A 56,315-nucleotide genomic window follows, 5' to 3' on the forward strand; every position below is an offset into this window, starting at 1 on the left:
GTATCTTTGTTTTATTTCTCCGTCCTAAAAACATCTCTGCGCTTTTTAAAAGTCCTCACCCCAATACCATTTGTGACCCGCGGTTTTTATAAACCCACCCGCCGCTTCTTCGTGTTCCCGCCCCACGGTGAAATGAGCCGACCCCGGTGCCGCCGTTCCCGTGCGGCACCGGGGTCCGGTTCAGCGGGTGCGGCCCTCCACCAGTTCCACCACGCGGTCCGCGCTCTCCGCGACCTTGGGGTCGTGGGTGACCACGACCACGGCGGCGTCGCGCACCCGGGCCTGGTCGATCAGCTGGTCCATGATCATGGTGCTGCTGGCAGCGTCCAGGGCGCCCGTGGGCTCGTCCGCGAGGATCAGCGCGGGTTCCCGGCTCAGCGCCCGTGCCAGGGCCACACGCTGCTGCTCACCGCCGGACAGCTGGTGCGGCTGGGAGTGGAGGCGGTGCCCCAGCCCCACCGACTCCAGCAGCTCCTTCGCGCGGCTGCGGCGGCTCAGCACCGGAACCCCGCCGAGCACCATGGGGACACCCACGTTGGCCAGGGCCGAGCGCCGCTCCAACAGGTGGAACTGCTGGAACACGAACCCGATCCCGTCCCCGCGCAGCCGCGACATCCGGCCCTCGCGCAGGGGCGTGGTCTCCACACCGTCGAACACGTAGGAACCGGTGCTCGGCTTGTCGAGCAGGCCCAGGACGTTCAGCAGGGTCGACTTGCCCGACCCCGACTGGCCCACGATGGCCACGACCTCGCCCCGGGCGACGTCGAAGGTGCAGTCGTGCAGCACGTCGATCCGGGTTCCCGACACCGTGAAGTGCCTGGTCAGGTTCTTCACCTGGAGGAGCGGGGGACCGGGTCGGCGCGGGGCCACGACCGACGGACAGGGAGCGTCGGCGGTCATCTAGCCACCCATCCCGTAGAACTCCTCGTCGAAGTCCTCCTCGGACTCCGCCCCGGGAACGTCGAAGCGCGGGTCCAGCGGGACCGGGTCCATGATGGTGTCTCCCACCTCCAGGCCATCGGTGACCTCGACGAACTGGCCGTCGGACAGGCCCAGGGTGACCTCGCGGGGCTCCTCGGAACCGTCCTCGGCCACCACGAGGACCTCGCCCTCCTCGGAGGTGCCGCGCACGGCGGTCACCGGGATGGCCACGACGTCCTCGGCCTCGCCGGTGCTCACCGACATCTGTCCCTGGACGCCGTCGAACACCTGGAGGTCGGAGGGGACTCGGCAGGACAGCTCGGCACCGCCCCCGGCGCCCTCGGACTCATCGGAGAACTCGTCCTCCGCGGGCTCCTCGGCGGCGCCTCCCTCGGCCGAACCAAGGGAGAGGAACGAGCACTCCGAGGCGGGCGGACCCTTGTCGATCTTCAACATGATGTCGTCGGGGTCCTCGTAGAGCCGGTACAGGTCGTTCGCGGGGACCGTGGCCACCGCGCGGAACTGCTCCGGGGCGACGGTCGCCACGGTCGCGCCGGGCTCCAGGACGTCACCGACCCGCACGTCACCCATGCCCCTGATCGTCCCCGCGGTGGGTGCGTACAGGGAGACCTCGGTGAACGCCGCGGCCTCCTCACCCTCCTCGTCCGCCCCCGCGGTGGTCTCGGCGGGCACCTTCACGTTGACGATCGGGGCGCCGTTCTCCACCGTGTCGCCGTTGTTCAGCCACAGGTGGGTGACGGTGCCCCCCTTGGGGGCCTTGAGCGCCCTGCCCGGCTCCGGACGCACCGTGGCGTCGAGCACCAGCAGGGAGCTGACCGTGCCCAGCTCGACCTCGATCGGGGCGCCGCCGACGTCCACCGCCGCCTCACCGAGGAACTCGTCCTCGTCCGCCCCACCGCCGAAGCTGGACAGCAGGAGGTAGCCCGAGCCGAGCAGCCCCAGGACCAGGGTGACGGCCGCGCCGATGATGATCCACTTCTTCACTTGTGTCTCCTATTCCCGCAGCCCGGCGACGACGGACGCGCGCAGCGCCCGGATCGCGGGGATGATCCCGGCCAAGAGCCCGACGACGGCCGCGCTGCCCAGTCCCACCAGGGCGGCGGAGGGCGGAACGGTCATGCTGATGTCGGGTGGCAGCCACATGAGGTTTCCGATGACCACCGAGGCCACGGCGACGAGCAACCAGGACAGCGCGAGGGCGATCAGACCGGCGACCACCGCGACCACCACCGCCTCCATCACCACGGCCACGAACAGGGTGAACCGGCTCGCGCCGAGCGCCCGGTAGGTGGCCAGTTCCCGGCGTCGTTCCCGGACCGTGACGAGCCCGACGTTGAGGACGCCGAGCAGGCCCGTGGACAGGGTGATCACCGCGACACCGATCAGCCCGAGCGAGAGGTAGCCGATGAGCTCGTCGGTCATCTCGGAGTTGTCGGCGCGGTAGGCCATCAGGCTGTCCCGGCTGTCGACCCCCCAGCGCCAGCTGGCCGAGGCGAGGCGGTCGGTGAACTCCTCACCGAAGTCCATCTCCTCGGCGGCGGAGTCGGAGGGGTCGATCCGCGCCAGGTAGGTGACCTGTGAGGCCGTCGGCTTCTCGGGGGACCAGGCGGGGCCGAAGAGGATCTCCCCGGTGGCGGGCGCGTTCAGCAGATAGGCGCTGTACCAGCCCCGTTCGTAGACGGAACTCTGGGTCACACCGACGATCCGCACGTCCGACCAGCGGCCGTCGCCGAGCTGCACGTCGGCGAAGTCGCCCAGTTCGTCCGCGAGGGCCTCGTTGACCACCAGTACCGGTGCGCGCGACTCCAGGTCGGCCTCGGTGAACCACCGGCCCTGGGTCAGGTTGATCCGGCGGATGTCCCCGAGGGCGACGTCCACACCGATGATGTCGACCTCCCGGAAGACCTGGTCGCCCTGGCGCAGCGGAGGCGGTGACTCGGACCGGTTGTGGACCGAGACCTCCAGCCCGCCCGCGCGTCCGAGGTCCTCCTCGAACGCGTCGAGGTCGGTGACCTTGTCGAAGACGGTGACCTCCATGGTCGCCGCCCGACCGGCGTTGGCCTCGCCGAACGCGGTGGCGTAGCGCTGGCCCAGTTCACCGGCGGTGACCACCATGATCAGGGCACCGACACCGACGACGATGCCCGCGCAGGACAGGATGGTGCGGGCCACGTTGGCTCGGGAACCGGCGAAGGCCAGCACGATCCCAGCTGTGAGGGAACGCAGCATGGAGCCCCTTCCCGTGTGTCTGTGGAGCCCGGCGCGGCGAGGGGCGGCGCCGGGTCGCCCCGCGTCGCGCGGGGTTTCACCAGACCCATCGCCAACGCGCGGGGTTTCGGTTCAGCCCGGGAGGAACATTCTCTTGGCCGTTCTCGGACACACGGGGTCACGACACGGGCCGGGCCTACTCGACCTCGAAGCCGTCGCAGGTGATGGGGGCTCCGGTGCCGGCGTCCGACCACACCACCGTGTACACACCGGTGGTGAGCTCCTCGGCTCCGTCGAAGGCGTCCGGGTAGTCCAGGCGGGCCCAGCCGCCGTCGGACGTGCCGGCCTCCGCGGTGGAGTTCTCCCCTGACGGGCCGGTCACCGTGGCGGCCACCTGGCCGGAGTGTGCGCCCTCCGCGTCGGAGAGGCCCAGTTCCACCGGATCCCCGTCCTGGACGGCCTCGCGCGGGGCCTCACTGCGCCAGCCGCCGGGGAGCCCGGGGTCCACGGCGGGGGAACACGCGTAGCGGGCGGGGTCGAACAGGGTGTCGGGCACACCGAGCCCGAGCGGGCCCGAGGCGGCGGCGTCGCGCACCGTGTCCGCGATCATCTCGCTGAGCTGTTGCGGGGTGTGGCCGTGGCCCTGGCCGCACCCGGTGGACAGGAGGAGGGCCGCCCCGCACAGCGCGACCGCGCGGAGTCGATGGGTTGTCGTGGTCAGCACACAGCGCACGCTACTACTGAAAGTAATCGCGCGGGTGCTTTTCGTGGTTGCCGGTGGCTATTCCGGACGGCGCAACGGGGTGGGTCCGCCGTTGAGCCAGGTGAGGACCTGGTCGTGGACGGCGCCGTTGCTGCACACCAGGGGCCCGCCGTCCTCGAAGCCGTCCCCGCGCAGGTTGGTGGCGCGGCCGCCGGCCTCCTCCAGGATGATCGGCAGGGGGGCCGCGTCCCAGAGCGAGAGCTCGGGCTCGGCCGCGATGTCCACTGTGCCCTCCGCGACCATCACGTGGGACCAGAAGTCACCGTAGGCACGGGTCCGCCACACGGAGCGCGTCAGTCCCAGGAACGACTCCAGTCGCTCCTGGTCCTCCCATCCGGACAACGACGAGAAGCTCAGGGAGGCGTCCGAGAGCTCCTGGACCTTGGAGACCTGGCAGCGGGAGGCCTTGGACAGGCTGCGGCCGGCCCAGGCGCCGCCGCCCTTCGAGGCCCACCAGCGCCGGTGCAGCGCGGGAGCCGACACCACGCCCACCACGGGCCGGTCGCCCTCCAGCAGGGCGATGAGCGTGGCCCACACGGGCACGCCGCGCACGTAGTTCTTGGTGCCGTCGATGGGGTCGATGACCCACACGCGGTTGCTGTTGCCGCTCCGGCCGTACTCCTCGCCCACCACGGCGTCGCGCGGACGGGCGCGGGAGAGCACGCCGCGCAGGGTCTCCTCGACCATGCGGTCGGCCTCGGTCACCGGAGTCAGGTCCGGCTTGGTGTCGACCACCAGGTCGAGGGCGCGGAACCGCTTCACCGCGATGTCGTCGGCAGCGTCGGCGAGCACGTGGGCCAGCCGCAGATCATCGTCAAAGGACACCATGGCCGGTAACGCTACCCTCCCGGGCACGAACATGCCCAAAGCGCCGCCCCCGGCGTGACCAGAGTGTTAGGGGGAGCGCGACCCCGGGGATGGGGTGCGAGGATGGGTGGCGTGAGCGGAGAGAGACGGCCCCGGGAGGGCACCGGGGTGCGTGGACGGTTGATGGACGCCGCCTACACCGAGGTGCTGGCGGGGCACTGGGGCGAGCGGCGGATGATCGACGTCGCCGCCACCGCCGGGGTGTCCAGGCAGACCCTCTACAACGTGTTCGGCAGTAAGGAGGGCCTGCTCCAGGCGGTGGTGGTGAGGGAGGTCACGGCACTCCTGGACACCGTCGAGGAGATGTTGGCGGCCGACGGCCACGACCCGGCCCACGCGGTCAGCCGCACCACCCGGATGGTCCTCCTCGCCGCGCGGGACAACCCCCTGCTGCGCGCGGTCGTCACCGGGGACGACCAGCTCCTGCCGGTGCTCACCACCCGGGCGGCGCCGCTCCTGGACGCGCTGCGGGAACGCATCGCCTGGACGCTGGCGGAGCACTGCCCGCAGGTGCCGTCCGGCACCGCGGAGGCGGTCGCGGACGTCGCCCTGAGACTGACCGTCTCGTACGCGCTCCAACCGGTGGATCCGGACCGGGCGGCCCACCGGGTGGAGACGGTCGTGCACGGCATGCTGCTGGTCGACCGTCAGGAGGCGGAGGTGCCGGAGGGACGGGGGCGTAGCGAACGCGGCGAGGTGCCGCTCGGCGACCCCGTGGACCAGGGGTCCACGGAGAGCGACCGCGCCCGCGACCGGCGCCGCGGCGGGACCGTCGACCCCGAGGCCCCCTCCCCCCGACCACAGTGAGCGGCCCGCCGGGACCCCACGCACGCGGGGCCCGCACGGCGGGCCGGTCGCCCGCGGACTAGGCGGACTTCGCGAGCAGCCCGATGGCGCCCGCCGTGCCCTCGTCGGAGTACCCCTGGCCCAGGCGCTCCTCCAGCAGCTCCAGGTAGGGCGCGAGCAGCCGGAAGTCCACGTCCTGCTCCCGCGCCGCGACCTCGAAGGTGCGGAAGCCGGACACCAGCATCCCCAGGTTGGCCTGCACGTCCCTGGTGTAGTCACCGCTGTCGAGCTGGTCGGCGACGGTGTCGTTGGACGTGAGCATGGCTGTGAGCCACGAGGTGAGCAGGCCGGAGAACTCCTTCAGGGGCATCTCCTCCTCGCGCACCAGCGCGAAGGCGTGGGAGACCCCGGCGAACATGCCGTACATGGCGCTGAGGAGCGCGATGTCGTACAGGGCCGCGGAGCCGGGGCGGGAGCCCGTGTAGCGCACGCCCAGGACGGCCGCCAGTGCGGACTCGTGCTGGTCCAGGAGCTCCCGGGAGCCGCTGTAGAACACGTACCCGCCGGCCTCGGGGACGCCCACCATCGACGGGCTCGACATGATGCCGCCGCTGAGGAAGCGGGCGCCCCGGTCCCGCGCCCACACGGCGCGGGCGTCGGCCTCGTTCGGGGTGCCCGTGGTGAGGTCGACCAGGTCCCTGCCGACGAGGTCGGCCCCGGCCAGGGCGTCCCCGACGGAGGCGTCGTCCATCAGACAGGTGACGATCAGCGTTCCGGCGGCGACCGCCTCGGCGGCGGTGGCGGCCACGTCGGCGCCGAGCGCGCGCAGGGGCTCGGCGCGAGAGGCGGTGCGGTTCCAGACGGTCAGGGGGTACCCGGCGTGCAGCCAGGCCTGGGCGAGGGCGGTGCCCATGGCGCCGAGTCCGAGCAGGACGACGCGGGGCTTGTTGTCGTTGGTCATGTGTCTAGGCTTGTACCGCGCTCGGCACGGGACAAGTACGCACTTCGGAGTGGGCGCGCACTTCGGGGTAAGCGAGCAGGTGGACGGGGTGGGGGTCATGGCCGCCAAACAGGGGCGGGACGGGTATCACTGCGGGATCGACGCAGCGATGGACGTGGTGAGCGGCAAGTGGAAGGTGCTGGTGCTGTGGGCGCTCGACCAACGTCCCCACCGGTTCGGTGAGCTGCGCCGCGCCCTGCCGGGCATCACGGAGAAGGTCCTCGCCTCGCACCTGCGCGAGCTGGAGGACGACGGGATCGTACGGCGTGAGGACTTCTCCGAGGTTCCGCCCCGGGTGGAGTACTCGCTGACCGACCTCGGCCGCAGCCTGAACCGCGCCCTGGAGCCCCTGGGGGCCTGGGGGCGTGAACACCGCCTGCCCGCCGGCTACACCGGGGCCCGGACGGCCTGAGCCCGTTCGGTCGACCCCTCCGTAGAGGCCGACCGCACCCGGGCCCGGCGGGTGTCAGGAGTGGGGGCCGGGCGGCGGCGGGGCGTCCTCGGTGTCGTCGTCGCCCTCGCGGCTGCTGAGGAGCCTGCGGAGCGAGGCCACCCGCTCGGCGTCCACCTCGCCGCGTGCCAGAGCCGCGCCGATGGCGCACTCCGGGGCGTCGGGCTGGTGGGAGCAGGCGGGCGGGCAGTCGGCGGCGAGTGCGGCGAGGTCCTGGAACCCGGACACGATCTCCTCGGGGGAGACGTGCGCCAGGCCGAAGCTGCGCACGCCGGGGGTGTCGATCAGCCAGCCGCCCTCGAACCGCAGGGCGAGCGCGGACGTGGAGGTGTGGCGGCCACGGCCGGTGACGGCGTTCACGTGGCCCACCGCCCGGTCCGTGCCCGGCACCAGTCTGTTCACCAGGGTGGACTTGCCCACACCCGAGGAGCCCACGAACACCGTGGTGCGATCCGCGAGACGGCCGCGCAGCTCGTCCAGGTCACCCTCCGGGCCGAGCACCTCGTAGGGCAGCCCGAGGGGCTCGTAGGTGCTCAGCATCTCGTCCGGCGCGGCGAGGTCGGCCTTGGTGAGGCAGAGCAGCGGCTCGAGCCCGGCGTCGTACGCGGCGACCAGACAGCGGTCCACGAAGCGCGGTTGCGGGGCCGGGTCCGCGAGGGCGCAGACGATCGCGAGCTGGTCCGCGTTGGCGACGATCACCCGCTCGACCGGGTCGGTGTCGTCGGCGGTGCGTCTGAGCACGGAGGCGCGCTCGCGTACCCGCACCACGCGGGCCAGGGTGTCGGGTCTGCCGGAGAGGTCTCCGACCACGTCCACCCGGTCACCGACCACGATCGATCCCCGGCCGAGCTCGCGGGCCTTCATCGCCACCACGGGGACACCGTTCACCAGGCAGCGGTATCGCCCCCGGTCCACGGCGGTGACCAGGCCCTCCACGGCGTTCTCGTGCTTGGGCCGGTTCCGGGTGCGGGGCTTGGAGCCGCCTCGGGCGCGCACACGGATGTCGTCCTCGTCCAGGTGGCGGCCCCCGCCCCGCGTGCGGCTCATGCCAGGACCTCCGACCACAGACCCGGGAAGTCGGGCAGCGTCTTGCGCGTGGTGGCGATGTTCTCCACCTCCACCCCGGGCACCGCGAGCCCGATCACCGCGCCGGACGTGGCCATCCGGTGGTCGTCGTAGGAGTGGAAGACCCCGCCGTGCAGGGCCCGGGGCCGGATGAGCAGCCCGTCGGGCAGCTCCTCCACGTCCCCGCCCAGGCGGTTGATCTCGGCGGCCAGCGCCGCGATGCGGTCGGTCTCGTGCCGACGCAGGTGGGCGATCCCGGTGAGGCGGGAGGGGGAGTCGGCCAGGGCCGCCACGGCGGCGATGGTGGGGGTGAGTTCGCCCACGTCGCGCAGGTCGGCGGTGATCCCGTGGATCTCGCCGGTACCGCGCAGGGTGAGGTCCTCACCGGAGCGGGAGACCTCGCCGCCCATCCGGGTGAAGAGATCGCGCAGCGCGTCGCCGGGCTGGGTGGTGTGCTCGGGCCATCCCTGGACGGTCACCTCACCCTTGCTGACCAGGGCTGCGGCCAGGAACGGCGCGGCGTTGGAGAGGTCGGGCTCGACGGTGATCTCCGAGGCCCGGACCGGGCCCGGCTCCACCCTCCACGCGTTCTCGCCCGTGGTGACCCGGACGCCCACGGCACGCAGCATCTCCACGGTCATGTCCAGGTGCGGCTGGGAGGGGACCGGCGGGCCCTCGTGCCGCACGTGCACGCCCTCGGTGAAACGGGCACCGCTGAGCAGCAGCGCGGAGACGAACTGCGAGGAGCCCGAGGCGTCCAGGGTGACCTCGCCGCCGCGGACGGCACCGGTGCCGTGGATGGTCATCGGCAGGGCGCCGCGCCCCTCGTCGTCGATGTCGGCGCCCAGCGCGCGCAGGGCGCCGAGCAGCTCGTCCACCGGCCGCTCACGCGCGCGGGGGTCGCCGTCGAAGCGGACGTCCCCGGAGGCCAGGGCGGCCAGCGGCGGCACGAACCGCATGACGGTGCCCGCGTTGCCGACGTCCACGGCGGCCGGGCCCCGGGGCGCCACCGGGGTCACGGACAGGTCCGGGACCTCCGGGTCGTCGGAGGGGAGTTCGGTGACCCGGGTGCCCAGGGCGCGCAGGGCACCCACCATGAGCTCGCTGTCCCTGCTCACCAGGGGGCGGCGTACCACGCACGGCGTCTCGGAGAGCGCGGCGAGGATCAGCGCCCGGTTGGTGACGGACTTGGATCCGGGAAGGGAGACGCGGGCGCGCACCGGCTGCCGCGCGACGGGCGCGGGCCAGTGCTCCCCGGAGGGAGTGGCGGGCGAGGCGGGCGGCGTGGGCACGGAGTCAGGCATGGTCCAAGGTTATCGGTCCGTGGTCGGACGCGGAGGAGGTCGTGGTCGGCCTGTGGACGGAGGCGTCGGAAGAGGAGCGGGCCACGTGTCGGGGGCGGGACGACGCGACGGCGGGCGGGCGCGGCGGACCCGCCCGCACGGCCCGTGGAGGAGGAGACGGGGCGGGGGATGGGGGCGGATGTGGTCGGACGTATCCTGGAATGCGCCATGGTGTATCTGGATCACGCAGCCACGACCGAGGTCCGCCCCGAGGTGATCGCCGATGTGGCGGCGCAGCTCGGCGCGCTCGGCAACCCATCGTCCCTGCACGGCCACGGACGGACCGCTCGGCGTACCGTCGAGGAGTCCCGAGAACGTGTGGCCGAGGCGGTGGGCTCCACCCCGCACGAGGTGGTCTTCACCGCGGGCGGGACCGAGTCGAACAACATCGCGATCAAGGGCCTGTACTGGTCCCGCAACGCCGAGGACCCCCGGCGCACTCGTGTCCTGGTCAGCGCCGTCGAGCACCACGCCGCGCTCGACCCCGCGCGCTGGATGGCCGACCACCAGGGCGCCGTGTGCGAGGAACTGCCCGTGGACGCGGTGGGCCGGGTGGCTCCCGAGGTGCTGCGCGCGGCGATCGACCGTGACCCCGCCTCCGTGGCCGTGGTCTCCGTGATGTGGGCCAACAACGAGATCGGCACCGTGCAGCCGGTGCGCGAGCTGGCCGCCGTCGCCGCCGAGTACGGAGTCCCCTTCCACACGGACGCGGTCCAGGCTGTGGGCGCGCTGGAGGTGGACTTCGCCGCGAGCGGTGTGAGCGCCCTGACCCTCAGCGGGCACAAGCTGGGGGGTCCGGTGGGCGCCGGAGCCCTGCTGGTCGCCCGGGGGATCGCCCCGACCCCGGTCCTGCACGGTGGCGGCCAGGAACGCGACATCCGTTCCGGAACGCTGTCCGCCCCGCTGGCGCGCGGCCTCGCGACCGCCGTGGACGCCGCCGTCCGTGACCGCGAGGAGCACGCCAAGCACCTCACCGCGCTCCGAGGCGAACTGGAGTCCCGGGTCCGGGGCGTCGTGCCCGACGTGGTGGTCAACGGCGACCCGGAGCTGCGTCTCCCGGGGATCGCGCACCTGTCCTTCCCCGGATGCGAGGGCGACGCCCTGCTGATGCTGCTCGACGCCAGGGGCATCTCCTGCTCCACCGGCTCGGCCTGCTCGGCGGGGGTGGCGCAGCCCAGTCACGTGCTGCTGGCGACCGGCGCGGACCCGGACACGGCCCTGAGCAGTCTGCGCCTGTCCCTGGGACGGACGTCCACCGAGGAGGACGTGGACCGGCTGGTCGAGGCGATCGGCCCCGCGGTGGAGCGCGCCCGCGCCGCCAGAGCCAAGCGACGGCGCTGACGATCCCGGAGGTGTGGCCCGACGACGGCGGCGGTGCCCCAGGGCACCGCCGCCGTTCGGTCCGCTCGCGCGGGGGTCAGTCCTCCGCGCGCTTGACGGTGACCGACTCCAGCACGACGTCGCTGGTGGGGCGGTCGGCGCTGTCCGTCTCGACGACCGCGATCGCGTCCACGACCTCCATCGACTCCTCGTCGGCGACCTTGCCGAAGATGGTGTGCAGGCCGGTCAGGTGCGGCGTGGGCTCCACCGTGAGGAAGAACTGCGAACCGTTGGTGTTCGGGCCGGAGTTGGCCATGGCGAGCAGACCCGGCTCGTCGAACGCGCGACCGGAGTCGAACTCGTCCTCGAACGTGTAGCCGGGGCCGCCGCGACCGGTGCCGGTCGGGTCGCCGCCCTGGATCATGAAGCCGTCGATCACGCGGTGGAAGACCGTGCCGTCGTAGAACTCGGCGGCGCCCGTCTCCTCGTTCTTCGGACCGTCCCCCTCGGCGAGCTCCACGAAGTTGGTGACGGCACGCGGGGCGTCCGAGGCGAAGAACTCCACCTCGATGTCGCCCTCGCTGGTGTGCAGGGTGGCCCCGTCGACGTCGGGGACCTCCACCTCCGTCTCCGTGGCCTCCGTGGCCTCGGGGGATTCCGGTGACTCCGGCGTCTCCGGTTCGTTCTGGCACGCGGCCGTGACGAGGAGGGCGGTGGAGGCGAGGATCGCTACCGGCAGGGTCAAGCGGTTCATCGGTTCACTTCCGGGTCAGGTTCGCGGCGGGGCGGCACACAGGTTACTCCGGACGGGTGGGCGCCGGTCCCGTGGGCTGGCCCGACGGCGGATCCGGCGTGCTCCGGGCCCTTCGGACGGCGGTCAGGACGACGGACCGACCGGGTCCTCGTCGTCGTCACGGCGGGAGTCGTCCGAGCCGGACGCCCCTCCGGCGTCGCGTCCCCCGTGCTCACGCTCCTGACGCTCCCGGGACTCGCGTTCCTGGATCTCCCTGGCGCGGCGGCGCTGCTCCTCGGCGCGCTCACGGCAGCGCCGCAGGAACGCCTCGTCCTCCTCCGGAGAGACGGCGCGGGCACGTCCGGGGTGCTCGTACTCGGGGAAGGGCGGGGGCGGGCCCGCGGGGCCCTGGGCGAGCGCGGGGTCGCGCGGAGGGCGCCCGAGCAGGAACCACAGCGCGGCGCCGACCTTGGGCAGGAGCAGGACGATCACCGCCCACACCGGTTTGGGCAGGAGACGGATCCTCTCGGAGTCCGAGCCGATGACGTCGAAGAGCACGTAGACCCAGAAGACGAGCGACGCGAGGGCAAGGAAGAGGGCGAAGTAGACCAACGGACCTTCCAATCGGGGGAAACACTCGACAGCGCTGGGGCGACATCATCGGCTTTGTACTGACTTATCACGGATGGCCGCACCCGCCCGGTCGCTTGACCAGCCGCCCCGAACCGGGGAGGGTCGGACCACAGGGGCTGGGGCGTCGGACAGAGGGTACGTCACCACCTGCCCTCCACAGGTGACTGCTGACCGGCCTAGGACGGGAGAGGTTATGGGCGTGAACACCGTGTTGCCGTCGGCGATGTGGCTCCCCTTCGGGGCACGGGTGCTGCGTGCCCGCTCCGATCGGGGCCTCTCACGTGCCGAGCTCGCCAGGAACGTCGGGGTCACCGACGACAAGCTCCGCGAGGTCGAGGACGCGCACTGCCGCCCGGCCCGATCACTGGTCGAGAGGGTCGACACCGCGCTGGGCACCGAGCACCAGCTGGTCGACGCGTGGGCCATCACCCTCCAGGCGGAGGCCTTCCCGAGCGAGTTCGGGGACATGAGCGAGCTCGGCACGCACGCCGCCCGCCTCTGGGAGCACCAGCCGATGGCGGTCCCCGTCTTCCTGCGCACCCGCGAGTACTCGCGGGCGATCCTCGAACCCCGCCACCCCAACCTCGACAGCGAGGAGATCGAGGCCCTGGTGGAGGACGAGATGGCCGAACGCGCCGCCACCACCGGCCCCGACGGCCCCGCGCTGCGCGTGGTCCTCAACGAGTCCGTGCTCCAGCGGCCCCAGGGCGGCGCCGACGTCCTCAACGGACAGCGCGACTTCCTCGGGGACCTCGTCAAGGCGGGCATCCTCAGCCTCGCCGTGATCCCCGAGGAGACCCCGCACCACCCGGGCCTCGGAGGCGCGTTCCGGATCATGGAGTTCGCGGACCGCCCCAGCATGGTCTACGCCTTCGCCGCGCAGGGCGGCGAGCTGACCGGGGACACCGAGGACGTCGGGCACTGCCGCATGGTGCGCGACTCCATCGAGGAGGCCAGTGTGGACCTCACCCCCGAGTCCGAACTCCTCACCGTGCGCTGGCCCGAGGGCTGACCGGTCGTTGGCTGATCGGTCACGGAACGGCCTTGGGAACGTGACCGTCCATGGGCTAGGTTGCCCGCCATGGATATCGCAATCACTTCCGGATACGTGGTTCCCGTCGACGGCGACCCCATCGACGGGGGCACGGTCCTCATCTCCGACGGGAAGATCGCCGCCGTCGGACCGGCCGCCGACGTCACGGTCCCCGAGGGCGCCGAGATCGTCGACGCCGCGGGTCAGTGGGTCCTTCCCGGCTTCGTCGAGGCCCACGGCCACGTGGGTATCCACGAGGAGACCATCGGCTGGGCCGGTGACGACACCAACGAGATGACCGACCCCAACGGCGCCCGCATGCGCGCGATCGACGCCATCAACCCCGCCGACCAGGGTTTCGCCGACGCCCTGTCCGGAGGCGTCACCAGCTCGGTGATCAAGCCCGGCTCCGGGAACCCCATCGGCGGCCGCACCGTCGCCCTCAAGATGTGGGGCCGCAGCGTCGAGGACCGCCTCCTCAAGGAGCCCGCCAGCGTCAAGAGCGCCCTCGGTGAGAACCCCAAGCGCGTCTACGGCAAGAAGGACACCCTGCCCTCCACCCGGCAGGGCGTGGCCGCGGTCATCCGCGACGCCTTCACCCGGGCCCAGGACTACAAGGCCAAGCGGGACCACGCCGCCCAGGAGGGCACGCCCTTCGACCGCGACAACACCCTGGAGACCCTCGTCCAGGTCCTCGACGGCGAGGTGCCCTGGTGCCAGCACGTGCACCGCGCCGACGACATGCACACCGCGATGCGCCTGGCCGACGAGTTCGGCTACCGCCTCATCATCAACCACTGCACCGAGGGCCACCTGCTGGCCGACGAGATCGCCGAGCGCGGCATCCCCGTCATCACCGGTCCGCTGATGACCAGCCGTTCCAAGGTGGAGGTGGGCAACCGGACCCTGGCCAACCCGGGCATCCTGGACCGCGCGGGCGTGAAGGTCGCCCTCACCACCGACGCCCCGGTCATCCCGATCGAGTTCCTCGTGTACCAGGCCATCCTGTGCGTGAAGGAGGGCATGGACCGCGACTCCGCGATCCGCGCGCTCACCGTCAACCCCGCGGAGATCATGGGCCTGGACGACCGGGTCGGGTCCCTGCGCCCCGGGCTGGACGCCGACGTCGTGGTGTGGTCCGGAGACCCGCTCGACATCATGAGCCGCGCCCGGCGCGTGTTCGTCGACGGCCGCGAGGTGTACACCTACGACGAGTCGACGCGCGCCGGGATCGTCGCGGACGCCTACTACCGGGAGTCCTGAGCCCGGACCGCCGTGCGGCCCCACCGCCCCCCACCGGCCCTCTGAGGTACCTCAGACGTCCTCACGCCGTGTCCCGCGCCCTCTGAGGCGGGGCACGGCGCCGTCATCTGGTGAAGTCTCCCGATGTGCGGCCGGGTGCCTTAGCCGGAGTCTGTAACCAGCCGGGAGGTTCCCGGCCGACACGGACCAGCAGGGGGACACCATGCACCCGGACTTCGCCGCACAGGCCGCCGACCTCTACCGGGCCGAGGCCGAACGGGCCGCCCGCGAGGAGCGCGCCGCGCGCCAGGCACGGAAGGAGCGGCGCGAGGAGGCCCGGAGGGTCCGAGCGGCCGAGCGGGCGGAGGGAGCCCGCCGGTCCCGCTCGGAGTCGCGCCGGAGCGGACGAGGCTGGAGCCTCGCCCTCGGCGCATAGGCGGGAGCGACCGTGGCCCCTACCGCGTCACCCGGCGGAAGGGCAGGTCCCCGGCGGGTTCGGTGCCGTACAGGACGGTCACGCCCTCCGCGCCCATCCGGTCCAGGAACCGCTGGAGCCCGTCCTCGGCGGGCGGCGGGGTGAGTACCAGGGGAACCCCGGAGGCGATCGCGGCGGTGACCACGGCCAGGTCCGCGCCGAAGGAGTCCAGCGGGGCGTCGGGAGCCGTGACGACCGCCAGGCGGTCACGTTCACCCAGGTCCCACGCCTTGGCCAGGGCCAGTCCGGCCGCCACCACCTCGGCGCCGGTCAGAGTGCGCCCGGCGGACTCCAGGGCGGGTTCGGCGGCGTCCACCGGGTAGGCGGGGAAGTGGTCTCCGTGCCCGCGCACCTCCACGGTGTAGTCGGTGACCATCGGCGGTACCTCGCGCAGCGGCAGGCCCAACGGGTCCAGGGAGGTGCCCACGACCTCCTCCGCCCCGCTGTCCAGCGCCTCCGTGAGGCGGTCCGGTCCGGCCACCGCGACCTCGGGCGCCGAGCCCTCACCGGAGAGCACCGCGGCCGCCCCCACCGACCAGCAGGACAGCACCCACGCCAGTGACTGCCAGTGCGGCGGCAGGGCGAGCGAGATCCGATCGCCGGGCTGGGTACCGAAGCCGTCCACGAGCATGTTCGAGGTCTTGGACACCCAGTTGTCGAGAGTGGCCCGGGACAGTTCGATCCGGTCCCCGAGGCCGTCGTAGGAGGTCACGAACGGGCGGGTGGGATCGGCGGAGACGAGGGCGCGCCAGAGCCGCGCGGGAGAGTCGGACATGGCGCCCATGCTAGGGCGTGTTCCCGGACCGATCTCCCGGACCGCCCCCGCCCGCGGCCGCCCCTTCCGAGCACGCCCCCTTTGTCACGGTCGCGCCCTGGTTGGGGACGGAGTGTGCGTAGCGAAGGGCGAAGTGCCAGAGTTGCCTTCATGCGCCTGCTTCCCGGACGGCTCCTCGCCCGTGTGACCGCGCTCCCCGCGATCGCCCTCTCGGCCTGGCTCCTCGTCGCCTTCCCCCTGCTGGTCCTGGGCCAGTTCACCCCGCTGACCGGACTCGTCCTGGGACTGCCCGCCGTCGTCGCGGCGTGCGCCCTGGTACCGCGCCTGCTCCCGGACCCGCCGGACGAGGAGGACGTGCCCTGGTGGCCGGTGGTCGCGGTCGTGGTCGTCACCGTGGGCTTCGCGGTCGTCCAGATCGCCTACCACGCCGAGGCCCTGGTGATCCGGCGGGACCCGGCCTCCTACGCCATGTACACGGCCTGGATCGCGGAGAACGGGTTCCTGCCCATCCCGCAGCAGCGGGAACTCATCGCGGGGGACGACCCGGCCCTGAGCTACCAGAGCCTCGCCCACTACCAGCGCGACGACGTCATCTGGCCGCAGTTCATGGCCGGGGCGCCGCTGGTGCTGGCGGTCGGCTACTGGCTCGGCGGCCTGGACGGCATGCTGGTGACCACCCCGGTCCTGGGAGCGCTGGGCGTGCTGACCTTCGCCGGGCTCACCGCCCGCCTGGTCGGCGCCCGCTGGGCCCCGCTGGCCGCCCTGATCCTGGCGGTCTGCCTGCCCCAGCAGTGGGTCAGCCGGTTCACCTACAGCGAGCCCCTCGCGCAGATCCTGCTCCTGGGCGGCATGGTCCTCGCCTTCGACGCCCTGAGCCGCAGACGCGCCCTCACCGACCGTTGGGGAGGCCCCCAGGCGCTGGCGCTGGTGGCCGGGGTGGTGTTCGGCCTCGGCGTGCTGGTGCGCATCGACGCCATCCGCGACCTCCTGCCGGTGGTGGGCTTCGTCGGCCTGCTGCTGGTCGCCAGGCGCGGACAGGCGCTGCCACTGCTCACCGGCCTCGGCGTGGGCGTGGGGTACGGGCTGGTCGCGGGGTACGGCTACTCGCTGCCGTACCTGGAGTACCTGTCGGACTCCCTGAACCCGCTCCTGCTGATCAGCGCCGCGGTCCTCGGCGTCACCGTCGCGCTCACCGCCGCCCTGTGGCGGTTCGGGCTGCCGCACACCGAGCGGGTCCGCTGGCTGCCCAACGCGATGGCGCTGCTCGCGCTGCTGGTCATGGTCGGCTTCGCCGTCCGCCCCCTGCTCTGGCCGGACTACGGGCACGGCAGCGACTTCACCGACCAGTGGGTGGCCTCCGTCCAGGACATCGAGGGACTGCCGATCGAGGGGAGCCGCACCTACTACGACATGAGCCTGTACTGGGTGGGCTGGTACGTGGGGCTGAGCACCGTGCTGTTCGCCTCCCTGGGGGTGGCGCTGGTCCTGCGGCGCCTCACGCAGCGCCGCGACCTCCAGTGGCTGCTGCCCGCCATGCTGCTCGTGTGGACGGTCTCCACCACGCTCCTGCGCCCCGCCATCACCCCGGACCACCCCTGGGCCAGTAGGCGCCTGATCGTGCTGGTGATCCCGGCGTTCGTGCTGTTCGCGGTCTGGTTCCTGGCCTGGCTGACCCGCTACTGCGAGAACTCCGTCCGGCACACCCGCGCCACCGCGATGGTGCGGAGCCTCCCGGTCGTGGTGGCCGCCGGTTCGGCGGTCGCCCTGCTCGGACCCGGAGCGGTCACCTCGGCGTCGGGGATCATGGGGTACCGGCAGGACGTGGGCACCGTGGCCGAGACGGAGAGTCTCTGCGCGTCGCTGCCCCCCGACTCCTCGGTCATCGTGGTCGACCCCGGGCTGGCGGGCAACTACATGCCGCTGCTGCGCAACGTCTGCGGCGTGCCCACAGCCTCCCTGGACGACCCCTCCCCGGAGGCGGTCGAGAGGGTCGTCTCGGCCGTGCACCAGCGGGGCCGGGACGCGGTGCTGGCCGCCCCCGACTGGGAACCGCTCGACGCGCTCACCGGGTCCACGGTCGAACCCGAACGGCACTTCCACGTCGTCGCCCAGATGGACCCCAGTACCCTCATGGAACCCCCGACCGGACACTGGACCTTCAACGGCAGTGTGTGGACCGCCGTCCTGCCCGCCACGAACGATCCGGCGTGAGACCCCCGCCCGTCCCTCGACCACCCCGCTGAGAAGGACCATGAGCCACGCAGACGCCCCAGGCCGAGCCCCGGAGCACGACGCCCCGCCGGTGCGGGTCACGATCGTCCTCCCCTGCTACAACGAGGAGGAGCACGTCGTCGACGAGATCAAACGGATCTGCTCGGCGATGGACTCCTCGGGGTACACGTACGAACTGCTCGCCGTCGACGACGCCTCCACCGACGAGACCCTGACCCGGCTGCGCGAGGTGGAGGGCCTCTTCCCGCACATGAGGGTGGTCCCCTTCGGGCACAACGGCGGCGCGGGCACCGTGCGGCGGATCGGCAGCCAGCGGGCGCGCGGCGAGTTCGTGGCGTGGACCGACGCCGACATGAGCTACCCCAACGAGCGCATCCCCGAGCTCGTCGCCATGCTCGACAACGACCCGGAGATCGACCAGGTCGTGGGTGCGCGCACCCAGGAGAGGGGATCGCACAAGGCGCTCCGGGTCCCCGCCAAGTGGATGATCCGGAAGGTCGCGGAACGCCTCACCAACACCCGCATCCCGGACCTCAACTCCGGGCTCCGGGTGTTCCGCAGGGACGTCGCCCGCCCCTACCTGCGGCTCCTGCCCCCGGGGTTCTCCTGCGTCACCACCATCACGCTGGCGTTCCTGTCCAACCAGCACCCGCTGAGGTACGTGCCCATCGAGTACGCCAAGCGGGCGGGGACGTCCAAGTTCCACTTCGTGCGCGACGCCTACCGGTACATCCTCCAGGTGCTCCGCATGGTCATGTACTTCAACCCGCTCAAGGTCCTCATGCCGCCCGCACTGTGGCTGCTGGGGATCGGGGCGGTCAAGTTCGTCTACGACCAGGTCCGCAACCCGCTCTACATACCCAACAACACCGTCATGATCCTCATGACCGGGCTGATCATCGCGGCGATCGCGCTCCTGGCCGACCTCATCGTGCGTTCCAGGGAGCACCCGTGACCGGCCGGATCACCCTCGTGGGCCCCGCACACCCCTACAAGGGCGGCGGGGCCCGGCACACGACGGAGCTCGCGCACCGGCTGCGCGCGCTCGGCCACGAGACGGGCGTCGAGTCCTGGCGGGCGCAGTACCCGGCGGCGCTCTACCCGGGCACGCAGACCATCACCGACCCCGAGGGGGAGCCGTACCCGGACACCCGCCACGAGCTGGCCTGGTACCGGCCGGACGGCTGGTGGCGCACGGGGCGTCGGCTCGCGGGCGAGGACGCCCTGGTGGTGCTCACCCTGTTCTCGCCGGTGCAGGTGCCCGCCTACCTCGGCGTCCTCGCCGGGATCAGGTCGCGACGGCGGGGGACCCGGGTGGTGGCGCTGTGCCACAACGTGCTGCCGCACGAGCGCCGGGCGGTGGACGTGTCCCTGGTACGCGCGCTGCTGCGGCGGGTGGACGGGGTCCTCACCCACTCGGCCGAACAGGGCCACCTCGCCGAGGGGCTGCTCGGCCCGGACCGGCCGCGTCCCGTGGTCGCGGAGATGCCGCCGCACCTGCCCGAGACCGGGGGAGCGCGTGCCGGTGGTTCGGGGGAGCACCGAAACCTGGTGTTCTTCGGGATCGTCCGCCCGTACAAGGGGGTGGACGTGCTGCTGCGCGCCCTGGCCGAGGGGGCGCCCGAGGACGTCACCCTCACCGTCGCCGGTGAGTTCTGGGGAGGTTCCACGGACCTCGCCGACCTGGCCGGGGAGTTGGGCGTGGCCGACCGGGTCCGGTTCCGCGAGGGGTACGTGCCCGCGGACGAGCTGCCCGGGCTGCTCGCCGGGGCCGACGCCCTGGTGCTGCCCTACCGCTCCGCCACCGCCACCCAGAACGTGTGGCTGGCGCACGAGCACGGTCTCCCGGTGATCGCCACCCGGGCGGGCACCCTCGCGGACCACGTGCGCGACGGCGTGGACGGGCTGCTCTGCGAACCGGGAGACGTCGCGGACCTCGCCCGGGCGCTGGCCGCCTTCTACGAGCCGGGCACGCCCGCCCGGCTCAGGGAGGGTGTCCGGCCGGTGGACGCCGAACCGTACTGGAGGGCCTACACCGACCGGCTGCTGTCCGCCTGACCTCAGGACGCCCGGCGGCGGCGCAGGTGGAGCACGGCGGGCACCAGCATGCAGACGGCGCCGAGCACCCCCACGCCCAGAAGGACCCACGGGAGGTACGCGCGCGGGTCGGAGGACGCCTCCTGGCCCGACGCGCGCTGTTCCGTCAGCTCGTCCTCGGTGCCCACCTGGACGCTGCTCAGCGGGGTCGCGGCGGTCACCGTGCAGTCCCCGAACCCGGGCAGGCTGAAGGTCTCGGTGGCCACGCGGACCTCGTAGAAGCCCAGTGGCGGTTCCCAGTCCTCCCAGGCCAGGCCGGGCGGATCGTCACCGGTCAGCAGCCTGCCGTCGTCGCCGGAGAGCGTGGCGGTGAGGGTTCCGGCGCGCTCGGTGGCCGCGCCCATGTCCTCGGCGCTGATCCCGGGCAGCGGTTCGGGGTTCGGCACCAGTTCCAGTTCGAGGTCGGTCGTCCCCTCCTCGCCCTCGGTCTCGTCCTCGCCGTCCTCCTCGCTGTCGGCGGCGAGCTCGGCGGCCAGGCTCAGGGAGAGCTCGGGCTGGCCGTCGGGGGAGTCGCTCACCACGGGGAAGAGCTGACCCACCACGGTGAGGGTGCCCGCGCCCTGGTCACACGCCACGTCGGCGGGTTTGACGTACGCGTGGGTGGGGCCTTCGGCGGTGGCCTCGGCCGTGGGTTCGGTCGCCGGATCGGCCGCGCCGAGGGTGGCCGGTGCCAGTGTGAGGGTCACGGCGAGGGCGGACAGGACACGTGGGAAGCGGGGGGCCCAGTTCATACGGCATGAGCATAGGCCGCGTCCCGCCAAAAAAGAAGGTTTCTTTCCTGTTTTGTTGCGCGGGGCGTTCCCTGCCGTTCGGTGCCCACCCAGGGCCCGCCCGGTCGCCTCCGGACCGTTTCCGGACTTCGGGCCGGACGCGTCTCCTCCTCGCTCCCCGCGCCGGGCCCTACTCGGGTTCCCGCTCGGAGCCCGGTCCCGTACGCGCCCTCGGGGACGGTCTCTCCGGATCCCCCACGGACGCTCCGCGCACCGGCCCAGAACCCTCCTCCCCGTCACCGGAACCACCCTTCGGCGGTCCCGGCGACAACAGGAGCGACAGCCCCGCCCAGCCCACGTCCGCCACCGTCATCACCAGCCGGGACAGCACCGCCACCACGAGGGCGGCGCCCGCGTCGACCACCGGCGCCAGCGCCACCACCAGCACCACCTCGCGCACGCCCAGACCGGCGGGCGCGAACACCACCAGCAGCCCCAGAGTCCAGGCGAGCGCGTAGGCGCCCACCGCCGGGCCCACCGATCCCAGGGCGTCGCCCCCCACGGCCCAGGTCAGCAACCACACGTGCGCGCCCAACGGCACCCACGCCACCAGGGTCCAGGACACCGACGTCGCGACCGAACGCCCGCCGATCTCCAGTGGACCCGCCTCGGCCACCTCGCGGAACCGCGCGAAGGGGCGGGCCGCCAGCCGGACCCCCCACCCCAGCACCCTCGGGTGCAGGCAGGCCAACAGCAACGGGGCGGCGGCCAGCGCCCACCACCAGCGCCGGGCCGCCTCGGCGGAGGACAGCGGCAGGGCCACCGCCGCCACCGCCAGGCTCACGGCCACCGTGACGGCGATCGCCAGCAGGGTCGCCGCCGCCCCCCGCGATCTCGGCACCCGCCAGTCACGGGCCAGCTCCACCTGGGCCACGAACGCCCACACCGACCCCGGCAGGTACTTGCCGAGCTGGCCCACGAACATCACCCGGGCGGCCGCCGCCCTCGGCAACGGCGAGCCCAGACCGGCCAGCAGCGAGCGCCACGCCATCATCTGCGCCACCAGCCCCAGCATGCCCGCCAGCACCGCCGTGGGCAGCACCCAGAGCGGGAGCTCGGACACAGCGGCCCGTGCCTGCGTCCAGTTGGCGTACAGGGCGGCGCCCGCGCACGCGCACACCAGCGCGAGCAGGGCCAGGCGCACCCAGGAGTTCCGTCGAAGCCGAGTCAGCACCCCCCAAGCCTATGCCGCGGACCCCGCCCCTCCCGGGTTGTCCACAGGCCCGACCGGGTGGCGCCCGCGACCGAAACCGACCGGGCGCGTAGGGTGATCGCTTATGAGTGGTGCGAACGACCCTGCCCCCATCCCCACCCCGACGGCATCCGTCACGCGCAGGGCCCTGGCCCGTGCCCGGGACGGCAAGACCCTCGACGTCACCGAGGCGGAGGTACTGCTGCACGCCCGGGACGAGGACCTCGACCAACTCCTGGAGTACGCGGGACGGGTCCGCGACGCGGGCCTGGAGGCGGCGGGCCGCCCCGGCGTCATCACCTACAGCCGCAAGGTCTTCGTCCCCCTGACCCGCCTGTGCCGCGACCGCTGCCACTACTGCACCTTCGCCACGGTCCCCGGGCGTCTCGACGCGCCCTTCATGTCGCCGGACGAGGTCCTGGAGGTCGCCCGCGAGGGCGCCGCCCTGGGCTGCAAGGAAGTCCTCATCACCCTGGGAGACCGGCCCGAGGACCGCTGGAAGCAGGCCGCCGAGTGGCTCAACTCGCGCGGCTACGACGACACCCTCTCCTACGTGCGCGCCATGGCGATCATGATCCTGGAAGAGACCGGTCTGCTCCCGCACCTCAACCCCGGGGTGCTGACCTGGTCCGACCTCCAGCGGCTCAAGCCCGTCGCCCCCTCCATGGGGATGATGCTGGAGACCACCTCCCGGCGGCTGTTCACCGAGAAGGGCCAGCCCCACTACGGCAGCCCCGACAAGGACCCCGCCGTGCGGCTGCGCGCCCTGGAGGACGCCGGGCGCTCCAGCGTCCCCTTCACGACCGGCATCCTGCTCGGGATCGGTGAGACGGTCGCGGACCGCGCGGAGTCGATCTTCGCGATGCGCGGGGTCTCCCGCCGCTACGGCGGCGTGCAGGAGGTCATCGTGCAGAACTTCCGGGCCAAGCCGGACACCGCGATGATGCACCGGCCCGACGCCGAACGCGACATGATGGCCGCCACCATCGCGGTCACCCGCCTCGTCATGGGGCCCCGGGCCCACGTGCAGGCCCCGCCCAACCTCATCGGCGCGGACCGGGGAGGCGTGGACGAGTACGCACTGATGATCCGCGCGGGCATCGACGACTGGGGCGGTGTCTCTCCGCTCACCGCCGACCACGTCAACCCCGAGCGCCCCTGGCCGCAGATCGACGACCTCGCCGCCCGCACCGCCGCCCAGGGCTTCGACCTGCGTGAGCGCCTCACCGTGTACCCCGAGTACATCCGGGCGGGAGAGCCCTGGGTCGACCCGCGCCTGCGCGAGCACGTCCACGCCCTGGTGGACCCGGAGACCGGCCTGGCCCGCGAGGACGCACCCCTGGTGGGCCGCCCCTGGCAGGAGCCGGAGGCGGTCCTGGTCTCCTCGGGCCGCACCGACCTGCACACGGAGATCGACGGCGAGGGCCGCACCGGTGACCGGCGCGGCGACTTCGACGCGGTCTACGGCGACTGGGACGAACTGGCCTCCGGAGTGGACCGGAAGGGGGCCACACCCCGACGCCTGGACCCCGAGATCGCCGCCGCACTGCGCAGCGCCGAGAACGACCCGGCCGGACTCGGCGACTCCGAGGCGTTGGCCCTGCTGCACGCCGACGGGGACGCCCTGGACGCGCTCACCGACCTGGCCGACCGGGTCCGCCGCGACACCGTGGGCGACGACGTCACCTACGTCGTGACCAGGAACATCAACTTCACGAACGTCTGCTACACCGGCTGCCGGTTCTGCGCGTTCGCCCAGCGGCGCACCGACGCCGACGCCTACACGCTCTCCCTCGACCAGGTGGCCGACCGCGCCGAGGAGGCCTGGAAGGCGGGGGCCACCGAGGTGTGCATGCAGGGCGGCATCCACCCGGACCTGCCCGGGACCGCCTACTTCGACATCGCCGCCGCCGTCCGCGAGCGCGTCCCCGACATGCACGTCCACGCCTTCAGCCCAATGGAGGTGGTCAACGGCGCCGCCCGGACCAACCTGTCCGTGCGCGAGTGGCTGACCCGCGCCCGCGAGGCCGGACTGGGGTCGATCCCGGGGACCGCCGCCGAGATCCTCGACGACGAGGTCCGGTGGGTGCTCACCAAGGGCAAGCTCCCGGCCAGCGAGTGGATCGAGGTCATCACGAGCGCCCACGACCTGGGCATCCCGACCACGTCCACGATGATGTACGGGCACGTGGACTCCCCGCACCACTGGGTGGCGCACATCAAGCTGCTGCGGTCGCTCCAGGAACGGTCCATGGAGCGCAACGGCAGGCCCGGCTTCACGGAGTTCGTTCCGCTGCCGTTCGTGCACACCAACGCGCCGATCTACCTCGCCGGGCTGGCCCGCACGGGGCCGACCGTCCGGGAGAACCGCGCGGTGCACGCCCTGGCCCGACTCCTCCTGCACGGGAGCATCGACAACATCCAGGGCTCCTGGGTCAAGCTCGCGGAGGACACCTTCCGTCAGCTGCTGCGCGGGGGAGTCAACGACGTGGGCGGCACCCTGATGGAGGAGACCATCAGCCGCATGGCCGGTTCCGGCCAGGGTTCCTACAAGACCATCAGTGACATCAGGGCCCTCGTCGAGCCCACGGGCCGCCCGGTCCGTCAGCGCACCACCCTCTACGGGACCGTCCCGGAGGAGCGCCGCCGAGTCGCGGAGGCCAGCGACGGCGTGGCCGCGAGCATCCTGCGGCCCCAGCTGCCGATGGCCTGACCAGGAACGGAGGGTGCGGGACGCCGAGCGCGCCCCGCACCCCGGTCAGGCGTCGCGACGCCCCAGCGCGGTGAGGACCGCACCGGTCACCACGCCGCCCAGCCCGAAGGCCAGGAGGGCCGGGGCGGCTCGGCGCAGCTGGGACCGGGGCCGTGTGTCGGGGCGCGGGGGTACCCGCCTCGGCACGGGGGCCGGGGCCTCGGCCAGCGCCGCACGGTAGGCGTCGTCGAGGATCTGGTTGAACCTGGCGTCGGCCCTGCTCGCTGGCGCGGACAGGCGACTGGTCCGGGCCTGCGCCCAGTAGTCCCGGCCGACCTCGCCCCGGAACATCTCCAGGGCGTTGCGGTGCAGGCGTTTCTCGGGGGTCGCCCCGGCCCGGAACGAGGTGCCCCACTGCGTGACGATCATGTTCGTGTACATGAGCTGCTTGCGGGCCCTGGCGTCGTCCTCGCCGTCGACCGGCCCCCAGCACTCGTCGAGGTCGGGGTCGGACATGGCCATTCGCAGGAGGTCGCCCATGGCCTGACGGCGGCTGTCGTCCGCCGCTCTGCGCAGTTCACGGGCCTGGTAGACGAGGGTCACGATCACACCGAGGAGCGCGAGCACCGCGATCAACGCGGAGATCGCCCCGTAGGTCTGGCCGATGAGACTCAGTCGTTCCCACTCCTTGTTCGTACCGCCGAAAACGCGCAGACCCAGGGGTGAGACGAGGGTCAGCGCGAGTCCGGCGAGTACCACCAGTACGACGACGACAGCCGGGAGGATCCTCGCGGCGCCCCGGTCAGCCGCTGACGGCGGAACGGGCGTGCTCCGGTCGGCCGACGGCCGGGACACGCGGACGGACCTCCCTGTCGTAGAACTCGAGCAGGGGTTCGGACCTGCGGTAGAGGTCGGCGATGGCCTCGGACAGGGTTCGGGCGAGCTCAGGGTCGTCGATCCGCTTGGCTCCGATGGGGGTCCAGCGTTCGTCGTAGCGAACCTGGTAGACGACCTCTCCTCCGTAGACCACGAGTTCCGGGAGGGGTGACTCCCGCTCGAACTCCCCGACCTGCTCGGCATCCAGAACACCGATCTCGTACCCGCTCTCGACGAAAACGCGGTGGCTCAACATCTCCCACCGAAGATACGGGGTGATCGGGGTCTCGACGATCCGGACCCGGCGCAGGTGCACTCCTTGCTGCGTGTAGCTCCTCCGTTGGCGTTCCAGGTCGGGGCGCTCGCTCTCGAAGATCCGGGCCACCCTGGCCCAGTCACCCTCCTGGTAGGCCTCCCACGCCGGGTCGCCGTCCTCGTGGAAGACCTGGGACCGCTCCAGCTTCCAGGAGTCTCCGACGATGTCCGGGTCGGCGCGGACTCGCGCCGCGTCCGCGTGGTAGGCGCGACGGTCCAACTCGCGTCCGGGAGACGCGCGAACGGCATGGAAGGGAGTGGCGTCAGGCATCGCTGATGTCCTTCTTGGCGGATCGGAGCATGATCCCCGGGATCACCACCAGGCGCTCGTCGCTCCCCACCCGGAGGCCGGTGGGGAGTCGGTCCCGGAAGAGTTCGGTCGCGTCGCGCCCCACCACGGCCACGTCGCCGTTGTCGAGCTCCCAGATCTCGGGGCAGTCGTCGTTGAACCTGCTGGCCTTGAGTTCCGCTGCGGTCTTGCCCAGACGCCTCGCGAAGAGTGCTGAGGGGTCGACCTCCCAGAGACGTTCCATGGGTTTCCTTTCAGGCCTGGGGCGGGGGATTAGACGTGCCCATTGAAGGCCTGATTATGCCGTGATCCCGTGGATGGCAGAAATCGGCCAACCGCATCCATGTCACAGCACTGTACGTGTTCAACCGTGCGCTCTTGAGTTTTCCACAGGAGGGCGTGGAAGATTTTTACCCGAGGGGATCCAGAGGTTCTCTCGGGAGGTTCCAGAGGTTCTGACCTCGGGTTCTGTAGGTCACGGAGAGGACTCGAACTGCACATGCTTATGCCTGTGCAGTTTGTTCGGGAGTCGAGTGATTTGCCGCTTCATGAGTCTGGGGCAATTTCCGCTCATGCTATGACGTGCCAGCTTGGCGCCATTCATCGGATTTCGAGGAGCGGGCCACGAAGGAGGGGCGGGACGCCGGGGGGTGGCGTCCCGCCCCTTTTTTCTCGGGCGGCCCGTCGGGGATGGGAGTGAGGCGACGGGGCGCTGTCCGCGGGATGGGAGTGGACCCGCGGGCTGGGGGGTTACTGGAGTCGGGCCGAGATGGTGTTGGCGAAGTCGTAGTTGTTGGTGGCGTCCCAGTTGATGGACCAGGTCATCACGCCGCCGATCGGCCCGTACGGGGTGGTGGGGGAGTAGGAGCCGCAGTCGGTTCCGGTCTCCAGGCAGTCCAGGGCGGAGATGATGCCGCTCGGGGCCAGGTAGCCGCCTCCGGCCGCGGAGGGCACGGCGGGCAGGCCCAGGCCGACCTGGTCGGGGCTCAGGCCCATCTCCAGCTGGATGCAGGCCAGCGCGGCGACGAAGTCGCTCGTGCCCTGCTGGTAGACGCTGTCGTCACAACCGAGCATGGAGCCCGAGTTGTAGTACTGCATGTTCACGATGGTGAGGATGTCGGAGATGTTGCTGGCCAGCTGGTAGTACCCGGCGCTGGGGCTCTGGAAGTCGATGGTCTGGGGCGCCATCGTGATGATGAGCCCGGGCCCCGCCTGGCCGCTGAGGTCCTGTAGGGCGCTGGTCATGTGCTCGGCGTTGATGCCGTGCTCCAGGTCGATGTCCACACCGTCGAACCCGTAGTCCTGCATGAGCTCGTGGGTGGTGTCCGCGAAGTTCTGCGCCTGGGTGGGGTTGGTGACGTCCACGTGGCCGAGCTCGCCGCCTACGGAGATGATCACCTTGCGGCCCTCGGCCTGGATGGCGGCGATGTCCTCGCGGAACTGCGCGTCGGTGTAGCCGTCGAGCTCGTCGCTGGCCAGGTTGAAGGTGATGCCGCCGTCGAGCTGGGGATGGTTGTCGGCGAAGGCGACCGCCACGAGGTTGTACTCGCTGGGGATCTCGGAGAGCGGCATCACGGTGGAGCCGTTGTCGAAGTTGTGCCAGTAGCCGGTGAGCCACTGGCTGGTCTGCTGGGTCTCGACGGGATCCGTCGAGGCCTGTGCCGGTTCGGGGGCCAGGGCACCGACGGAGGTGACGAACGCTGTGGCCACGGCGGCGAGGCCGCTGAGGATCGCGAGCCTGGACTTCCGGGGGCTGAGCATGGGGAGTGCTCCTTTCGTCGAGCGGGGTGACGAAGGCGTGCTCTGTGAGCCGGTAATTGTTAGGAAACTTTAAAGTTGCGTTCCGCGAAGGTCAACGGAAACGGTTAGGAAAGTTTGCGGTTTTCTTGGGCACCCGGTACCAGTCACACTCCGTACTGGCCGGGCCCGCCGTCCCGGATGTCCATGTCCCGGGCGAGCTTCGTGAACACGTCGTGGTCGATGTCCCCCGAGCGGTACAGGGAGATGAGGGAGTCCCGTCGGGCCTGGTTGATCTGGGTGAGGGTCTCCCTGCGGTCCCGGGCGTCCTCCTTCACCCGGTCGAGGTCCCCCTCGTCCAGCAACCCCTTCACGTGCCCGATCCTCTTGCTGAAGCGGTCACGCATGGCGTCCGCCGACCGGTCGTCCAGCTCGCCCCCGGTGAGCATCTCGTCCACCTTGCGCACGGCGGCGCAGTCCATCTCGTACTCGGCCCGCAGGAACTCCCGGTGACGGGTGCCCTCGTCGGACAGTCGCAGCTTGCGCAGCAGCCACGGCAGTGTCGTGCCCTGCGTCAGGAGCGTGCCCATCACGACCACGCCGGCGATGAAGATCAGCGCGCCCCGCTCGGTGAACTGCTGCCCGTTCAGGGTCGCGGGCAGGGACAGCGCGATCGCCAGGGAGATCGCGCCGCGCATTCCGCTCCACCCGATCGCCACGCGCTCCCGGAAGCCCGACACGTCCAGCGGGGACCGGGAGACGAAGCGCTGCAACGACGTCAGGAACATCATCAGCACCATGCGCAGCACCATGGCGGTGGCGGTCACCACGAGCGCCGCCACCACCAGGTCCGTGATCGAGTAGTTCGCCCGTACCGCCCGCAGCACGGCGTCCAACTGCAACCCCAGAAGCACGAACAGCATCGCCTCCAGCAGGCTCACCAGGGTGCCCCAGATGGTCTGCCCGCTCGCCCTCACCCGTGGCGGCAGCAGACCCTCACCGTGGGTACCCAGGTAGAACCCGGCCACGACCGCTGACAGCACCCCGGAGAACCCTGCCATCTCGGAGGGGATGTAGGCCACGAACGGTGTGATGAGCACCGTCATCAACTGGAGTGAGGGGTCCTGGATCCGGTTGCGCCCCCACGCGATCAGCACCGCTACCACGGCGCCGTAGAGCAGCCCGCCCACCACGACCCTGCCCAGTTCCAGCAGGGCGTCCCCCGGGGTGAGCGGGCGCATCATGGCGGTGATGGCCAGGCTGAAGAGGGTCAGGGCGACCCCGTCGTTGATCAGGGACTCACCCTCCAGGATGGTCAGCACCCGACGCGGCGTGCCCACGCGTTTGAGGATCGCGGAGGCCGCCACGGCGTCGGTCGGCGCGATCGCCGCGCCCAACGCGATGGCGGCGGGCCAGCCCGCGGCCGGGATGAGCAGGTGGATGACCGCGGCCAGCCCGAACGCCGTCGCCAGCGTCATCCCGACCGACATCACGATGATGGGCCGCGCCAGTTCGCGCATGTCCCTGGGGGAGGAGAAGAACGCCGCGTTGTAGATCAGCGGCGGCAGGAAGACCAGGAGGATGACCTCGGGAGTGATGGACATCGAGTGCATCCACGGCACGATTCCCAGGAGCATGCCCAGCACCACCAGGACCACCGCTCCCGGGATCCTGATCCGTCCGGCGATCAGCTGGCCCACGATGACCGCGACCACCACGACCAGCGTGGCGATCACGTAGTGCTGAACGGACATCCCGGCTCCCCCCGACGGCCCCGACCCCGCCCCAGCATGCCGGGGCGGGGTCGGGTCACGACGGAGGACGCGCCGTCCTCCACTCGGGGGTCAGCGCACCACCATGAAGGCGTCCGGGTCCCGGGGCGGGCGCTCCTTCGGGGCCTCGGCCGCGTAGCCCACGGCCACCGCGCCCATCGGACGCCAGTCCTCGGGCACCTCCAGGACCTCGCGCACCACGTCGGCGCAGAACATGGTGGAGGAGATCCACGCGGAGCCCAGGCCCTCCATCGCCAGGCCCACCAGCAGGCTCTGCACCCCCGCGCCCATGGCCACCAGGAACATCGACCGCTCGGCGTCCGCGCGGCGCTCGTCCGGATACGGGTGCGCCCCGTCCGCGACCAGGAACGGCACCACCAGGCTGGGCGCGCCGCGCAGCACGTCGCCGCGCCTGGTCCGCCGCGCGATCTGCTCCTCGGTGAAGCCGTCGCGGCGCAGGTCCTCCACCCAGGCCCGCAGCATCGAGTCGAGCAGCCGCTCACGGGTGTCCGGCGACTCCACCAGGACGAACCGCCAGGGGGTCGTGTGGTGCGGTGCGGGGGCGGTCACGGCGGTGGCCACCGCGCGGCGCACCAGGGCCGGGTCGACCGGCCGTTCGGTGAAGGAGCGCACCGTCCGCCGGGCCGCCACGACGTCCCTGGAACCGTAGCGGAACAGGTCGTCGTCGGCCGGGCGGATCAGCTCCGCCGCCCCGGGGCCGTCCTCCTCGGTGACCAGGCCGACCAGGCCCGACACCACGGCGACGGGGACCCCGGAGGCCTTGCCCTTGACCAGCTCACCGGCGGCGGCGACCTCGTCGGCCACCGCGTTGATCGTGGCCTCCATGACGTTGCCCTGGGCGTCGGTGGTGCCGCGCAGGTCCTGCACCGGGGTGATCCCGGCCGCGCCGATCGCCACGTCGGTCTGGCCCATCCGCCAGGGGCGGCCGAACGTGTCCGAGACCACCACACCCACGCGCACGCCCAGGAGCTCGGCCAGCTGTGCCCGCAGGGCGCGCGCGGAGGCGTCGGGGTCCTCGGGCAGCAGGAGCACCGTGCCCGGGGCGACGTTGGAGGCGTCCACCCCGGCGGCGGCCATGACCAGGCCGGAACGGTGCTGGGCGATCCGGATGTGGCCCATCCGCGCCACCACGCGCTCGGTCTCGGCGTCGATCGCGGCCTCACGGTCGTCTCCCGGCTGGGAGCGGCCCTCGGCCTTGCTGACGATCTTGGAGGTGACCACCAGGACGTCGCCGTCCACCAGGGATTGGCCGGAAGCGGCCACGGCCTCGGAGATCAGCGCCGCCAGGTCGTCGCCGGCGCGCACCTCGGGGATGCCGGGCAGCCCGCGTACCCGCAGCTCGCTCACCGGTGGCCCGTCCACCCGGCCCCGCTCCGTTCGCGTCTCGACGCTCACCGGGCCGACTCCCCGCGCTCGGAGAGCTCGACGGCCAGGTCCAGTGCGGCCTGGGCGATCGCCTCGGTGCTCTCCGGGTCGTTCATGTACAGCGGGCGGGAGCGCACCTCCACGCCGTCCACCCGGGTGTCGGCGTCGACCTCGTCCACCAGCCAGCCGTCCAGCAGGTCGGAGCCGAGGTGCTCGGCCACCGGGCCCGCGCCGGTCTCCACTCCGATGGCGCTCAGGCAGGCGTCGGCCATGCCGCGCACGGGGGCTCCGCCGATGATCGGCGAGACACCCACCACGGTCCTGCCCACCATGGCCTCGCGGATGCCCTCGATGTTGAGGATCGAACCCACGCTCACCACGGGGTTGGACGGCGGGATGATCACCGCGTCGGCGTTGCGGATGGCACGGACCACGCCGGGGGCGGGCTTGGCCTTCTCGGCGCCCATGCTGATGATCTGTTCGGCGGGCAGCGCGGCCCGGTGTCGGATCCACCACTCCTGGAAGTGGATCGCCCGCCGCCCGTCCTCGTCGTTGACGATCACGTGCGTCTCGACCTGGTCGTCCGTCATCGGGAGGAGCCGGACGCCCGGCCGCCAGCGGTCGCACAGCGCCGTGGTGATCGCGGAGAGCGGGTACCCGGCGGCGATCATCTGCGCCCGGACGATGTGGGTGGCGGTGTCGCGGTCACCCAGCCCGAACCAGGTGGGCTTCATCCCGTACGCCGCGAGCTCCTCCTTGACCGTGAAGGTCTCGTCGGCACGGCCCCAGCCCTGCTCCTCGTTGATCCCGCCGCCGAGGGTGTACATGACGGTGTCCAGATCCGGGCAGATCCGGAGACCGAAGAGGGTGATGTCGTCACCGGTGTTCCCGATGACGGTGATCTGGTGGTCTGTGGCCTGGTCGGACTCGGTCGCGGCGTCGATCCCCATGGCGGCCCTGAGACCACGGAGGAAACGCGCGCCGCCGATACCGCCAGCCGGTACGACTATCCGCATGCGCCCAAGTCTGGCAGGCTGGGGGCGAGTATGGGTCGTCTGCCCCTCCGTGGGTACGATCCAGCGTGACCGATCCGGGACCGACGGTGTGTGAACCAACGGACGGCGGTCACCATCCCACTTCAACGGCCCCGCGCTCGGTGTCCCCACGTCCTGTCGAGCGCGTTTCGGCCGATTCACCCGACAGCCCGACGATATGCCAAGCTTCCTCCGACGCGACGGCGAAGCAGCAGAGGGGAACCTCTCTTGAACAACGAAACACTCGACCGCCTGCGCCTGCCCGGGGCCTGGGTCCTGCTGGGGGCTCTGGGCGTCCACATGCTGGCCGGGCTCATCTCGGTGATCATCAACTCCAGCGCGCAGGGTTACAGCTTCCCGCTGGCGATGGTGGCGAACGGCGGCGACTTCTACGGATTCACCGTCACCCTCCTGCTCGCGGCCGCGGTCGCCCTGGTCCTGACCAGTGAGCGGACCCGCCCCAGTTCCTTCCCGGTGATCCTGACCTCGATGGTCCTGGTCGGCGTCGGTCTGCTGTTCTGCCTGATCGCGCTGATCAGCGGTTTCATCGACATCCGTCCGGGCGAGGGCGGCGTGGCCTTCGCCGGGTTCCTGGGCCGCGCGGTGCAGGGCGCCGTGCTCGGCTTCTTCGGGTTCTACCTGATCAAGATCTTCAACGACCCCACCGTGGTTCCCCGCGCGCAGCCGCAGCAGCAGGTGTACAACCAGCAGCCGTTCCCGCCCGCGACCGGTGCGCAGCAGTCCTTCGCTCCGACCGGCTACCAGACGGCCGACCCGGCCGCCCAGCAGCAGGCGTACGGCTACGACCCCTCGGGCCAGCAGGCCGCCTACGGTCAGGACCTCGCCGCGCAGCAGCAGGCGTACGGTCAGGACGTGGCCGCGCAGCAGCAGGCGTACGGGACCGGTGCCCAGCAGGCGTACGGCTACGACCCCTCGGGTCAGCAGGCCGCGTACGGTCAGGACGCCGCCGCGCAGCAGGCCGCCTACGGTCAGGACCCCGCCGCGCAGCAGCAGGCGTACGGTCAGGACGTGGCTGCCCAGCAGCAGGCGTACGGGACCGGTGCCCAGCAGGCCTACGGTCAGGACGCCGCCGCGCAGCAGCAGGCGTACGGTTACGACGTGGCCGCGCAGCAGCAGGCGTACGGGACCGGTGCCCAGCAGGCCTACGGTTACGACGCCCAGGCCCAGCAGCAGGCGTACGGCTACGACCCCTCGGGTCAGCAGGCCGCCTACGGTCAGGACGCCGCCGCGCAGCAGCAGGCCGCCTACGGCCAGGCCTACGACCCGTCGCAGTACGCGCCGCAGCCCGCCGCCGACCAGCAGGCCCAGGACGCCATCGCCAACGGCTGGTACCAGGACCCGGCCGCCCAGGCGCAGGCCCAGCAGGGGCAGGACGCCCAGGCCGCCCCCGGAGTTGAACCATTCTTTAACTCCGGTGAGAACAATGGTGCCGAGGCCACCGATCAGAGTGGTGGCGGCTACGGAGCCCAGTACGGTTCCGGCGCCGGATACGGCTCTGACCAGCAAGGACAGGGCGGCACCGACGGCCAGCAGAACTGGTACGGCAACGACGGCCAGCGCTGAACCGGCTCCGAACGCCGCGCTCTCCGCACCTGGGGAAGGTACGTGAATTGCGTGGTAATCCGCAGAACGGACATCGCGGGCCTGCCGCCGGAGGTTCGTTACATGATATTCAGTGGATTACCACGCAGGGCGCTTGACTCACGGTGAAGCGTCCGCGTGTAATTCCCTTGTGGGATTTCCACCCGGCCTGGGGGACGAAAAGGGTCGGGGACATCTATTGGGGGGCTACAGGAGGTGCGCATGAGCGAGGTCATCCCGCTGGCGCACGGCTCGGACGAGGATCTGGGCTGGCAGGAACGTGCCCTGTGCGCGCAGACGGACCCGGAGGCGTTCTTCCCCGAGAAGGGCGGCTCGACACGGGAGGCCAAGAAGGTCTGCCAGTCGTGCGAGGTACGTGCGGAGTGCCTGGAGTACGCGCTGGAGCATGACGAACGCTTCGGCATCTGGGGGGGACTCTCCGAGCGCGAGCGTCGACGGCTGAAGAAGGCCGCCGGGGGAGATTTCGATTTCCTGGCGGACATGCTGTAGGGGTACGCGTCACGGCGCGTCCGGGCCACGAGCCCGGGCGCGCCTTTTTCATGTTCCGTACCCTTCGGGCCCTTGGGCCTGATTGGTCCGTCAGGTCCGCTGGGCGCCTAATGCACCGCTATGGTCGCCCCTCGCGCCCTCGACCAAAATGATCCGTAATGGTGTGCGGTGGCGTATCGTGATGTCCCGCGTTCGCCTCCGCGAACCGCCCCGGCGCACTGAGGCGCCCACCGACCGCTCCGGTCGGCACACCCCGGGCCCGCGCACGGGCCCGCCCCTTCTCCCGGAGAGACCCGACCACAGCCGTGCTTGACCTGGATTCCGCCCGCCACGTCGTCACCGCGGTCATCGTGTCCCACGACGGCTCACGATGGCTGTCGGAAACCCTGTCCGCGCTCCGAGCCCAGACCCGCGCCGTACAGCGGGTGGTGGCCGCCGACACGGGCAGCACCGACGGCAGCCCCGACGTCCTCGCGGACCACCTTCCCGCCGACGCCGTCATCGACCTGCCCGCCCGCACCGGATACGGCGACGCCGTCAAGGCCGCGCTGGACCTGCCCAGGTCCACCACCGAGGTGCAGGGCTTCGAGGACGACGCCACCGAGTGGATCTGGCTCATCCACGACGACCTCACCCCGGAGAAGGACGCCCTCGAACACCTGCTCGCCGCCGCCGACCAGGACCCGCGCAGCGCCGTGCTGGGCCCCAAGCTCCGCGACTGGTTCGACCGCCGCCTCCTCGTCGAGGCGGGCGTCACCATCGACGGCGCCGGCCGCCGCGAGACCGGGCTGGAGCAGCGCGAGTTCGACCACGGCCAGCACGACGGCACCCGCCAGGTCCTGGCGGTCTCCAGCGCGGGGATGCTGGTCCGCCGTGACGTGTGGCAGCGCCTCGGCGGATTCGACCCGGCGCTGCCGCTCTTCCGCGACGACATCGACTTCTGCTGGCGCGTCGGCGGCGCCGGGCTCCGGGTCCGCCTGGTCACCGACGCCGTCGCCTACCACGCGGAGGCCTCGGCCCGACGCCGCAGGAGGATCACCGCCACCCGCAACCACCCCCGCCGGGTGGACCGCAGGCACGCCGTGTTCGTTCTCCTGGCCAACCTGCCCGTCGGCGGCATGGTGTTCGCGCTGCTGCGCAACTCCGTGGGCTCGCTGCTGCGCGTGGTCATGTACCTGCTCATCAAGCAACCCGCCAACGCCCTGGACGAGGCCGCCGCGATCACCCTCGTCTACGGTCGGCCGTTCCGCCTGGCCCGGGCCCGGTTCCGGCGGCGCCGCGACCGGCGCCGCACCTACAGTGCGATCCGCCCGTTCCTCGCCCGGGGGGTGGCCGTGCGGCAGTTCGCCGACGCCGTCACCGCGGTCCTCACCGGGGAGCGGATGGCTGACACCGCCGGACGCCACCAGGCGGTCACCGCCCCTCCGGGCGAGGAGGACGACGGCCCCGCCGACGACTCCACGTCCTTCCTGCGCCGCGTGGTCCTCCAACCGGGGGTCCTGCTGGTCATCGGCCTGACCGTGGTGACGCTCGTCGCCGAACGCTCCCTCCTCCTCGGCGGGATGCTCGGCGGCGGCGCCCTGCCCCCGGTCACCGGCAACGCCCTCGACCTGTGGAACCTCTACCTGGCGGGTCACCCGGACAGCGGAGTGGGCTCGGCCGGGGTCGTCCCGCCCTACGTCGGGTTCCTCGCGCTGCTGTCCACCCTCACACTCGGCCAGCCGTGGATCGCTGTCATGGTGATCCTGCTGGGCTGCGTGCCGCTGGCCGGTCTCACCTCCTACCTGCTCGCCCGCGAGGTGCTGCGCTTCCGCCCGGCCCGGCTGTGGATGGCCGGGGCCTACGCCCTGCTCCCCATGGCCACCGGCGCCGTCGCGCAGGGCAGGCTGGGCACGGCCCTCGTCCACGCGCTGCTGCCCATCCTCGGCCTGCTGCTGGTCCGCCTGGTCTCCATGCCGCCGAAGTCCTCGCGCAGGGCCGCTTGGGGCCTGGGCCTGGCGCTCACCGTGGCCACCGCGTTCGTGCCCATAGTCTGGCTCCTGTGCCTGGTCACCGGAGTCCTGGCCGCGGTCGCCTTCGGGCACCTGGGGCGCCGGATCTTCGTCAGCATGGGCATCAGCCTGGGCACGCCCGCGGTGCTCCTCATGCCGTGGACCCTCGAACTCCTGACGCACCCCAGCCTGTGGCTGCTGGAGGCGGGGCTGCACCGGCCCGAGCTGTCCAACCCCGGGGCGACCCCCACGGAACTGCTCATGCTCTCCCCGGGCGGACCCGGAACGCCCCCGGTCTGGGTGACCGCCGGATTCATCGCCGCCGCCCTGTGCTCCCTGCTGCTGCTCCGCAACCGCATGCTGGTCGCGGCGGGCTGGAGCCTCGCCCTGTTCGGGATGCTCGTCGCCGTCCTGACCAGCAGGATCGTCATCGAGCCCTACTTCGGCGGCCCGCCCGCCCTGGTCTGGCCGGGCGTCGCGCTGTCCTTCGCCGCCACCGCCGTCCTCCTGACGGCCGCGACGGCGGCCCGCGCCTTCGGGAACATGATTCGCCACGGCGGCCTCCGGAGGTACTTCGCGCTGGCCGTGGCCCTGCTCGCGCTGGCCACCCCCGTCTCGGCGGCGGCCCTGTGGATGTGGGAGGGCGTGGACGGACCGATGACCGCGAACGCGCCCCGCTCCGTGCCCGGGGCCCTGGAGAGCGTGAGCGCGGACGGCACCGAACCCCGCACCGTCATCGTCACCCCCGCCGACGACGGCGCCGTGGACTACGTGGTGGTCCGGGGCCGCGAACCCCGGCTGGGGGAGGAGCGCGTCGTTCCCGAACCCGGCACCCGTGCCGCGATGGACCAGGCCGTCGCGGAGCTCGCCGCGGGCCAGGGCAGCGACCAACTGGTCACCCTGCTCGACCACGGCGTCCAGTACGTGCTCTACCCGCGCCCGGAACTCGGGGGGCCGGCCGACGCGACCATGGTCGACACCCTCGACGGCACCCCGGGCCTCGGACGTCAGTCACTGTCCGACCACTACGGCCTCTGGCGGGTCGCGGAACCCACGGGTGTGCTGCGCACGGTCTCCGAGGACGGCCTCGAAGCCGAGGCGCTGCGCGTGGAGGGCCCCGCCGACCAGCTCACCGCCGAGATCGGCGGGGGCCACACCGGCCGTCGCCTCGCCCTCGCGGAACCCGCCGACGGCGGATGGCGGGCCACCCTGGACGGCGCCGAACTCACCCCGGTCGACACCGAGAACGGGACCCAGGCGTGGGCCCTGCCGGTACACGGCGGCGACCTGCGGGTGTGGCACACCGACCTCGTGCACACCGCCTGGTGGATCACCCAGGGAGTGCTGCTGCTGATCGTGGCGGTGCTCGCCGCACCGGGCGTGCGGACGGAGGAGGAGCGCAGGCTCATCGAGGCCACTCCGATGCCCAGGCCCCGCCGACCCCGCCGCACGGGCAGGTCCCGCCGCGTGGCCCCGGAGAGGGCTCAGGAGAGGGCTCAGGAGAAGGCCCGGGACCAGGCGCCGGAACAGAAGCCGGAGGACCAGCCGGAACCGCCGGAACCGGATCCCGGACCGACCACCACGGGCTCCCTCCCCGTCATCCGGGGCAGGCGCCGTGGGACGCGGGGCACACGACGCGCCGGGACCCGCAGGGCGCCCAGGCGCCGAGCGGGCACCGAGGACGAGGGGTAGGACATGCGACTGATCGTGGAGAACCGGTTCGCCCTGTTCGGGCTGGTCGCTCTGGCCCTGCTCGCCCTGTTCGGGGTGGCGTTCGTGATCCGGCCGGTCAACGCCGAGCTCGGGGTGTCCGAGCCCGAGACCGTCCGCCCGGACCTGGCGTCACGGGTCTGCCCGGCCCCGCACGAGCCGTCCGACGACGCCGACAGCTCGATCGCTGCCTTCGCCCCCCGGGTCAGCCGCGACGACGAGGGCCGGCTGTGGGCCGTCCCGCTGTCCCGGGTGGACGGGGACGGGCCCGACACCGACGTTCTCGGGGAGGAGCTCACCGAACCCGGGCGGGTCTGGAGTACCGACACCGGGGACGCCACCCGGCCCACCGCCCTGCACGCCGAGGGCTCGCTGGCCTCCGGACTCGACTCCGCGCAGACCACCGTCTCCGATGACGGCGTCACCGAGGTCCGCTGCGCCGCACCGTCGATCGGGACCTGGTTCGCCCTGCCCGGCGCTGACGACCCCGACGACGTCGACCTGGAGACCCTCACCGTGCACCTGGCCAACCCGGAGGACTTCCGGGCCACGGTCAGCGTCGACCTCTACACCATGGAGGGGCCCTCCTACTCCGCGGACAGCCGGGGTATCCACCTCGGTCCGGGGGAGTCGACCGAACTCGACGTCACGGAGCTCATCCAGAACACCGGTTCCCTCGGCGTCCACGTGCGCACCAGCACCGGCCGCGTCGCCGCGTCCCTGCTCGCGGAACACTCCTCGGGGAACGCTGACTGGGTCCCGCCGACCCGCGCGCCCGACGAGGAGCACGTGATCCCCGGGGTGCCCGGGGGCGAGGGCACGCGCCGCCTGTTCGTGGCGGCGCCCGGTGACGCTCCGGTCGAGGCCCGCGTGCGCGTGGTGACCGAGGAGCCCAACGGCACCGACGACGAGCCCCTGGTCCTGAACGTCCCGCCCGCGGCGTCCGCCTGGCTGAGCCTGGAGGGCTCCCTGGCGGAGGCCCCCGGAACGGTCGTCGTCGAGGCCGACGGCGCCGTGGTCGCCGGAGTGATCGCGGAGGCCGCGGACGACGGGAAGGTCGTGGAGACCGCCTACACGGCCGCCGTCGACCCCCTCACGGGGCCGCTCGACACCACGGCCGTCATCGCGGACATGCCCGAGGACCTCGACGTGGAGCTGGTGCTGGGAGCCCCGGACCAGGACGCCCAGGTGGTGGCCACCCCGATCGCCGCCGACGGGAGCATGGGCGACGCCGCCCGCGCCGAGGTCGCCGCCGGAACCACCCACGTGTTCGGCACCGACACCGAGGGCTGGGGGGTCCCCTCGGGCGCCGACCCCGAGGACGGCTACGCGGTCCGCCTGGAGCTGCTGGAGGACTCCGGACCGGTCTACGCGGCCCGGGTCCTGCGCTCGGGCGACGGCGTCAGCGTCCTGCCCGTCACCCCCGCCCCCGTGAGGGTCCAGCTGCCCGTGGTCCGCGACAGCATGACCGGCATCGTTCCCTGACCGCCTCCTCCCACGGCTCGGGCGCGCCCCCTTCCACGCGGGTGGCGGGAGGAGCTCCGGGTGGGGGAGGGGCGGATGTGGGTAGTGAGGTCAGCGAGAGGGATCGGTCGAAGGGGGCGGCATGGGCGAGACGCGGCTGGAGTCGCTGGGTGACGACAGGTGGACGCTGACGCTGGAACGGGACCTCGGGCGACCCGTGGAGCGGGTGTGGCGGGCCCTCACGGAGCCCGCCGAACTGAGCCGGTGGTACCCGATGGCGGTCGACCAGCTGGACCTGCGGGTCGGCGGCGAGATCGCCTTCGACGACGGGGAGGGTCAGGAGACGACGGCCGTGGTCACGGAGGTGGACCCGCCACGGGTGTTCGGCTTCCGGGAGTTCGACGCGGAGACGGGCGAGCACCAGCTCCGCCTCACCCTGGAGGAGGACGGGCGGCTGGTGCTGGCACACACGTTCACGGGCCGGGACTGGGCGGAGCGCACGGCGGAGGGCTGGCGCTCCTGCCTGGACGAGCTGGAGAGGTCGCTCGACGAGGTGTGATCAGTTCTCCGGGTCCACGGACTCGGGTTCGACGCCGAGCAGGTTGGCCACTTCCTCGACCACGGTCTCGTGGACGAGGAGGGCCAGCTCCTCGGGATCCTTGGTCCTGATCTCCACCGGGCGCCGGTAGACGATGATCCGCGCGCGGCCCGTGGGTTCGCTCTCCAGGCGGGAGAAGGGGATCGCCTCGGTCAGGTCGCCGTGAGGCGGGATCGGGGGAACGTCCTCCACGAGGAAGTCGACGTTCGCCAGCTCACGCGCCCACAGGCGTTCGAGGCGTTCGACCGCGTCCAGGACGAGGTCGTCGAAGGCCTGCGCCCGGCTCCGGGAGACGGGCAGGTCGGAGGGCACGAGGGGACCGCGGATGCCCCGGCCCCGGCGGTCCCGGCGCCGCACTCTGTCTGGTTGGCCACTGGAAAGGCGCACTCGTCGCACACTTCGAGACTAAGCCATCGCGGGCCCTGCGCGAAGTCCTGGCGCCACGGAAGAATCGGACGTCGACCCTCCCGGGTCAAGAACAGTCGCCCAAAAACTGTGCAGGTCATGGGACGATGCTGGCGTGTCCCTCGGTAAAGGCATACAGTCAAACGCTGTGAGCCATGTTCGACGCTGTTCCCGCACCGCGTGCAGGCAGCCCGCCGTATTCACGCTCACGTACGTCTACGCCGACTCCACCGCCGTCCTCGGTCCGCTCGCCGCCTACGTGGAACCGCACTGTTACGACCTGTGCGCGATCCACGCCGAACGGTTGACCGCGCCGCGTGGCTGGGAGGTCGTTCGGCTTCCGGTCGAGACGTCGGGAGGTGGTCCCGGCAGCGATGACCTGGAGGCCCTCGCCGACGCCGTACGTGAGGCGGCGCGGCCGCCCGCGCGTCAAGAGCCGTCCCCCGGCGAACCCGTGGGGGAGGGCCACGAGACGCTGCGCCGGGGCCACCTGCGCGTGGTCAAGTCCGACCGGGGTGAGCAACGCCCGCCACACCACCCGAACGGCTGACCCGGCCCGGTCTTGCTAGTTTTGTACGGCGCTCGAACGACGGGGCGCTGGACCGAATCGTCGCAGGATCGACCTGGCCGGAGCAGACGTGGCTGACCTCGGAAGCATCTTCAAGGCATACGACGTACGCGGTGTGATCCCGGACACCTTCAACGCCGGGATCGCCCACGCGATCGGTGCCGCCTTCGCCCGGGTGGTCGGCGGACCCGCCGTCGTGGTCTCCCACGACATGCGCCCCTCCTCACCGGAGCTCGCCCGCGCCTTCGCGGACGGCGTCACCTCCCAGGGCGTGGACGTCGTCTTCGCCGGACTCGGCTCCACCGACCTCCTGTACTACGGATCGGGCTCCCTGGACCTGCCCGGCGCGATGTTCACCGCCAGCCACAACCCGGCCGAGTACAACGGCATCAAGATGTGCCGCGCGGGCGCCGCTCCGATCAGCGCCGAGACCGGGCTGGCCGACGTCCGCGGGCTCGCGGAGGACTTCCTGTCCGGGGCCGAGGACCCGAACGCCCACGAGGGCCCGAGGGGCACCGTCACCGAGCGGGACCTGCTGCCCGGTTACGCGGACTACCTCCGGCAGCTCGTCGACCTCACCGGCTCCCGTCCGCTCAGGGTCGTCGTGGACGCGGGCAACGGCATGGGCGGCCTCACCGTCCCGGCCGTCCTGGAACAGGGCCTGCCGCTGGACGTCGTCCCGCTGTACTTCGAGCTGGACGGCACCTTCCCCAACCACCCGGCCAACCCCCTGGACCCCGACAACCTGGTCGACCTCCAGGCCAAGGTGCGTGAGACCGGCGCCGACCTCGGCCTGGCCTTCGACGGCGACGCCGACCGCTGCTTCGTGATCGACGAGCGGGGCGAGCCCGTCTCCCCGTCCGCCGTGACCGCGCTGGTCGCCTCCGAGGAACTCAAGCGCGAGCCCGGCGGCACGGTCATCCACAACCTCATCACCTCGGCGGCGGTCCCCGAGATCGTCACCGAGCGCGGCGGCAGGCCCGTGCGCACCCGTGTCGGCCACTCCTTCATCAAGGCGACCATGGCCGAGACCGGTGCGATCTTCGGCGGGGAGCACTCCGCGCACTACTACTTCCGGGACTTCTGGAAGGCCGACACGGGTATGCTCGCGGCCATGCACGTCCTGCGTGTTCTGGGCGCGGACGACCGTCCGCTCTCGCGGATCACGGAGGAGTACTCCCGGTACGCGGCCTCGGGGGAGGTCAACTCCAAGGTCGACGACGCCGCCGGTCGCATGGCCGCGGTGCGCGCCGCGTTCGGGGACCGGGACGGGGTGACCGTCGACGAGCTCGACGGCCTCAGCGTCACCCTGGCGGACGGCGCGTGGTTCAACCTGCGCGCCTCCAACACCGAGCCGCTCCTGCGGCTCAACGTCGAGGCCCCGGACGACACCGCCGTGGCGCGCCTGCGCGACGAGGTCCTGGCCATCGTCCGCGCCTGACACGGCCATCACACGAGGAACGAGAACCATGAGCACGAAGATCGACGGCTGGCTGCTGGAGATCCTGGCCTGCCCGCAGAGCCAGGCCCCGCTGCGCCACGACCCGGAGACCGACGAACTGGTCTGTGACGAGAGCGGCCTGGCCTACCCCATCCGCGACGGGATTCCGGTCCTGCTGGTGGACGAGGCGCGCACGCTCTCCTGAACGCTGGGAAAAGGTTGGGCGGGGAGGGGAACGAACTCCGCGTTTCAGCAGTCATATCCGGTACACCCGGGTGAGGGGACTCCTTCGGGGCCGCGACTGGTCGCGGCCCCACCCGGCGTCCCTTCCCCGTTACCCTGATGCTGCGCCCCCGCTCAAGCCCACCTCCCAGGAGGACATCGATGCCCGGTCCCGAATCGCTACTGCCGAGCGACCCCTCCGCGTTCGGCGAATACAGCGTGACCGGACGACTGGGGAAGGGCGGCCAGGGGGTCGTCTACCTCGCTGAGGACGGGAACGGCGACGAGTACGCGGTCAAGGTCCTCAACGACCAGTGGTCCGCCGACGCCGACCTGCGCAAGCGGTTCGAGAAGGAGGTGCGGGCCGCCCAGCGGGTCGCGTCCTTCTGCACGGCGGCGATCATCGACGCCCAGCTCGACAGCGACCCTCCCTACGTGGTCAGCGAGTTCGTGCCGGGCAAGGACCTCCAGGAGACGGTGGCCAAGGGCAGGACGGTGCGCGGCGCCGCGCTCCAGCGCCTGGCCGTCTCCACCGCCACGGCGCTCGTGGCCATCCACAAGGCGGGGATCGTCCACCGCGACTTCAAGCCCGGGAACGTGCTGCTGGGCCCGGACGGCCCGCGCGTGATCGACTTCGGCATCGCCCGGGTGGACGACGGCACCGCCACGATGACCAACTCGATCGTCGGCACGCCCTCCTACATGGCGCCCGAGCAGATCGAGGGCCGCGGGATCACCGACAAGTGCGACATCTTCGCCTGGGGCTGTGTGATCGCGTTCTCCTCGACGGGCCGCGCACCGTTCGGTTCGGACACCGTCCCGGCGGTCGTGCACCGCGTGGTGAGCGCCCCGCCGGACCTGGACGGGGTGGACGAGGCGCTGCGGCCGATCGTGGAGTCGTGCCTGGACAAGGACCCGAACCGCCGCCCGAACGCCCAGACGCTGCTCATGCGGCTGCTCGGCCACGACGGCCCGGTCGGTGCCTCCAACGACGCCGACGACGCGCTCCAGCAGGGCGAGCGGGTGGCGCAGACCGGCCTGCTCAACGGCAACCCGCTGCCCCCCGTGCACCCGCAGGCCCCGCAGTACCCGCAGACCGGCGGACAGCCGGGCATGGGGTATCCGCCGGGCGTGTCCAACCCGCGCCCCCTCGGTCCGCAGCCGGGGACCTCGAACCCCCGCCCGGGACAGATGGGCCACCCGATGAGCTCGAACCCCCGGCACGGCGGATTCGGCGCCCACCCGGGGATGTCCAACCCGAGGCCGGGCGCCCCGGGTCCGCACCACCAGCCGCACGCCGTGCACCAGGGCGCGAACCCGATGATGACCGGGGCGGTCAACCCGAACCAGACCTACACACCGCACCACACGCCGCACCAGCGGCCGAGCCAGCAGGACTCGATCCTCCAGCAGGGCTGGGTGATCCCGGCGGTACTGGTCACCATCATCATTCTGTTGCTGCTCCTGCTGATCCTGGGCCTCAGCGGCTGACGTCCGGCGCCCACCTATCCGCGTGGCTCCCGTCCACCGCCTGCCCACCCGCGTGGCGCCCGTCCACCCGCCAGCCCTGCCCACTCGCGTGGCTCCCGCCCCGCTCAGTCGCGCGTGAGCTCGTGCACGGCGCGCGACACCGCCTCGTCCACGAGCTCCCGCACCTGGGGCCAGCGGTCGTCCACGCAGTCCGTGGGCAGCACGGTGACGCTGTCGCTCCGTGACATCTCCAGCGCCGACCGGACCCCCTCCGGGGTGGTCAGGCGCGCGTGCGCGGTCACCGCGAGCACCCCCGAGGGCGGGCTGCCCACGTCCCGGACCACCACGTACAGGGCGAGTGAGGCCCCGTCCACCAGGAGTTCCAGGCAGGACCACCAGTGCGCGGTGTCTCCGCCCCGGCCACCGTCGCCGGAGGTCACGGTGGCGGTCGCCGTCGGATCCAGGGCGCTCAGCAGCAGCGCCACCGAACCGCGCCGGGAGCGCACGTGCTCCAGGACCCGGCGCCGCGTCACGGCCGTCAGTGGGGGGACCGGGCGACCGCTCGGGACCGCCTCCTCCGGGTTCCACGCCAGCTCGTCACGCAGCGCACCCGTGACCAGCCGGGCCATGTGGGAGACCAGGGGCGCGAGAGGTTCCTCGGGGTCGTGCTTGCCCGCCGGGTCGGGCGGAGGGGTGCCGGGGTCGAGGAGCAGCGGGGGCAGGTCGGCCCGTTGGAGGACCCGTGAGGCCAGCACCCACGGCAGCGTCCAGGCCGCCCCGTCGCCGTGCGTCTCCTCCCCGGAGGCCTCGGCCGCCACCCGGACGCACTCGGCGTAGGTGTGCGCGGCCCGTACCACCGGGTGTGCGGGGACGGTCGCGGCCCGGGCCAGGCGCAGCGTGTGTTCCGTGGACAGCGCGGTCCGCAGGGGGCGCAACGGGGGACCGTCGGGGACGCCGGTCCGGCGCTCCTCGCCCTCGGGGAGCTCGGCGACCCGTCCCGCCAGCGCGGCGACGTGGGGTCCGGTGAGGGGTTCTCCGGATACGGACTCGCCGGTCAGCAGCAGGTCGGTGAGGTCGGCTCCGCCACCCCACTCCCGCACGCGGTCGCGCGTCAGTTCGCGTCGCGCGGCCCCGTGCCGCTGTTGGGGCCGGTCCTGGCGTCGGCGGGCCCAGACCGTCCGAAGGAGGTCGACGTCCCTGAGGTCTGCGCGCACGCGCTCGGGGAGTGTCTCCCAGGCCGTGTCTCCGATTTGGCTGTCCACGGTCTCATCCGTAGCCCGTGCGGTCTTTGCCAAAACATGCCGAAGGGTGGGGCCGTGTGTCCGGTGACGGCCGTGGGCTCAGGTCAACCAGAAGGGCCGCCGCGCGTCCCGGGGCCCTGCGGGGCCGGGCGACGTGCGTGAAGGAGACGCATGGCCTTCTCCTTCTCGAAGTCCAGCGCGCGGGTGGGGGCGGCGGCCAACCTGCCCAGACGCTCGCCGTGCGCGCGGACCCGGGCCAGTACCTCGGGTTCGGCCAGGACCCTCAGGGCGAAGGCGAGGGCGGCGGGAGGGATGTCGAACTCGCGCTCCAGCTCCAGCCCGCCCGCGATCGTGCGCAGGTCGTCCTCCGTGAACCGACGGTGCCGGTGGCCGCGTCCCGTGGGCTGTTCCTGCGTGCGGGGGAGCAGACCGAGGCCCTCGCGGTAGCGCAGCATGCGTGCGGTGCTGCCGACCCGCTCGGCGGCGGCGGAGATGGGAACCGGCGCACCGTGCGGTCCGGGCGCTGTGGGGTCGTCGTCGAGGGCGGCCATGCAGGTGACCCTAACCCACCACCACCGCCGCGTCGCGCAAATCTGACATCTCTGTGTGAGGTTTGTGTGCGGAGGGTGGTCGCGGGCCTAGAATCGGGTGGCAACCATGACTTGACGAGTGAGGAACGCATGGCTTTCGACTTCAAGGTCGCAGATCTCTCCCTGGCCGAGTTCGGCCGCGACGAGATCCGTCTCGCTGAGCACGAGATGCCCGGCCTCATGGCCACCCGCGCCGAGTTCGGTGACAGCAAGCCGCTCACGGGCGCCCGCATCATGGGCTCGCTGCACATGACCGTCCAGACCGCCGTCCTCATCGAGACGCTCGTCGCCCTCGGCGCCGAGGTCCGCTGGGTCTCCTGCAACATCTTCTCGACCCAGGACCACGCCGCGGCCGCCGTGGTGGTCGGCCCCGACGGCACCGTCGACGACCCGAAGGGCGTCCCCGTCTTCGCCTGGAAGGGCGAGACGCTGGAGGAGTACTGGTGGTGCACGGAGCAGGCCCTCACCTGGCCCGGCGAGGGCCCCAACATGATCCTGGACGACGGCGGTGACGCCACCATGCTCGTCCACAAGGGTGCCGAGTTCGAGAAGGCCGGTGCCGTCCCGGACCCGTCCACGGCCGACAGCGAGGAGTTCGAGGTCGTCCTGACCCTCCTCCAGGAGAGCCTCAAGAAGGACTCCGGCAAGTGGACCGCCATCGCCCGGGGGATCAAGGGCGTCACCGAGGAGACCACCACCGGTGTCCTCCGCCTCTACGAGATGCAGCGTGACGGCAGCCTGTCGTTCCCGGCGATCAACGTCAACGACTCCGTCACCAAGAGCAAGTTCGACAACAAGTACGGCATCCGCCACTCGCTGCCGGACGGCATCATGCGCGCCACCGACGTCCTCATCGGCGGCAAGGTCGCCGTCGTCTGCGGTTACGGCGACGTCGGCAAGGGTTCCGCCGAGGCGCTGCGCGGCCAGGGCGCCCGCGTGATCGTCACCGAGATCGACCCCATCAACGCTCTCCAGGCCGCGATGGACGGGTTCCAGGTCACCACGCTGGAGGACGTGCTGGACGTCGGTGACATCTTCGTCACCACCACCGGCAACTTCAACGTGATCATGGCCGACCAGATCCTGCGCATGAAGCACCAGGCGATCGTCGGCAACGTCGGCCACTTCGACAACGAGATCGACATGGCCGGCCTGGCGAAGGTCCCCGGGATCACCAAGAAGGAGATCAAGCCGCAGGTCCACGAGTGGACCCAGGACAACGGCAAGTCCGTCCTGGTGCTCTCCGAGGGCCGCCTGCTGAACCTGGGCAACGCCACCGGCCACCCCAGCTTCGTGATGTCCAACAGCTTCACCAACCAGGTCATCGCGCAGATCGAGCTGTTCACCAAGCCCGACGAGTACCCGACCGACGTGTACACGCTGCCGAAGATCCTCGACGAGAAGGTCGCCCGTCTGCACCTGGCCGCGCTCGGCGTCAAGCTGACCGAGCTCACCAAGGAGCAGGCCGCCTACATCGGCGTGGACGTGGCCGGGCCGTTCAAGCCCGACCACTACCGCTACTAGGGGCGAGTCCTACCTCAGATGACTCCTCCCTCACACGAGGTGGCGGACCTCGGCCTCGCGAAGGCCGGGGTCCGCCGTGTGGCATGGGCCGAACGCTCCATGCCGGTCCTGCGCAGCGTCCGCGCGCGGTTCGCGGACGAACGCCCGCTCGAAGGTCTGCGGGTGGCCGCGTGCCTGCACGTGACCGCCGAGACCGCCAACCTGCTCCGTGTGCTGCGCGCGGGCGGGGCGCACGTGTGGCTCGCCGCCTCCAACCCGCTGTCCACCCAGGACGACACCGCCGCCGCCCTGGTCACCGAGTACGGGGTGGCCGTGCACGCGTGGGCGGGGATGGACACGGCCGCCTACGACCGCAACCTGGTCACCGTCCTGGAGTCCCGGCCGCACCTGCTGCTGGACGACGGCTGCGACCTGGTCAACACCGCGCACGTGAGCCGCCCCGAACTGCTGGAGGGGATCCTCGGGGGCTGTGAGCAGACCACCACCGGAGTGATCCGGCTGCGCCGGATGAGCGCGGAGGGCGAGCTCCGGCTGCCGATGGTGGCGGTCAACGACACCCGGACCAAGCGGATGTTCGACAACCGGTACGGCACCGGGCAGTCGACCGTGGACGGTGTCCTGCGGGCCACCAACACGCTCCTGGCCGGTCGGACCGTCGTCGTGGCCGGGTTCGGCTACTGCGGTCGGGGTCTGGCCGAGAGGTTCCGGGGGATGGGCTCGAACGTGGTCGTCACCGAGGTGGACCCGGTCAAGGCGCTGGACGCCGTGATGCAGGGGTACACGGTCGCCACCATGGAGACCGCCGCCCCCGTCGGGGACGTGTTCGTCACCGCCACCGGGAACCGGGACGTGATCCGGCGCGAGCACCTGTCGGTGATGCGCGACGGGGCGATCCTGGCCAACTCGGGCCACTTCGACCTGGAGATCGACCTCAACGCCTTGGAGTCGCTCTCCGTCTCCGTGGACCGGGGTGTGCGGGAACAGGCCGACGAGTACGAGTTCGAGGACGGCCGCAGGCTCCTGCTGCTCTCCGAAGGGCGTCTGGTCAACCTGGGAGCGGCGGAGGGGCATCCGGCCGCCGTCATGGACATGTCGTTCGCGGTGCAGGCCCTCACCACCGAGTGGCTGGCCCGGGAACACGCCACCCTCGCCCCGGGCGTGGTGGAGGTGCCCGAGGAGACCGACAACGAGGTCGCGCGCCTGGAACTCGCGGCCCTGGGGGTGGGCATCGACGTCCTCACCCCGGGCCAGGAGGCCTACCTGCGCTCCTGGCGCCCCTGACCCTCGGCGTTCATGGCCTCCAGGCTGCGCCGACGGCGCTCCGCCAGGACGGCGGCGAGGAAGTACGGCGGGGTCGTGCCGGGTGGCGGAAGCGGGCTGATCTGCGACGCCACCGTGTCCGCGAGCTGGCTGCCCATCTCGTGACGGGTGTGCTCGGCCAGCTCGCCGTAACGCAGGACGTACTGGCGGGCGGCGTTGGCGGTCTCCGGGGATAGGCGCGACAGCTCGGTCGTCGCGGCCCAGGCGGCCAGGTGCGGGGGCATCGGGACGGCCGTGTCGCGGCGGCCCCCGGTGCGTTCCTCCACCACCATGGTTCCGGCCACGAAGTCACCGACCCTGCGGCCGTCCCGGTTGAGCATCGAGGTGACCAGGGCGATGACACCGAAGGTCATCCACAGCTCCACGAAACCGGAGAGGGCGCGGGCCAGGGCCTGCCGGAAGCGTTCCGGGGAGCCGTCGGTGCCCACCACACGCAGGCCCAGGGCCATCTTGCCCAGGGAGCGCCCGCGTGAGATCGACTCGAACGCGGCGGGGTAGCCCACGATGACGAGGATGGTGGAGGCGAGGGAGACCGCGCTGGTCGCGGCGAAGTCGACGCTCACACCGATCCAGTTGACCAGCAGACCCAGGGCGATCAGCGCGATGACCTGCACCAGGAAGTCGATGGCGATCGCCGCCGCACGCGTGGCGAACCCGGCCGGGCGCAGTTCGAGCACCACCGCGTCGCCCGTGACCAGCGGCGTCACGCCGTACACGTCGTCACGGGTCTCGCCACCACCGGGATAGGACACCAGTGCACGCTCCCTTACCGGGTGTCTGAAACCGTCTCCCTGACACTACCCGCCAGCGCGCGGCGCTGTTCTCACCCGTCGGGGAGGCGAAGGCCGAAATCCAGTAATGTCCCTTACGTGGATATCGACGTGTTCGCCGCCGCGCACGCCCAGGAGTGGGAACGACTGGACGAACTGGTGCGTCGGCGCCGTTCGCTCACAGGTGAGGAGATCGACGAACTCGTCGACCTGTACCAGAGGGTGTCGACCCACCTGTCGGTGGTGCGCTCCTCCGGTCAGGACCCGGAACTGGCGGGGCGGCTCACCTCCCAGGTCGCCCGGGCCCGTTCGGCGGTCACCGGCTCGCACGCCTCCTCGTGGACGGACGTCACCGGCTTCTTCACCCGGGTGTTCCCGGCCGTGCTCTACCGGCTGCGCTGGTGGTGGATCGGCGTGACCGCCGGGACCCTCGCCGTGGCCACGGTCACCGGGGTGTGGATCGCCACCAACCCGGAGGTCCTCGCGGCGCTGGGCACCCCCGAGTCCATCGCGCGCTACGTCGAGCACGACTTCGCCAACTACTACGTGGAGAACCCGGCCGGCTCCTTCGCGGCCCAGGTGTGGACCAACAACGCCTGGGTGGCGGCGCAGGCGATCATCTTCGGGGTGGCCTTCGGGCTGCCCACCATCGGCGTGCTGTTCCTCAACGCGGTCAACCTCGGGATGGCCGGGGGCATGATGTTCGCGATGGGGCGCGGCGACGTGTTCTTCGCGCTGATCCTCCCGCACGGCCTGCTGGAGATGACCGCCGTGTTCGTGGCCGGGGGCGTGGGCCTGAAGATCGGGTGGTCGCTGATCGCACCGGGGGAGCGGACCCGTCTGCGCGCCCTCGGTGAGGAGGCCCGCGCGGCCATCGCGGTGGTCCTGGGCCTGGTGGTGGTGCTGTTCATCTCGGGGTTGATCGAGGGCCTGGTCACCGGCTGGATCACCAACACCTGGGTCGCCATCGGCATCGGCGTGGTGGCGGAGGTCCTGTTCTTCGTCTACGTCTACACGGTGGGCAGGAAGGCCTACCTGGAGGGCGTGACCGGCGACATCGAGGACGCCCCGGCCGCCCTCCCCGTGGCGGGCTGACGGGCCGAAGGGCCTGTGATTCCGGGCGCTCCCGTGTCACGATCGTGGGTATGGACGACTCTCCCCCTTGGTTCAAGAGCAGTTTCAGTCAGGGAGCCAGCTGCTGTGTCGAGGCCCTTGTGGGTCAGCACGGTGTGAGCGCCCGGGACTCTCGTGCACCGGACGGAACCCGCCTCGGGTTCGTTCCCGTGGCATGGTCATCCTTCCTGGGTGCCCTGCGCTCCTGATTCAGCGCGTGCCAGCGCTGCCCGTACCCTCTCCAGATCCTTCTCCGCGAGCACTGTGTCAGGTAGCCCCGCTCCGACGTGTTCGCGACGCACGTCGCGAACACGTCGGAACATGCGTTCGGCCTCCGCGAGCCGCCCATCCGTCTCCACCGCGTGCGCCAGATCCTGCAGGACGTTCAGAGTCTGGCTGTGCTCGGCTCCCAGCGTGCTCTCCCGGATCGCGTACACCCGCCGGAGCGTCCTCTCTCCCTCTCGTGCGCGACCCTGTTTCACGGCCACGTAGGCCAGTGTCGCCGCAGTGAACAGGACACTCGGTTCGGTCTCCCCCGAGGTCGCCACGCGTTCGTCATAGACACGCTGGAGCTGCTTTTCCGCCTCGGCCCAGTGCTCACGACGGACGAGGACCAGAGCCAACATGTACCGAACCTCGGTTGTCGCGACATCGTCCGCGCCGAGTGCCGACGTCACTGTGGAAAGGAGCGCGCGAAACTCTTCTTCCGCCTCATCAAGGAGTCCCTGGTACATCTTGGCCTCGGCCAGAAAGTGGCGGGCCTTGAGGGTGAAGGAGTTCTCCGCGCCCAACACCCTCGTCGCGTCCGCAACCAGCTTCGTGAAAAGACGTTCCCCCGGTTCGGGCAGGCCGATGAGGAGCAGAGCACGTCCCAGTTCTCGCTGATTGGTGAACTCAGGAGTGCGATTACTGTCCTCCTCAGAGTGCGCGGACAGCTTGCTCCAGAGGCGGGCCAGAGTCCCTCGGGCGGCGATCTGGAACCTGAGGTCCTGTTCCCCCTGACGGTCCAGGAGCGTACCCATCTCTTCGACCAGCGGTAGGTCCTGCTCCGTCATCCCCGACCTGACCCCCTCAGATACGAGAGGGTGCAGCTGGAGAGCCATGTCGTTCCCGGTTCCGATGACGGTGACCAGACCGTGTACCACGAGGGCGTTCAGCGTGCGGGCCAACGAGGCGGCATCAAGTGGAATGGAGTGGAGGTCGAGCCTTCCACCCCTGAGGTCCTCCAAGGGCAGCTTCGCCATGGGTACGGCCCGGCCGTCGCTGCCGAAGACCGCGAGAACCCGTAGAAGCGGGATTGCCTGTGGGTTCTGGTCGGAGACCAGGCGCAGCGATACGTTCCAGACCCCCGACAGGAGTTGACGTTCGGTGCCTCCGCCCTGGGACATCGGTGTCGCCAGCGCATCGAGCCGGGAGACGTCCTCCTCGATGTGCTCCAGCAGGGACCGCGCGTCGGGGAAGAGCACGCCGTGGGTGGCCAGGATGCGTCCGGCCAGCGACAGTGCCAAGGGGATCCCACCGAGACGTGCGGCCAACTCGTCGGATCCGGACGGGCGTCGTCCTCCCGCGTGGTCGACCAGTGCGTCCACTGCCTCCTGGCTGTGGAGCGAGCCCAATCGGTGCACCGTCGCGGGCGCCCACAGCCCGGGATCGTCCACGCGGCTGGTGACCAGCACGAAGCCGCCAGGGCTGGACCGCATCCAGCCGCGCTGCTCACCCGGACGGTTCTCCGGGTCGAGCAGCTCCGGCTGATCGGCGTTGTCAATGACCAGCAGCCAGGGGCGGGGCGCGGCGTCCAGGTGCCGCCAGACCCAGCGCGCCGCCTGGCGGGGCGCGGCCTTGAACTGGTCTGCCTCCTGTCGAGAACCCCCCAGCTCGACGGCGGCTTCCAGCATGCTCGGCTGGATCGTGTCCGGGCGCACCCAGAACACCGTCCAGCCCTCCGACCGGGCGTGCTCCGCGAGCGAGGCAGCCACGGTGGTCTTGCCGAACCCGCCAGGGCCGGTGAGCACGTGGGGGACGGGTGCCCCCCGTTCCATGGCCGCGCGGAGCGCGTCGAGGAGGGAGTCGCGCCCGCGCACCGCGGTGGAGGGACGTGGAGGATCCAAACTGACGTCGTGCACCGGGGCGGCCACCGGCGCGGCGTTCACGGTGACGCCACCGTGGATGTCCCGGGCCTGGATGAGGTGTCCAAATACGGCTTGCTGAGCTGAATTGTGCGTTTCGGGGGGAGGGGCCATGGCACACATAGTGCACGAAGGGGCGTTGCCGCCGCAGCCCACCGCCTAGAGGGTTCGGATCAGCTCGGCCAGGGCGCCGCCCTCGGTCGCGGAGCGGCCCACGCCCACGCCGACCGCTCCCGCGCGTAGGTAGTCGGCCGCGTTCCCGGCGTCGACCCCGCCCGTGGCCACGACGCGGAGCTCGGGGAACGGGCCCGCCATGGCGGACACCCAGGCGGGCCCCAGCACCTTGGCCGGGAACGCCTTCACCGTGGTGACCCCCAGCCGGAGCGCCTGACCGACCTCGGTGGGCGAGGAGACCCCGGGAAGGAACGGCACGCCCAGGCGGTCGGCCTCCGCGACGGTGTCCGGGTCGATCCCGGGGGCCACCCCGAACTCCGCTCCCGCGTCCACTGCTCGGCGCAGCCGCTCGGGCGTGGTCACCGTTCCCGCGCCCACGGGGAGCCGCCCCTCGGCGGCGCTCACCACCGCTTCCAGGGCGGGCGCCCCCGCCTCGCTCTCCTGGGTGACCTCCACCAGCCGCACCCCCGCGCTCCATGCGGCCTGGGCCGCGGCGACCGCCTCCTCGGGTGTGGTCCCGCGCAGGATCAGGATCACGGGGACGGGGGCGAGCCCCTCACGGAAGAAGTCGGCCCAGCCGGGAATCGAGCCCGTCGGGGCGCCGTCGTTCGTGGTCATCGTTGGCTCCAACCCAGTTCTTCGCTGATGGCCCTCGCTGTGGAGGTCAGGTCCTCGGTGTGGGCGAGCAGCCCGGGCCGGTCCAGCACCATGCTCGGGGCCGACACGGAGATCGCGGCGGCCACCCGCCCGGCCGCGTCGAAGACCGGCGCGGACACACAGTGGATGAACTCCTCGTGCTCGAAGTCGTCCAGGGCCCACCCCTGGCGCGCGGTGCGGTCGAGGACCTCGTCGAGCGCCGCCCGGTCGGTGAGCGTGTTCGGTGTGTACCGGGGGTAGGGGGAGGCCCCGAGCAGGTCGTCGCGCTCCCCGGCGGACAGGTAGGCGAGGAGGACCTTGCCGATCCCGGTGGCGTGCAGCGGCGCCAGCGCGCCGATGTGGGAGTACATGCGCACGGCCTGTCGCGACTCTACCTTGTCCAGGTACATCACCTGGTGGCCCTCCAGCACGCCCAGGTGGATGGTCTGCCCGCAGGTGTCGCCCAGCGCCGCGAGGTGCCGGGCGGCGCTGTCGCGGATGTCGAGCCCGTCCAGCGCGGCGGCGGCGAGGGCGGCAAGGCGGGGCCCCAGCCGGTAGGCGCCGTCGTCCGCGCGGCGCACGAACCGCTCCTCCTCCAGGGTGCGCAGCAGGCGCAGCGAGGTGGTGCGGTGCACGCCGAGGCGGCGGCCGAGCTCACTGATGGTGCTGGGACCGTCGGCCAGCTCCACGAGGATGCGCAGGGCGCGTTCGACACTGTTGGACACCGGTGGTTCTCCCCTTGGTCGGCAGGGGCGCGGCCCCTGGGGTGGTCGGAGGCGGTTCCGGACTGGGACGGCCTCTCAGCGGGTGGCGGGGGACCCCTCCTGCGGAGGCGGGATGTCGCCGGGGAGTCCGAGCACCACCCCGGCCAGTCTGGCGCCTTCCGCCAGGCAGTCGGGCAGGGGAGCACCGTCCAGCAGGCGGTCGAGGAACCCGGCGGCGAAGGCGTCCCCGGCCCCGACGGGTTCGACGACCTCCACGCGGGGAGCGGGCTCGAACCAGGTCCGCCCGTCCCGGACGGCGGTGGCGCCCCGGGCGCCCTGCTTGACGACGACGAGGTCGGGGCCGTCCGGGCCGGTCAGGAGTTCGACCAGGTGGGGCAGGGACTCGACCCGCCACAGGGACTGGGCCTCGTCCAGGCCGCAGAACACCACGTCGGCGCGGCGGGCCAGGTCCAGCAGGAGGTCGGCGTTGTCCGCGCCGTGCAGCGCGGGGCGGTAGTTCACGTCGAAGCTGCGCACGGTCGTGGGGGGCGCCTGCTCGAACAGCTCCCGCACCAGGTCACGCGCCGTGTGGGACAGGGCGGCGGTGATCCCGGTCGTGTGCACCAGCCGGGGCCGCCACCGCCACACCTCGGCCGCGTCCGCCGGGCGCAGGGTGGAGGCGGCGGATCCGGCGCGCCAGTAGCGCACGCGCGTGCCCTCGGGGGAGGGCTCCTTCATGTAGAGGCCGGTGGAGCGCGTGCGGTCCTCCCGGACCAGGCACCGCACGCCCGCGTCGGTCAGGCGTTCGCGCACGTGGTGCCCGAACACGTCGTCGCCCAGCGCGCTGCGCCACGCGACGGCCCGTCCGGCGCGGGCGAGGTGCACCGCGACGTTGGACTCGGCTCCGCCGATCTCGGCGTGGAATCGGGGGGACCCGTTGGAGTGCGGTTCGGGGATGAGGAGCGCCATCGTCTCGCCCACGCACACCGCGTCGAGTGGAGAGGGGGACGCGTCCTGGGAGCTCGCGGGGGAGGACGGCGCTGGTACCTCGATCCGTCGCTGCGTGCTCACTCACGACCTCCGGTTCGTCTGGTGACTGGTCTCACGGGATGTGTTGACCTGCGTCACCGGCGAATGCTATTCAATATGTTGTTCACCGCGCAACAGTGTTGCGCAGTACGCAGCACAACGGAGGTGGCTCGAGTGTGGGACCTGTTGTTGCGCGGCGGCCGCGTCATCGACCCGGCCTCGGGGCGTGACGGGACGGCCGACGTCGCTGTCAGGGCCGGACGGATCGCGGAGGTCGCCGCCGCCCTGCCGGTGGACCGGGCCGCACGGGTCGAGGACGTCCACGGGAAGCTGGTGCTCCCCGGTCTGGTGGACGCGCACACCCACGTGCTGCACGGCGCCACGTACTGGGGCGTGGACCCGGAGCCGATCGCCTGGCGCACCGGCGTCACGACCTGGGTCGACGCGGGTTCCGCCGGTGCCTACGGCCTCGACGGGCTGCGCCGTAGTGTGGCCGAGCCCGCCCCGTTCCGCGTCCGGGCCCTGGTCAACGTCTCCGGGATCGGGCTGGTCGGACGCACGGGCGAGCACCACGTCCTGGAGAACCTCGACGTCGACGCGGCTGCGGACGTGGTGGCCCGCCACGGTGACTTCGTCTGCGGCGTCAAGGCGCGCATGGACAGCCACACCGTCGGCGCGCACGGCGTGGAGCCCCTGCGCAGAGCCGCGGAGCTGGCACGCCGCCTGGAGCGCCCGCTCATGGTGCACATCGGCTACGGCCCGCCCGACCTCGGTGACATCGCGCCCTTCCTCACCGAGGGAGACGTCGTCACGCACTGCGCCACCGGGGTCGCCACCGGCCTGGTGGTCGACGGCCGCCCCGCGGACACCCTGCTGCGCCTGCGCGACTCCGGCGTGCTCTTCGACCTGGGGCACGGCTCCGGCGCCTTCGACTTCGACGTGCTCGAAGCCGAGCTGGCCGCCGGTCTGGTCCCCCTGGTCTCCACCGACCTGCACATCCGGTCCGTGTACGGCCCCGCCTTCGACCTGCCGACCGTCATGGGCAAGGCCCTGGCCGCCGGAATGGGCCTGACCGACGT

The 56,315-nt window shown here is 71.8% G+C and carries 51 protein-coding genes and 1 pseudogene (1 of these 52 running past the window's edge); 24 read left to right on the forward strand and 28 right to left on the reverse strand.

Translation table 11 applies throughout. The features are described 5' to 3' along the window. Positions 1-180: 180 nt before the first annotated feature. From ACFW3L_RS22985 to hisN, 5 genes are all read right to left on the reverse strand, one after another. Positions 181-900 carry an ABC transporter ATP-binding protein gene (locus ACFW3L_RS22985; RefSeq protein WP_378744528.1) on the reverse strand — a complete coding sequence of 240 codons (720 nt, stop codon included), beginning with the start codon at positions 898-900 and terminating at the stop codon, positions 181-183. Continuing rightward, positions 901-1,926, reverse strand: coding sequence for an efflux RND transporter periplasmic adaptor subunit (locus ACFW3L_RS22990; protein WP_378744538.1), 1,026 nt, complete (start codon positions 1,924-1,926; stop codon positions 901-903). Positions 1,927-1,935: 9 nt separating this feature from the next. Then, positions 1,936-3,171, reverse strand: coding sequence for an ABC transporter permease (locus tag ACFW3L_RS22995; RefSeq protein WP_378744549.1), 1,236 nt, complete (start codon positions 3,169-3,171; stop codon positions 1,936-1,938). Between the two features lie 175 nt (positions 3,172-3,346). After that, positions 3,347-3,874 (reverse strand): hypothetical protein, encoded by a 528-nt coding sequence (locus ACFW3L_RS23000; RefSeq protein ID WP_378744559.1) that lies wholly within the window; start codon positions 3,872-3,874, stop codon positions 3,347-3,349. Positions 3,875-3,931: 57 nt separating this feature from the next. Continuing rightward, complete coding sequence (hisN, locus tag ACFW3L_RS23005; protein ID WP_378744573.1) at positions 3,932-4,741, reverse strand: histidinol-phosphatase; 810 nt, start codon at positions 4,739-4,741, stop codon at positions 3,932-3,934. A gap of 102 nt (positions 4,742-4,843) precedes the next feature. On the opposite strand from hisN, the pseudogene ACFW3L_RS23010 reads away from it, so the two are divergent. Beyond that, positions 4,844-5,428, forward strand: a pseudogene (locus tag ACFW3L_RS23010) (TetR family transcriptional regulator); the annotation flags it as partial. A gap of 217 nt (positions 5,429-5,645) precedes the next feature. On the opposite strand, the gene ACFW3L_RS23015 reads toward ACFW3L_RS23010, so the two are convergent. Then, positions 5,646-6,527 (reverse strand): NAD(P)-dependent oxidoreductase, encoded by an 882-nt coding sequence (locus ACFW3L_RS23015; RefSeq protein ID WP_378744584.1) that lies wholly within the window; start codon positions 6,525-6,527, stop codon positions 5,646-5,648. Between the two features lie 97 nt (positions 6,528-6,624). Here ACFW3L_RS23015 and ACFW3L_RS23020 point away from each other — a divergent pair, with 97 nt between their 5' ends. Continuing rightward, positions 6,625-6,978, forward strand: coding sequence for a winged helix-turn-helix transcriptional regulator (locus ACFW3L_RS23020; RefSeq protein WP_378744594.1), 354 nt, complete (start codon positions 6,625-6,627; stop codon positions 6,976-6,978). 54 nt (positions 6,979-7,032) lie between these two features. Here the strand turns inward: ACFW3L_RS23020 and rsgA are convergent, their stop codons facing one another. After that, entirely contained in the window at positions 7,033-8,064 is a 1,032-nt protein-coding gene (gene rsgA, locus ACFW3L_RS23025) for a ribosome small subunit-dependent GTPase A (RefSeq protein WP_378744611.1), read from the reverse strand. After that, positions 8,061-9,386, reverse strand: a complete 1,326-nt coding sequence (gene aroA / locus ACFW3L_RS23030; RefSeq protein ID WP_378744630.1) for a 3-phosphoshikimate 1-carboxyvinyltransferase — start codon at positions 9,384-9,386, stop codon at positions 8,061-8,063. The genes rsgA and aroA overlap by 4 nt, the downstream gene beginning before the upstream one ends. Positions 9,387-9,593: 207 nt before the next feature. Between aroA and ACFW3L_RS23035 the strand changes: the two genes are divergently transcribed. Next, entirely contained in the window at positions 9,594-10,766 is a 1,173-nt protein-coding gene (locus ACFW3L_RS23035) for a cysteine desulfurase family protein (RefSeq protein WP_378744639.1), read from the forward strand. Positions 10,767-10,842: 76 nt separating this feature from the next. On the opposite strand, the gene ACFW3L_RS23040 is transcribed toward ACFW3L_RS23035, so the two are convergent. Continuing rightward, a complete protein-coding gene (locus ACFW3L_RS23040) occupies positions 10,843-11,499 on the reverse strand; it encodes a peptidylprolyl isomerase (protein WP_378744650.1) in 657 nt (218 codons plus the stop codon). A 123-nt stretch (positions 11,500-11,622) separates the two neighbouring features. Then, a complete protein-coding gene (locus ACFW3L_RS23045; protein ID WP_378744662.1) occupies positions 11,623-12,090 on the reverse strand; it encodes a PLD nuclease N-terminal domain-containing protein in 468 nt (155 codons plus the stop codon). Between the two features lie 214 nt (positions 12,091-12,304). Between ACFW3L_RS23045 and ACFW3L_RS23050 the strand changes: the two genes are divergently transcribed. From ACFW3L_RS23050 to ACFW3L_RS23060, 3 genes are all read left to right on the forward strand, one after another. Beyond that, positions 12,305-13,123: a Scr1 family TA system antitoxin-like transcriptional regulator gene (locus ACFW3L_RS23050; protein WP_378744673.1), complete on the forward strand. Its 819-nt coding sequence runs from the start codon at positions 12,305-12,307 to the stop codon at positions 13,121-13,123. A 69-nt stretch (positions 13,124-13,192) separates the two neighbouring features. Continuing rightward, positions 13,193-14,407, forward strand: a complete 1,215-nt coding sequence (locus ACFW3L_RS23055) for an amidohydrolase (RefSeq protein WP_378744683.1) — start codon at positions 13,193-13,195, stop codon at positions 14,405-14,407. Positions 14,408-14,609: 202 nt separating this feature from the next. Next, positions 14,610-14,822, forward strand: a complete 213-nt coding sequence (locus ACFW3L_RS23060) for a hypothetical protein (RefSeq protein ID WP_378744690.1) — start codon at positions 14,610-14,612, stop codon at positions 14,820-14,822. A 19-nt stretch (positions 14,823-14,841) separates the two neighbouring features. Here the strand turns inward: ACFW3L_RS23060 and ACFW3L_RS23065 are convergent, their stop codons facing one another. After that, the gene (locus ACFW3L_RS23065; RefSeq protein WP_378744703.1) at positions 14,842-15,645 is read right to left on the reverse strand and encodes a TIGR03089 family protein; all 804 of its coding nucleotides are present in this window, start codon (positions 15,643-15,645) and stop codon (positions 14,842-14,844) included. Between the two features lie 141 nt (positions 15,646-15,786). Here ACFW3L_RS23065 and ACFW3L_RS23070 point away from each other — a divergent pair, with 141 nt between their 5' ends. Genes ACFW3L_RS23070 through ACFW3L_RS23080 form a run of 3 tightly spaced genes read left to right on the forward strand, consistent with a single transcriptional unit; the run spans position 15,787 to position 19,926 of the window. Next, a complete protein-coding gene (locus tag ACFW3L_RS23070; protein ID WP_378744707.1) occupies positions 15,787-17,847 on the forward strand; it encodes a hypothetical protein in 2,061 nt (686 codons plus the stop codon). Between the two features lie 40 nt (positions 17,848-17,887). Continuing rightward, complete coding sequence (locus ACFW3L_RS23075; protein ID WP_352387834.1) at positions 17,888-18,823, forward strand: glycosyltransferase family 2 protein; 936 nt, start codon at positions 17,888-17,890, stop codon at positions 18,821-18,823. Further along, a complete protein-coding gene (locus ACFW3L_RS23080; RefSeq protein WP_378744730.1) occupies positions 18,820-19,926 on the forward strand; it encodes a glycosyltransferase family 4 protein in 1,107 nt (368 codons plus the stop codon). Before ACFW3L_RS23075 ends, ACFW3L_RS23080 begins: the two co-directional genes overlap by 4 nt. 2 nt (positions 19,927-19,928) lie before the next feature. Here the strand turns inward: ACFW3L_RS23080 and ACFW3L_RS23085 are convergent, their stop codons facing one another. Then, positions 19,929-20,696 carry a hypothetical protein gene (locus ACFW3L_RS23085; RefSeq protein ID WP_378744745.1) on the reverse strand — a complete coding sequence of 256 codons (768 nt, stop codon included), beginning with the start codon at positions 20,694-20,696 and terminating at the stop codon, positions 19,929-19,931. A gap of 169 nt (positions 20,697-20,865) precedes the next feature. Beyond that, positions 20,866-21,909, reverse strand: a complete 1,044-nt coding sequence (locus ACFW3L_RS23090) for a lysylphosphatidylglycerol synthase domain-containing protein (RefSeq protein ID WP_378744758.1) — start codon at positions 21,907-21,909, stop codon at positions 20,866-20,868. A gap of 103 nt (positions 21,910-22,012) precedes the next feature. Here ACFW3L_RS23090 and ACFW3L_RS23095 point away from each other — a divergent pair, with 103 nt between their 5' ends. Further along, positions 22,013-24,640, forward strand: coding sequence for a bifunctional FO biosynthesis protein CofGH (locus tag ACFW3L_RS23095; RefSeq protein ID WP_378744772.1), 2,628 nt, complete (start codon positions 22,013-22,015; stop codon positions 24,638-24,640). 45 nt (positions 24,641-24,685) lie between these two features. On the opposite strand, the gene ACFW3L_RS23100 is transcribed toward ACFW3L_RS23095, so the two are convergent. The 7 genes from ACFW3L_RS23100 to cofD form a co-directional block, all read right to left on the reverse strand. Beyond that, positions 24,686-25,474: a DUF6082 family protein gene (locus ACFW3L_RS23100; RefSeq protein ID WP_378744781.1), complete on the reverse strand. Its 789-nt coding sequence runs from the start codon at positions 25,472-25,474 to the stop codon at positions 24,686-24,688. Further along, the gene (locus ACFW3L_RS23105; RefSeq protein WP_378744787.1) at positions 25,422-26,081 is read right to left on the reverse strand and encodes a DUF6879 family protein; all 660 of its coding nucleotides are present in this window, start codon (positions 26,079-26,081) and stop codon (positions 25,422-25,424) included. The genes ACFW3L_RS23100 and ACFW3L_RS23105 overlap by 53 nt, the downstream gene beginning before the upstream one ends. Continuing rightward, positions 26,074-26,343, reverse strand: coding sequence for a hypothetical protein (locus ACFW3L_RS23110; RefSeq protein ID WP_378744792.1), 270 nt, complete (start codon positions 26,341-26,343; stop codon positions 26,074-26,076). Before ACFW3L_RS23110 ends, ACFW3L_RS23105 begins: the two co-directional genes overlap by 8 nt. A 506-nt stretch (positions 26,344-26,849) precedes the next feature. Continuing rightward, a complete protein-coding gene (locus ACFW3L_RS23115) occupies positions 26,850-27,860 on the reverse strand; it encodes a chitinase (protein WP_378744797.1) in 1,011 nt (336 codons plus the stop codon). 143 nt (positions 27,861-28,003) lie between these two features. Further along, a complete protein-coding gene (locus ACFW3L_RS23120; protein ID WP_378744803.1) occupies positions 28,004-29,590 on the reverse strand; it encodes a Na+/H+ antiporter in 1,587 nt (528 codons plus the stop codon). Between the two features lie 90 nt (positions 29,591-29,680). Continuing rightward, a complete protein-coding gene (locus ACFW3L_RS23125) occupies positions 29,681-30,976 on the reverse strand; it encodes a coenzyme F420-0:L-glutamate ligase (RefSeq protein ID WP_378745067.1) in 1,296 nt (431 codons plus the stop codon). 44 nt (positions 30,977-31,020) lie between these two features. Beyond that, the gene (gene cofD / locus ACFW3L_RS23130; protein ID WP_378744808.1) at positions 31,021-32,010 is read right to left on the reverse strand and encodes a 2-phospho-L-lactate transferase; all 990 of its coding nucleotides are present in this window, start codon (positions 32,008-32,010) and stop codon (positions 31,021-31,023) included. 246 nt (positions 32,011-32,256) lie between these two features. Between cofD and ACFW3L_RS23135 the strand changes: the two genes are divergently transcribed. From ACFW3L_RS23135 to ACFW3L_RS23155, 5 genes are all read left to right on the forward strand, one after another. Then, positions 32,257-33,612, forward strand: a complete 1,356-nt coding sequence (locus ACFW3L_RS23135; RefSeq protein ID WP_378744813.1) for a hypothetical protein — start codon at positions 32,257-32,259, stop codon at positions 33,610-33,612. Positions 33,613-33,852: 240 nt separating this feature from the next. After that, on the forward strand, positions 33,853-34,140 hold the full coding sequence (locus tag ACFW3L_RS23140) for a WhiB family transcriptional regulator (RefSeq protein WP_014908913.1): 288 nt from the start codon (positions 33,853-33,855) through the stop codon (positions 34,138-34,140). Positions 34,141-34,445: 305 nt separating this feature from the next. Then, positions 34,446-37,823: a glycosyltransferase gene (locus tag ACFW3L_RS23145; RefSeq protein WP_378744827.1), complete on the forward strand. Its 3,378-nt coding sequence runs from the start codon at positions 34,446-34,448 to the stop codon at positions 37,821-37,823. A 3-nt stretch (positions 37,824-37,826) separates the two neighbouring features. Then, the gene (locus ACFW3L_RS23150; RefSeq protein WP_378744832.1) at positions 37,827-39,326 is read left to right on the forward strand and encodes a DUF5719 family protein; all 1,500 of its coding nucleotides are present in this window, start codon (positions 37,827-37,829) and stop codon (positions 39,324-39,326) included. A gap of 121 nt (positions 39,327-39,447) precedes the next feature. Further along, the gene (locus ACFW3L_RS23155) at positions 39,448-39,864 is read left to right on the forward strand and encodes an SRPBCC domain-containing protein (protein ID WP_378744842.1); all 417 of its coding nucleotides are present in this window, start codon (positions 39,448-39,450) and stop codon (positions 39,862-39,864) included. Here ACFW3L_RS23155 and ACFW3L_RS23160 read toward each other — a convergent pair whose 3' ends face one another. Further along, entirely contained in the window at positions 39,865-40,260 is a 396-nt protein-coding gene (locus ACFW3L_RS23160; RefSeq protein WP_378744850.1) for a metallopeptidase family protein, read from the reverse strand. Between the two features lie 196 nt (positions 40,261-40,456). Between ACFW3L_RS23160 and ACFW3L_RS23165 the strand changes: the two genes are divergently transcribed. The 4 genes from ACFW3L_RS23165 (at position 40,457) to ACFW3L_RS23180 (ending at position 44,030) form a co-directional block, all read left to right on the forward strand. After that, a complete protein-coding gene (locus ACFW3L_RS23165) occupies positions 40,457-40,858 on the forward strand; it encodes a DUF3499 domain-containing protein (protein WP_017542446.1) in 402 nt (133 codons plus the stop codon). Positions 40,859-40,946: 88 nt separating this feature from the next. Then, the gene (locus ACFW3L_RS23170) at positions 40,947-42,317 is read left to right on the forward strand and encodes a phosphomannomutase/phosphoglucomutase (protein WP_378744863.1); all 1,371 of its coding nucleotides are present in this window, start codon (positions 40,947-40,949) and stop codon (positions 42,315-42,317) included. A 28-nt stretch (positions 42,318-42,345) separates the two neighbouring features. Further along, complete coding sequence (locus ACFW3L_RS23175; RefSeq protein ID WP_357768719.1) at positions 42,346-42,522, forward strand: Trm112 family protein; 177 nt, start codon at positions 42,346-42,348, stop codon at positions 42,520-42,522. Between the two features lie 179 nt (positions 42,523-42,701). Next, positions 42,702-44,030, forward strand: a complete 1,329-nt coding sequence (locus tag ACFW3L_RS23180; protein ID WP_378744877.1) for a protein kinase — start codon at positions 42,702-42,704, stop codon at positions 44,028-44,030. A gap of 104 nt (positions 44,031-44,134) precedes the next feature. Here the strand turns inward: ACFW3L_RS23180 and ACFW3L_RS23185 are convergent, their stop codons facing one another. Further along, positions 44,135-45,271 carry a hypothetical protein gene (locus tag ACFW3L_RS23185; RefSeq protein ID WP_378744884.1) on the reverse strand — a complete coding sequence of 379 codons (1,137 nt, stop codon included), beginning with the start codon at positions 45,269-45,271 and terminating at the stop codon, positions 44,135-44,137. Between the two features lie 83 nt (positions 45,272-45,354). Then, positions 45,355-45,801 (reverse strand): MerR family transcriptional regulator, encoded by a 447-nt coding sequence (locus ACFW3L_RS23190; protein ID WP_378744888.1) that lies wholly within the window; start codon positions 45,799-45,801, stop codon positions 45,355-45,357. A 129-nt stretch (positions 45,802-45,930) separates the two neighbouring features. Here ACFW3L_RS23190 and ahcY (ACFW3L_RS23195) point away from each other — a divergent pair, with 129 nt between their 5' ends. Continuing rightward, positions 45,931-47,364, forward strand: coding sequence for an adenosylhomocysteinase (gene ahcY, locus ACFW3L_RS23195; protein ID WP_378744895.1), 1,434 nt, complete (start codon positions 45,931-45,933; stop codon positions 47,362-47,364). Between the two features lie 18 nt (positions 47,365-47,382). Further along, positions 47,383-48,645 (forward strand): adenosylhomocysteinase, encoded by a 1,263-nt coding sequence (gene ahcY, locus ACFW3L_RS23200; protein ID WP_378744901.1) that lies wholly within the window; start codon positions 47,383-47,385, stop codon positions 48,643-48,645. On the opposite strand, the gene ACFW3L_RS23205 is transcribed toward ahcY (ACFW3L_RS23200), so the two are convergent. Continuing rightward, positions 48,621-49,436, reverse strand: coding sequence for an RDD family protein (locus ACFW3L_RS23205; protein ID WP_378744906.1), 816 nt, complete (start codon positions 49,434-49,436; stop codon positions 48,621-48,623). The two genes, ahcY (ACFW3L_RS23200) and ACFW3L_RS23205, sit on opposite strands and share 25 nt — an antisense overlap. 117 nt (positions 49,437-49,553) lie before the next feature. On the opposite strand from ACFW3L_RS23205, the gene ACFW3L_RS23210 reads away from it, so the two are divergent. After that, positions 49,554-50,549 (forward strand): stage II sporulation protein M, encoded by a 996-nt coding sequence (locus tag ACFW3L_RS23210; protein ID WP_378744911.1) that lies wholly within the window; start codon positions 49,554-49,556, stop codon positions 50,547-50,549. A gap of 50 nt (positions 50,550-50,599) precedes the next feature. Continuing rightward, positions 50,600-50,776: a DUF397 domain-containing protein gene (locus ACFW3L_RS23215; protein WP_378744916.1), complete on the forward strand. Its 177-nt coding sequence runs from the start codon at positions 50,600-50,602 to the stop codon at positions 50,774-50,776. Here ACFW3L_RS23215 and ACFW3L_RS23220 read toward each other — a convergent pair. From ACFW3L_RS23220 to ACFW3L_RS23235, 4 genes are all read right to left on the reverse strand, one after another. Beyond that, complete coding sequence (locus ACFW3L_RS23220) at positions 50,747-52,807, reverse strand: tetratricopeptide repeat protein (protein WP_378744924.1); 2,061 nt, start codon at positions 52,805-52,807, stop codon at positions 50,747-50,749. The two genes, ACFW3L_RS23215 and ACFW3L_RS23220, sit on opposite strands and share 30 nt — an antisense overlap. Before the next feature lie 45 nt (positions 52,808-52,852). Then, positions 52,853-53,485, reverse strand: a complete 633-nt coding sequence (locus ACFW3L_RS23225) for a bifunctional 4-hydroxy-2-oxoglutarate aldolase/2-dehydro-3-deoxy-phosphogluconate aldolase (RefSeq protein WP_378744946.1) — start codon at positions 53,483-53,485, stop codon at positions 52,853-52,855. Further along, positions 53,482-54,228, reverse strand: coding sequence for an IclR family transcriptional regulator (locus ACFW3L_RS23230; RefSeq protein WP_378744956.1), 747 nt, complete (start codon positions 54,226-54,228; stop codon positions 53,482-53,484). The genes ACFW3L_RS23225 and ACFW3L_RS23230 overlap by 4 nt, the downstream gene beginning before the upstream one ends. Before the next feature lie 75 nt (positions 54,229-54,303). Next, positions 54,304-55,278 carry a sugar kinase gene (locus ACFW3L_RS23235; RefSeq protein ID WP_378744968.1) on the reverse strand — a complete coding sequence of 325 codons (975 nt, stop codon included), beginning with the start codon at positions 55,276-55,278 and terminating at the stop codon, positions 54,304-54,306. A gap of 132 nt (positions 55,279-55,410) precedes the next feature. On the opposite strand from ACFW3L_RS23235, the gene ACFW3L_RS23240 reads away from it, so the two are divergent. Beyond that, positions 55,411-56,315, forward strand: the 5' portion of a protein-coding gene (locus tag ACFW3L_RS23240) for an amidohydrolase family protein (RefSeq protein WP_378744978.1). The gene runs 364 nt beyond the window's last position; the window shows 905 of its 1,269 coding nt (coding positions 1-905); its start codon is at positions 55,411-55,413; its stop codon lies off the right edge, out of view.

This window comes from Nocardiopsis sp. NPDC058789 (assembly GCF_042745575.1).
In the GTDB taxonomy this organism is placed as follows: Bacteria; Actinomycetota; Actinomycetes; order Streptosporangiales; family Streptosporangiaceae; genus Nocardiopsis; species Nocardiopsis eucommiae.

What these genes read in the sequence shown, in the direction of transcription:
- ACFW3L_RS23085 (WP_378744745.1), bottom strand. Translation starts at nt 20,696, where the DNA reads ATGAACTGGGCCCCCCGCTTCCCACGTGTCCTGTCCGCCCTCGCCGTG.
- ACFW3L_RS23020 (WP_378744594.1), top strand. Translation starts at nt 6,625, where the DNA reads ATGGCCGCCAAACAGGGGCGGGACGGGTATCACTGCGGGATCGACGCA.
- ACFW3L_RS23220 (WP_378744924.1), bottom strand. Translation starts at nt 52,807, where the DNA reads ATGGCCCCTCCCCCCGAAACGCACAATTCAGCTCAGCAAGCCGTATTT.
- ACFW3L_RS23060 (WP_378744690.1), top strand. Translation starts at nt 14,610, where the DNA reads ATGCACCCGGACTTCGCCGCACAGGCCGCCGACCTCTACCGGGCCGAG.
- ACFW3L_RS23190 (WP_378744888.1), bottom strand. Translation starts at nt 45,801, where the DNA reads ATGGCCGCCCTCGACGACGACCCCACAGCGCCCGGACCGCACGGTGCG.
- ACFW3L_RS23120 (WP_378744803.1), bottom strand. Translation starts at nt 29,590, where the DNA reads ATGTCCGTTCAGCACTACGTGATCGCCACGCTGGTCGTGGTGGTCGCG.
- cofD (WP_378744808.1), bottom strand. Translation starts at nt 32,010, where the DNA reads ATGCGGATAGTCGTACCGGCTGGCGGTATCGGCGGCGCGCGTTTCCTC.
- ACFW3L_RS23225 (WP_378744946.1), bottom strand. Translation starts at nt 53,485, where the DNA reads ATGACCACGAACGACGGCGCCCCGACGGGCTCGATTCCCGGCTGGGCC.
- ACFW3L_RS23180 (WP_378744877.1), top strand. Translation starts at nt 42,702, where the DNA reads ATGCCCGGTCCCGAATCGCTACTGCCGAGCGACCCCTCCGCGTTCGGC.
- hisN (WP_378744573.1), bottom strand. Translation starts at nt 4,741, where the DNA reads ATGGTGTCCTTTGACGATGATCTGCGGCTGGCCCACGTGCTCGCCGAC.
- ACFW3L_RS23110 (WP_378744792.1), bottom strand. Translation starts at nt 26,343, where the DNA reads ATGGAACGTCTCTGGGAGGTCGACCCCTCAGCACTCTTCGCGAGGCGT.
- ACFW3L_RS23070 (WP_378744707.1), top strand. Translation starts at nt 15,787, where the DNA reads ATGCGCCTGCTTCCCGGACGGCTCCTCGCCCGTGTGACCGCGCTCCCC.
- ACFW3L_RS23035 (WP_378744639.1), top strand. Translation starts at nt 9,594, where the DNA reads ATGGTGTATCTGGATCACGCAGCCACGACCGAGGTCCGCCCCGAGGTG.
- ACFW3L_RS23150 (WP_378744832.1), top strand. Translation starts at nt 37,827, where the DNA reads ATGCGACTGATCGTGGAGAACCGGTTCGCCCTGTTCGGGCTGGTCGCT.
- ACFW3L_RS23050 (WP_378744673.1), top strand. Translation starts at nt 12,305, where the DNA reads ATGGGCGTGAACACCGTGTTGCCGTCGGCGATGTGGCTCCCCTTCGGG.
- ACFW3L_RS22995 (WP_378744549.1), bottom strand. Translation starts at nt 3,171, where the DNA reads ATGCTGCGTTCCCTCACAGCTGGGATCGTGCTGGCCTTCGCCGGTTCC.
- ahcY (WP_378744901.1), top strand. Translation starts at nt 47,383, where the DNA reads ATGACTCCTCCCTCACACGAGGTGGCGGACCTCGGCCTCGCGAAGGCC.
- ACFW3L_RS23140 (WP_014908913.1), top strand. Translation starts at nt 33,853, where the DNA reads ATGAGCGAGGTCATCCCGCTGGCGCACGGCTCGGACGAGGATCTGGGC.
- ACFW3L_RS23175 (WP_357768719.1), top strand. Translation starts at nt 42,346, where the DNA reads ATGAGCACGAAGATCGACGGCTGGCTGCTGGAGATCCTGGCCTGCCCG.
- ACFW3L_RS23095 (WP_378744772.1), top strand. Translation starts at nt 22,013, where the DNA reads ATGAGTGGTGCGAACGACCCTGCCCCCATCCCCACCCCGACGGCATCC.
- ACFW3L_RS23065 (WP_378744703.1), bottom strand. Translation starts at nt 15,645, where the DNA reads ATGGGCGCCATGTCCGACTCTCCCGCGCGGCTCTGGCGCGCCCTCGTC.
- ACFW3L_RS23115 (WP_378744797.1), bottom strand. Translation starts at nt 27,860, where the DNA reads ATGCTCAGCCCCCGGAAGTCCAGGCTCGCGATCCTCAGCGGCCTCGCC.
- ACFW3L_RS23215 (WP_378744916.1), top strand. Translation starts at nt 50,600, where the DNA reads ATGGACGACTCTCCCCCTTGGTTCAAGAGCAGTTTCAGTCAGGGAGCC.
- aroA (WP_378744630.1), bottom strand. Translation starts at nt 9,386, where the DNA reads ATGCCTGACTCCGTGCCCACGCCGCCCGCCTCGCCCGCCACTCCCTCC.
- ACFW3L_RS23055 (WP_378744683.1), top strand. Translation starts at nt 13,193, where the DNA reads ATGGATATCGCAATCACTTCCGGATACGTGGTTCCCGTCGACGGCGAC.
- ACFW3L_RS23040 (WP_378744650.1), bottom strand. Translation starts at nt 11,499, where the DNA reads ATGAACCGCTTGACCCTGCCGGTAGCGATCCTCGCCTCCACCGCCCTC.
- ACFW3L_RS23155 (WP_378744842.1), top strand. Translation starts at nt 39,448, where the DNA reads ATGGGCGAGACGCGGCTGGAGTCGCTGGGTGACGACAGGTGGACGCTG.
- ACFW3L_RS23105 (WP_378744787.1), bottom strand. Translation starts at nt 26,081, where the DNA reads ATGCCTGACGCCACTCCCTTCCATGCCGTTCGCGCGTCTCCCGGACGC.
- rsgA (WP_378744611.1), bottom strand. Translation starts at nt 8,064, where the DNA reads ATGAGCCGCACGCGGGGCGGGGGCCGCCACCTGGACGAGGACGACATC.
- ACFW3L_RS22985 (WP_378744528.1), bottom strand. Translation starts at nt 900, where the DNA reads ATGACCGCCGACGCTCCCTGTCCGTCGGTCGTGGCCCCGCGCCGACCC.
- ahcY (WP_378744895.1), top strand. Translation starts at nt 45,931, where the DNA reads ATGGCTTTCGACTTCAAGGTCGCAGATCTCTCCCTGGCCGAGTTCGGC.
- ACFW3L_RS23015 (WP_378744584.1), bottom strand. Translation starts at nt 6,527, where the DNA reads ATGACCAACGACAACAAGCCCCGCGTCGTCCTGCTCGGACTCGGCGCC.
- ACFW3L_RS23075 (WP_352387834.1), top strand. Translation starts at nt 17,888, where the DNA reads ATGAGCCACGCAGACGCCCCAGGCCGAGCCCCGGAGCACGACGCCCCG.